The sequence below is a fragment of the Meiothermus sp. CFH 77666 genome (assembly GCF_017497985.1).
In the GTDB taxonomy this organism is placed as follows: domain Bacteria; phylum Deinococcota; class Deinococci; order Deinococcales; family Thermaceae; genus Meiothermus.
Genome location: NZ_JAGDFV010000017.1, coordinates 1 through 57671, shown reverse-complemented (window position 1 = coordinate 57671; position 57671 = coordinate 1). Strand labels below are relative to the sequence as shown.

46 protein-coding genes and 1 tRNA gene (1 of these 47 running past the window's edge) are annotated in these 57671 nt (G+C 61.3%); 25 read left to right on the top strand and 22 right to left on the bottom strand.

Features of this window, described 5'->3' with window-relative positions; translation table 11 throughout:
• Both J3L12_RS10110 and uvrC read right to left on the bottom strand, forming a co-directional pair.
• Positions 1–253, bottom strand: partial view of a homoserine dehydrogenase gene (locus J3L12_RS10110; RefSeq protein ID WP_208014933.1) — the beginning only. 764 nt of this gene lie to the left of the window's left edge; only the first 253 of its 1017 coding nucleotides appear in the window; the start codon lies at positions 251–253; the stop codon falls past the left edge of the window.
• A 106-nt stretch (positions 254–359) separates the two neighbouring features.
• Complete coding sequence (gene uvrC / locus J3L12_RS10105; protein WP_208014932.1) at positions 360–2165, bottom strand: excinuclease ABC subunit UvrC; 1806 nt, start codon at positions 2163–2165, stop codon at positions 360–362.
• Between the two features lie 164 nt (positions 2166–2329).
• Between uvrC and J3L12_RS10100 the strand changes: the two genes are divergently transcribed.
• A complete protein-coding gene (locus tag J3L12_RS10100; RefSeq protein ID WP_208014931.1) occupies positions 2330–2734 on the top strand; it encodes an NADH-quinone oxidoreductase subunit 15 in 405 nt (134 codons plus the stop codon).
• A 13-nt stretch (positions 2735–2747) separates the two neighbouring features.
• On the opposite strand, the gene J3L12_RS10095 is transcribed toward J3L12_RS10100, so the two are convergent.
• Together J3L12_RS10095 and J3L12_RS16730 are read right to left on the bottom strand one after the other, a co-directional pair.
• Entirely contained in the window at positions 2748–3548 is an 801-nt protein-coding gene (locus J3L12_RS10095; RefSeq protein ID WP_243455140.1) for a cyclase family protein, read from the bottom strand.
• A 95-nt stretch (positions 3549–3643) separates the two neighbouring features.
• Positions 3644–4096, bottom strand: a complete 453-nt coding sequence (locus tag J3L12_RS16730; RefSeq protein WP_243455132.1) for a winged helix-turn-helix domain-containing protein — start codon at positions 4094–4096, stop codon at positions 3644–3646.
• Here J3L12_RS16730 and queG point away from each other — a divergent pair.
• A complete protein-coding gene (gene queG, locus J3L12_RS10085; protein ID WP_243455139.1) occupies positions 3995–5044 on the top strand; it encodes a tRNA epoxyqueuosine(34) reductase QueG in 1050 nt (349 codons plus the stop codon). The genes J3L12_RS16730 and queG overlap by 102 nt on opposite strands.
• A 53-nt stretch (positions 5045–5097) precedes the next feature.
• Complete coding sequence (locus J3L12_RS10080; RefSeq protein WP_208014928.1) at positions 5098–5445, top strand: DUF1801 domain-containing protein; 348 nt, start codon at positions 5098–5100, stop codon at positions 5443–5445.
• A 13-nt stretch (positions 5446–5458) separates the two neighbouring features.
• On the opposite strand, the gene J3L12_RS10075 is transcribed toward J3L12_RS10080, so the two are convergent.
• The 5 genes from J3L12_RS10075 to J3L12_RS10055 form a co-directional block, all read right to left on the bottom strand.
• Entirely contained in the window at positions 5459–5659 is a 201-nt protein-coding gene (locus J3L12_RS10075) for a hypothetical protein (RefSeq protein WP_208014927.1), read from the bottom strand.
• 12 nt (positions 5660–5671) lie between these two features.
• On the bottom strand, positions 5672–5815 hold the full coding sequence (locus J3L12_RS10070) for a hypothetical protein (protein ID WP_208014926.1): 144 nt from the start codon (positions 5813–5815) through the stop codon (positions 5672–5674).
• A 12-nt stretch (positions 5816–5827) separates the two neighbouring features.
• Entirely contained in the window at positions 5828–8356 is a 2529-nt protein-coding gene (locus tag J3L12_RS10065) for a C1 family peptidase (RefSeq protein WP_208014925.1), read from the bottom strand.
• 161 nt (positions 8357–8517) lie between these two features.
• Positions 8518–11982: an AAA family ATPase gene (locus J3L12_RS10060; protein WP_208014924.1), complete on the bottom strand. Its 3465-nt coding sequence runs from the start codon at positions 11980–11982 to the stop codon at positions 8518–8520.
• 112 nt (positions 11983–12094) lie between these two features.
• Positions 12095–12805, bottom strand: a complete 711-nt coding sequence (locus tag J3L12_RS10055) for a metallophosphoesterase family protein (RefSeq protein ID WP_208014923.1) — start codon at positions 12803–12805, stop codon at positions 12095–12097.
• A gap of 119 nt (positions 12806–12924) precedes the next feature.
• On the opposite strand from J3L12_RS10055, the gene lnt reads away from it, so the two are divergent.
• The 9 genes from lnt to J3L12_RS10010 all read left to right on the top strand — a co-directional run bounded on the left by lnt (position 12925) and on the right by J3L12_RS10010 (position 23059).
• On the top strand, positions 12925–14319 hold the full coding sequence (gene lnt / locus J3L12_RS10050) for an apolipoprotein N-acyltransferase (RefSeq protein WP_208014922.1): 1395 nt from the start codon (positions 12925–12927) through the stop codon (positions 14317–14319).
• A gap of 36 nt (positions 14320–14355) precedes the next feature.
• Positions 14356–14441: transfer RNA gene (locus tag J3L12_RS10045), tRNA-Leu, on the top strand.
• Between the two features lie 23 nt (positions 14442–14464).
• The gene (gene secG / locus J3L12_RS10040; RefSeq protein WP_208014921.1) at positions 14465–14692 is read left to right on the top strand and encodes a preprotein translocase subunit SecG; all 228 of its coding nucleotides are present in this window, start codon (positions 14465–14467) and stop codon (positions 14690–14692) included.
• Between the two features lie 245 nt (positions 14693–14937).
• On the top strand, positions 14938–16671 hold the full coding sequence (locus J3L12_RS10035) for an ABC transporter substrate-binding protein (RefSeq protein WP_208014920.1): 1734 nt from the start codon (positions 14938–14940) through the stop codon (positions 16669–16671).
• A 55-nt stretch (positions 16672–16726) separates the two neighbouring features.
• On the top strand, positions 16727–17923 hold the full coding sequence (locus tag J3L12_RS10030) for an ABC transporter permease (protein ID WP_208014919.1): 1197 nt from the start codon (positions 16727–16729) through the stop codon (positions 17921–17923).
• A gap of 11 nt (positions 17924–17934) precedes the next feature.
• Entirely contained in the window at positions 17935–19506 is a 1572-nt protein-coding gene (locus J3L12_RS10025; RefSeq protein ID WP_208014918.1) for an ABC transporter permease, read from the top strand.
• A 76-nt stretch (positions 19507–19582) separates the two neighbouring features.
• The gene (locus J3L12_RS10020; RefSeq protein ID WP_208014917.1) at positions 19583–20611 is read left to right on the top strand and encodes an ABC transporter ATP-binding protein; all 1029 of its coding nucleotides are present in this window, start codon (positions 19583–19585) and stop codon (positions 20609–20611) included.
• Positions 20608–21618, top strand: coding sequence for a dipeptide ABC transporter ATP-binding protein (locus tag J3L12_RS10015; protein WP_208014916.1), 1011 nt, complete (start codon positions 20608–20610; stop codon positions 21616–21618). The genes J3L12_RS10020 and J3L12_RS10015 overlap by 4 nt, the downstream gene beginning before the upstream one ends.
• A gap of 214 nt (positions 21619–21832) precedes the next feature.
• Positions 21833–23059 carry a hypothetical protein gene (locus J3L12_RS10010; protein WP_208014915.1) on the top strand — a complete coding sequence of 409 codons (1227 nt, stop codon included), beginning with the start codon at positions 21833–21835 and terminating at the stop codon, positions 23057–23059.
• A gap of 50 nt (positions 23060–23109) precedes the next feature.
• Here J3L12_RS10010 and J3L12_RS10005 read toward each other — a convergent pair whose 3' ends face one another.
• Complete coding sequence (locus J3L12_RS10005; RefSeq protein ID WP_208014914.1) at positions 23110–25482, bottom strand: aldehyde dehydrogenase family protein; 2373 nt, start codon at positions 25480–25482, stop codon at positions 23110–23112.
• A 130-nt stretch (positions 25483–25612) separates the two neighbouring features.
• Positions 25613–26596 (bottom strand): deoxyribose-phosphate aldolase, encoded by a 984-nt coding sequence (gene deoC / locus J3L12_RS10000; protein WP_208014913.1) that lies wholly within the window; start codon positions 26594–26596, stop codon positions 25613–25615.
• A 205-nt stretch (positions 26597–26801) separates the two neighbouring features.
• On the opposite strand from deoC, the gene J3L12_RS09995 reads away from it, so the two are divergent.
• Entirely contained in the window at positions 26802–27008 is a 207-nt protein-coding gene (locus J3L12_RS09995; protein ID WP_208014912.1) for a hypothetical protein, read from the top strand.
• A gap of 24 nt (positions 27009–27032) precedes the next feature.
• On the opposite strand, the gene J3L12_RS09990 is transcribed toward J3L12_RS09995, so the two are convergent.
• Together J3L12_RS09990 and yqeK are read right to left on the bottom strand one after the other, a co-directional pair.
• Positions 27033–28292, bottom strand: coding sequence for an LCP family protein (locus tag J3L12_RS09990; protein WP_208014911.1), 1260 nt, complete (start codon positions 28290–28292; stop codon positions 27033–27035).
• Positions 28293–28389: 97 nt separating this feature from the next.
• Positions 28390–28959 carry a bis(5'-nucleosyl)-tetraphosphatase (symmetrical) YqeK gene (gene yqeK, locus J3L12_RS09985; RefSeq protein ID WP_208014910.1) on the bottom strand — a complete coding sequence of 190 codons (570 nt, stop codon included), beginning with the start codon at positions 28957–28959 and terminating at the stop codon, positions 28390–28392.
• Positions 28960–29297: 338 nt separating this feature from the next.
• Here yqeK and rplU point away from each other — a divergent pair, with 338 nt between their 5' ends.
• The 4 genes from rplU (at position 29298) to rsfS (ending at position 31644) form a co-directional block, all read left to right on the top strand.
• The gene (gene rplU / locus J3L12_RS09980; protein WP_243455131.1) at positions 29298–29603 is read left to right on the top strand and encodes a 50S ribosomal protein L21; all 306 of its coding nucleotides are present in this window, start codon (positions 29298–29300) and stop codon (positions 29601–29603) included.
• Positions 29604–29678: 75 nt separating this feature from the next.
• Positions 29679–29954: a 50S ribosomal protein L27 gene (gene rpmA / locus J3L12_RS09975; protein WP_208014908.1), complete on the top strand. Its 276-nt coding sequence runs from the start codon at positions 29679–29681 to the stop codon at positions 29952–29954.
• Positions 29955–30016: 62 nt separating this feature from the next.
• On the top strand, positions 30017–31267 hold the full coding sequence (gene obgE, locus J3L12_RS09970) for a GTPase ObgE (RefSeq protein ID WP_208014907.1): 1251 nt from the start codon (positions 30017–30019) through the stop codon (positions 31265–31267).
• Positions 31268–31299: 32 nt separating this feature from the next.
• On the top strand, positions 31300–31644 hold the full coding sequence (rsfS, locus tag J3L12_RS09965) for a ribosome silencing factor (protein WP_208014906.1): 345 nt from the start codon (positions 31300–31302) through the stop codon (positions 31642–31644).
• A gap of 226 nt (positions 31645–31870) precedes the next feature.
• Here the strand turns inward: rsfS and J3L12_RS09960 are convergent, their stop codons facing one another.
• Complete coding sequence (locus tag J3L12_RS09960) at positions 31871–32170, bottom strand: hypothetical protein (protein ID WP_208014905.1); 300 nt, start codon at positions 32168–32170, stop codon at positions 31871–31873.
• A 121-nt stretch (positions 32171–32291) separates the two neighbouring features.
• On the opposite strand from J3L12_RS09960, the gene J3L12_RS09955 reads away from it, so the two are divergent.
• The 4 genes from J3L12_RS09955 (at position 32292) to J3L12_RS09940 (ending at position 38040) form a co-directional block, all read left to right on the top strand.
• Positions 32292–33350: a M28 family peptidase gene (locus J3L12_RS09955; RefSeq protein ID WP_208014904.1), complete on the top strand. Its 1059-nt coding sequence runs from the start codon at positions 32292–32294 to the stop codon at positions 33348–33350.
• A gap of 377 nt (positions 33351–33727) precedes the next feature.
• Positions 33728–34828, top strand: coding sequence for a type IV pilus twitching motility protein PilT (locus J3L12_RS09950; RefSeq protein ID WP_208014903.1), 1101 nt, complete (start codon positions 33728–33730; stop codon positions 34826–34828).
• Between the two features lie 433 nt (positions 34829–35261).
• Complete coding sequence (locus tag J3L12_RS09945) at positions 35262–37625, top strand: penicillin acylase family protein (RefSeq protein ID WP_208014902.1); 2364 nt, start codon at positions 35262–35264, stop codon at positions 37623–37625.
• A gap of 265 nt (positions 37626–37890) precedes the next feature.
• Positions 37891–38040 carry a hypothetical protein gene (locus tag J3L12_RS09940; protein ID WP_208014901.1) on the top strand — a complete coding sequence of 50 codons (150 nt, stop codon included), beginning with the start codon at positions 37891–37893 and terminating at the stop codon, positions 38038–38040.
• A 4-nt stretch (positions 38041–38044) separates the two neighbouring features.
• On the opposite strand, the gene thrS is transcribed toward J3L12_RS09940, so the two are convergent.
• On the bottom strand, positions 38045–40003 hold the full coding sequence (gene thrS, locus J3L12_RS09935; protein WP_208014900.1) for a threonine--tRNA ligase: 1959 nt from the start codon (positions 40001–40003) through the stop codon (positions 38045–38047).
• 516 nt (positions 40004–40519) lie between these two features.
• The gene (locus J3L12_RS09930; protein ID WP_208014899.1) at positions 40520–41746 is read right to left on the bottom strand and encodes an MFS transporter; all 1227 of its coding nucleotides are present in this window, start codon (positions 41744–41746) and stop codon (positions 40520–40522) included.
• Here J3L12_RS09930 and J3L12_RS09925 point away from each other — a divergent pair.
• Positions 41730–42725 (top strand): hypothetical protein, encoded by a 996-nt coding sequence (locus J3L12_RS09925; RefSeq protein ID WP_347708879.1) that lies wholly within the window; start codon positions 41730–41732, stop codon positions 42723–42725. The genes J3L12_RS09930 and J3L12_RS09925 overlap by 17 nt on opposite strands.
• Here J3L12_RS09925 and sixA read toward each other — a convergent pair.
• The 4 genes from sixA to J3L12_RS09905 form a co-directional block, all read right to left on the bottom strand.
• The gene (gene sixA, locus J3L12_RS09920) at positions 42722–43192 is read right to left on the bottom strand and encodes a phosphohistidine phosphatase SixA (RefSeq protein ID WP_208014898.1); all 471 of its coding nucleotides are present in this window, start codon (positions 43190–43192) and stop codon (positions 42722–42724) included. The two genes, J3L12_RS09925 and sixA, sit on opposite strands and share 4 nt — an antisense overlap.
• 289 nt (positions 43193–43481) lie before the next feature.
• Positions 43482–45050, bottom strand: coding sequence for a Ppx/GppA phosphatase family protein (locus tag J3L12_RS09915; RefSeq protein WP_243455129.1), 1569 nt, complete (start codon positions 45048–45050; stop codon positions 43482–43484).
• Between the two features lie 487 nt (positions 45051–45537).
• Complete coding sequence (locus J3L12_RS09910; protein ID WP_243455128.1) at positions 45538–45843, bottom strand: HepT-like ribonuclease domain-containing protein; 306 nt, start codon at positions 45841–45843, stop codon at positions 45538–45540.
• A 28-nt stretch (positions 45844–45871) separates the two neighbouring features.
• Positions 45872–46159 carry a nucleotidyltransferase family protein gene (locus J3L12_RS09905; protein WP_208014896.1) on the bottom strand — a complete coding sequence of 96 codons (288 nt, stop codon included), beginning with the start codon at positions 46157–46159 and terminating at the stop codon, positions 45872–45874.
• Positions 46160–46674: 515 nt separating this feature from the next.
• On the opposite strand from J3L12_RS09905, the gene J3L12_RS09900 reads away from it, so the two are divergent.
• Positions 46675–48558: a polyphosphate kinase gene (locus tag J3L12_RS09900; RefSeq protein ID WP_208014895.1), complete on the top strand. Its 1884-nt coding sequence runs from the start codon at positions 46675–46677 to the stop codon at positions 48556–48558.
• 5 nt (positions 48559–48563) lie between these two features.
• Here J3L12_RS09900 and J3L12_RS16960 read toward each other — a convergent pair whose 3' ends face one another.
• Positions 48564–48983 carry a GIY-YIG nuclease family protein gene (locus J3L12_RS16960; RefSeq protein WP_208014894.1) on the bottom strand — a complete coding sequence of 140 codons (420 nt, stop codon included), beginning with the start codon at positions 48981–48983 and terminating at the stop codon, positions 48564–48566.
• A 336-nt stretch (positions 48984–49319) separates the two neighbouring features.
• The gene (locus tag J3L12_RS09890) at positions 49320–53324 is read right to left on the bottom strand and encodes a TaqI-like C-terminal specificity domain-containing protein (protein ID WP_208014893.1); all 4005 of its coding nucleotides are present in this window, start codon (positions 53322–53324) and stop codon (positions 49320–49322) included.
• A 381-nt stretch (positions 53325–53705) separates the two neighbouring features.
• Here J3L12_RS09890 and J3L12_RS09885 point away from each other — a divergent pair, with 381 nt between their 5' ends.
• Both J3L12_RS09885 and J3L12_RS09880 read left to right on the top strand, forming a co-directional pair.
• Positions 53706–56969, top strand: a complete 3264-nt coding sequence (locus J3L12_RS09885; RefSeq protein WP_243455127.1) for a helicase-related protein — start codon at positions 53706–53708, stop codon at positions 56967–56969.
• Between the two features lie 23 nt (positions 56970–56992).
• Positions 56993–57424, top strand: a complete 432-nt coding sequence (locus J3L12_RS09880) for an antitoxin Xre/MbcA/ParS toxin-binding domain-containing protein (protein ID WP_208014892.1) — start codon at positions 56993–56995, stop codon at positions 57422–57424.
• Positions 57425–57671: the final 247 nt, after the last annotated feature.

The following is a 57671-nucleotide window of genomic DNA, read 5'->3' as shown; positions in this document are numbered from 1 at the left end:
GGTCGCCGGCTACGGTGGTGCCGCCTGCTACCTCTACCAGCACGTCCACGTCGTCCAGAAAGCCTGCGGGGTTGTCGGTGAGCAGCCTGGTTGGAATGCCGGGCCGGCTTTTGCGGGGGTCGCGCACCAGGACTTTAGCCAGTTCGACCTCGAGCCCCAGCGCTTCAAAGCGAGCGTGATGCGAGGGCAGAAGTTCGGCGAAGGCGCTGCCTACCGTCCCGCCCCCCATCAGAGCGATACGCACGGTTTCCATAGGCGTAAGCCTACCGTGTCGGAAAGGGGAATGCCAGTCTGGGGCTATGCACCACAGACGATGAACCATTGACCATTGACTATCGACTATCGACTATCGACTTTCCTCACCTAGCCGGTGACCCCTCTGAGCCGCTGCTTGCCTTCAGGGCCTTCAGCACTGCCTGGGCACTGCGTCTGTCGAGACCCGGTAGCCTGGCCAGGTCGTCTAGGCTCATGGCTTTGAGCTCTTCCAGGGTGGAGAAATGATTCAGCAGGGCTCGCTTGCGGGCGGGCCCAATGCCTGGAATATCGTCGAAGATGCTTTTCAGGGTCTTCTGGCTGCGGAGTTTGCGGTGGAACTCGAGGCCGTTGCGGTGGGTTTCATCACGCTGATAAATCAGGAGCTGCAGCGCCGGGTGCGTAAGCGGAAGGGCTATGGTTTTGCCGTCGGGTAAAACCAACGTCTCTTCGCGCTTGGCCAGCCCCACCAGCGGAATGTCCAGACCGGCCTGCTCGAGGCCCTTCCGGGCGGCCCGCACCTGCCCCAAGCCGCCGTCAATCAGAATCAGGTCGGGGATGGGCATACTCTGGGCCAGGCTGCCGGTAAAGCGCCGCAGAAGGGTTTGCTCCATGGCAAAAAAGTCGTCGGGCTGGCCCTCCAGGCCCCGGATTTTGAGACGGCGGTACTCGGTTTTTTTGGGCCGGCCCCCCTCGAACACGGTAATAGAACCCACCACGCTCTCGCCCAGCAGATTCGAGATGTCGTAGCCCTCAATGCGGTAAGGACGGCGCGAAAGCCCCAGCACCTCCATCAGCCCCTTGAGGCCGGGGTGGTCGCCTTTGCGCTCCAGGATTTTAAGCTCGCTCTGTAGTGCGGTGTGGGCATTGTTCTGGGCCAGCTCAATCAGGCGGGTTTTGTCGCCCCGCTGGGGGATGCGTACCTCTACCTTGCGCCCTTTGCTGCTCAGAAAGGCTGAGAAAGCGTCCTGGGCTTCCAACTCGAAGGGCAGCAGCACCAGAGGGGGCAGTGGGGTGGCCTCTAGGTAGTAGTCGCGTAAAAAGGCCTCCAGCAATTCGGCATCGCTGGCTTCTTTCACACCTTCCACAAACCGGCTGATGCGCCCGAGCATCTGGCCCCCCCGCATCTGGTAGTGCTGAAGCAGGGCGTAGTCGCCCGCCCGGGCAAAACCCAGAAAATCCAGGTCGCCGAGGTCGGGGTCGTAGGCTTGCTGGCTGGTGCCGAAAAAGCTTCGCACCGCGCCTAACTGGTCGCGGATTTCCGCAGCCCGCTCAAAGTCCTGCTGCTGGGCGGCCTCCCGCATCTGCTTTTCCAGGCTTTCGTAGAGGGCCTCTACTTTGCCGTCCAGGAGGTCTTCGACCTGCTGTACTACTACCCGGTACTGTTCGGGGTCGGCCTTGCCCACGCAGGGGGCCAGGCAGCGTCCCATAGAGTGGTTGAGGCAGGGGTAGCGCCTTTTTTTGAAGGGGAAACCGGAGTTCTGACGCAAGGGGAAGAAGCGATCCACCAGACGCTTGATGCGCCGCACTGCCGAAGCCTCGGGGAAAGGCCCCCAGTAGCGGGCCCCGTCGTTTTGGATCCGCCGCACCACCATCAGCATGGGCCATTCCTCGTTGGTCAGCTTCAGGAAGGGGTAGTGCTTGTCGTCCTTCATCAGGACGTTGTAGTGGGGGCGGTGGTGTTTGATCAGGTTGGCCTCGAGCAAAAGCGCCTCGACCTCGTCGCGTAGCACGATGAACTCGAGGGTGGTGGCTTCCCTCGAGATCCGCAGGCTTTTGCCTTCACTGTGAAAATAGCTGGTCACGCGGGCTTTCAGGTTTTTGGCCTTGCCCACGTAGATAATGCTCTGGCCGTTCTTCCAAAGGTAAACCCCTGGAGCCTCGGGCAGGGGGGGAAGGTCTTCCAGCCGCATGTAAACCCTATCCTAGTACAGCCCGAAGAACCTTGTGTAACTTGCTTCCTACCGTTGAGTGGTCAGGATAGGCGCTTGGGCCAACCCAGGTGAGAATCGAGTGATCGGCTCTGGCATCACGCGGTCTTTTAGACTTTAGGGCTACAAACCAATAAACTAAGGGTATGAGTGCTGTCCATGACCCTCATCACGACGAAATGCTCTACCAGGCCTGGGTTCAGGTCATCGAATGGATGAAGGAATACGCTGCCGAAAAAGGGGTGCAGTTCACTAAAGAATCCGACTTCCCCGACTTCATCTACCGCATGGAGCGCCCCTACGAGGTGCCCACCACCATGATGGCGGTCTCGCTTTCGGATGACCGGGGAGAGCCTTTCTTCTTTGCCTCGGTCTCGCCCCGTCATGCCAAGCTCAAGCACGTGGCCTTCCGAGTTCCGGGGGGTCACATCCACTATCATGCCCACTGGGAAGATGGCAAAGGCCTTGTGTTGGAGGGCAAATTCCCCCTTACCAGGGAAAAGCTCTACCAGATGGCCGACCGGGCTAGGGCTGCACTGGTGCGGGCTTAGAAAAACAGCCGGTTTACCAGATTGCCATCACACGGCTAGGCCCGCCCGAGGCCCCCTTGTGCTTGGGCCCACCCACAATAATCATGGCCCCACTGGGGCGCACGGAGGCCAGGTTGGCCAGGTTCTCGAGGCCGTACTTGCCAGCACCCAGCAGGGTTACATGGCTTTTGAAATCCTTGGAAGCGCCAAAGTCGAGCGACAGGGTGTCTACTCCCACCCCCACAATGTTTCGCTCTCTCACTAAAAATTCTGCTGCAGATGGGCTAAAGCCAGGATAGTGCTGAACATTTGAAGCATCCAGATTGACGAAGGCTTTGGCGTCGTTCACGCGGCTGTCCCAGCCCGAGTACATGGCCACAAAGGCCCCATTGGGTAGCCGCCCGTGGCTGCGCTCCCAGGCCAGGATGTCGTCTACCGTAACCTCGGCGTCGGGGTTGCGGTCGGCCTTGGCCTTGATGTTGATAACCGCCAGGGGGGCAATCAGCCGGTTCACCGGAAGCGCATCTGCGGTGGCGGCGCCATCTACAAAATGGGCGGGGGCGTCCATGTGGGTGCCGGTGTGCTCCCAGATTTCCAGGGTGTTGCCGTAGTAGCCATCCTTCTTGACCGTCACTACCTCGCGGATTTTCATGGGGCTGGCGCCGGGGAACATGGGGAAGCTGGGCGAGACCAGGTGGGTCAGATCAGCCACGTTGCTGAAGGCTTTGCCGGCCACCTGGCTCTGGGCCTGCGCGCTGCTGGCCGCTACCGCAGCCATGCCGACCGCCACACCCAAAAGTTCCCGACGGCTGAGGCTTTTTTCCACCAGACCCATCACACACGGTGCGCACATAAAGTAACCTCCCTGCTGATAACCTCAAGCACCCGCCAAACGGGATTGTGTTCAGGCAATGCTCGAGTGCCTCGAGTCTATGACTCGGGTGAATAAAAATGCAACCTGCTCCCTGGGGCATATCCAATGGGGCTTTTTCCCCGCAGGATCTGGATTAGGCGGGGTTCGACCAGGGCCTCGAGTTTCTGCCGCAGTGGTTTGACGTAGACCTCCACGATGTTGGCATCGCCAAAGAAGTCGGTGCCCCAGACCTGATCGAGCAGCACCTGCTTGAAAAGCTCCCGTTCGGGCTGGCGCATGAAGGTGTGCAGCAGGCGGAACTCGAGCCCGGACAGAAACCCAGCCTTGTATTGCCTTACCGAACCCTGCACAATCAGGGTGTGAATGCGGCGGAAATCCTGACCCAGGCCGCGCAGCAGCAGGGCTTTCTGACGGCCTGGGCGGGGGTGGAATTGCCGCACGATACCCAAGCCCGTTACCAGGCTTGGCTTGCCGGGGGTCGGCAGGCCGAAATGGCCTATCTGAGCCAAAATCTGAGTACCCGACTCAACCCCAGCAGCCGATTAAGCTGGGCAAGGAGTGTGCTGGTGTTAGCAGTCCCTCATGCCTACCCGCCACCCCAGCGCCCCCCCGGCGGCATTCGGCTGGGCCGGGTGGCCCGCTACGCCTGGGTGCGGGACTACCACCTGCTGCTTCAGCCTTACTTGCAAGACCTCGAGCGCCTCGCCCAGAGCCTGGGCCTGCGAGCTAAGGGCTACGTGGACACCGGCCCCCTCTCCGAGCGCTCCTACGCCGCGCTGGGCGGCCTGGGCTGGATCGGGCGCAACGCCATGCTGATGCGGATGGGCGAAGGCACTTACCTCACCCTGGCCGTGCTGCTCACCTCCCTTCCTGCTCCAGTAGAACAGGCGCTTTACCCCAACCGCTGCGGCACCTGTCGGCGCTGTGTAGCGGGCTGTCCTACCGGGGCGCTACTGGGCGATGGAACGCTGGACTCGAGGCGCTGTATCAGCTACTGGACCATCGAACACCGGGGCCTGATTCCACCCTCGATGTGGGAGGGGATTGGAGATTGGCTGTTTGGCTGCGACATCTGCCAGGAGGTGTGCCCCTGGAACCGCAAAGCCCGGGCCTTCTGGCAAGGTTTTGTGCCCGAGCCCGAGCTGGCCTACCCCAACCTGGAGGACTTTTTTTACCTCTCCTCCAAAGCCTTTGAGCGCAAGTATGCCGGAACGGTTTTTCTGCGCCCCGGCCGCACCCGCATGGCCCGCAATGCCCTGGTGGTGCTGGCCAATCTGGGCAACCCCGACTACCTCCCCCTGGTGTGCCAGGGGGCCCGCGATGTCAACCCCCTGGTGCGGGCTACAGCCGCCGAGGCCCTGGCCCGCCTGGGCGATCTGGACTCGGTTATTCCGCTATTGCAAGACCCAGAGCCGTCGGTGGCGGGGGTAGCGCGGGCGTTGCTTGGAGGTCACTGACGCAGGAGGGCTGAGAGGGAGTATGTTTCTGGCGGAGGATACAATACTGCAACATGGCACTCTCCTCGCACGAAGCCTATTTCAACACGGTTTCTCCGGCGGCCCGGCAGCGGCTCGAGGCCATCCAGGCCAGGGTCGAGGCCTTGCTGCCGGGGGTCGCCCGTTGCATTGGCTACCAGATGCCAGCCTTCCGAGATGGGCGGATATTCTTCTACTTTGCGGCCTTCCAGAAGCACATCGGCATCTATCCACCCGTTACCCAGGATGCAGCCCTCATGCGGGAGCTTGCGCCCTACCGGGGTGCGAAGGGCAACCTGTCGTTCCCGCACGATCAGCCTTTGCCCATCGAGCTGATTGGCCGGGTGGCGCTTGCGCTACACCTCGAGTATGCCCGCAAATGAGTTCCTGACCGAACTACCGTAAACGCCCCCTGGGAACAGGGTTGGTGAGGCTGGCCAGATGCCGGGCCAGCTCCAGGGGGGAGTCGAACTCGAGGCGCTCGGAGAGGTCGGTTTTTTCCAGGGTGGCGTGCCAGGGCTGGCTCTGGGTCTCGAGGTAGACCCAGAGCCGGTATTCCCGCAGCAGATGGGGAGCGGTGGGTCGGGTAGGTTTCATAGGGGTTCTTCTTCAACCTCGGGTAGGAACCTTGGCCCAGTGAACGGTGGTGGTGCGGGCCGGGTCGTCCGGCAGGTAGGCCACCGGAACCCGCTGCCCCACCAGCAGCAGCATGAACCCGCCCAAACCGCCAAAAGCCCGCCCCATGGTGCGCATCTCGCTTCCTTTCTACTGCACTTGCCCAATGCTGATGTTGACCTGGTCGGTGCCGGTCAGGTTCTCGGGGTCGGTGATGGAAAGCCGGAGTTGCATGAGCTTGACCCCGTTGTTGTTGATACCGTAGTCGGCAGGAGTGAAGCAGGGGAAAGGAATCTGGTTCAGGGTGCAGGTCTTGGGCACAATGGTCCAGCTCTGGCTGCCGTAGATGAGCCGCCAGACCACCGTGTACTGGCTACCTGGCCCGCCGCCGGGGTCGGTCAGGCTGTAGGTAAGCCGGATGTTATTGTTGGCCAGGAAGGAATCGTTATCCTTGGGGTTAAGGATAGTCACCACCGGCGGGCCGCTGGGGGGCGGATTGTTCACAGTGAAGGTGCGGGTTGCACTTCCCTGGGCTCCGTAGGGGTCGGTGGCCCGCAAGGTGATGGTACGGGTGCCAGCGCTGGCAAAGCTGGCCGTGAATTCACAGCCGCTCCCCAGGGTATCGGCGCTGTTGCTGCTGCTCCAGGTGAGGCTGCTACAGGGCAGCTCTACCGGGAAGGCCCCGTCGCTGTCCAGGCCCCGGCCTCGGAACAACAGGGTTTGTCCGACCAGGGCGGTGGTGGTGTTGGGGCTGATGATTTCGGCGGTGGGGGGCAGGTTGGTTCCGCGCACGGTGATGGAGGCCGAAGCCGTAAAGCCCAGCGCATCGCGGGCGGTGACAGTAATGGTGTGGAGCCCGGGGGAGTTAAAGCGGGCCGTCACGTTGTTACCACTGCCCAGTTCACCGTCCTGGCTGGAAGTCCAGGTGACGGCGGGTGTTTCCCCATCGGGGTCGGTGACAGAAGCGCTGTAGGTAACGGACTGCTTGTAGGGGAAGCTAGCCCCATCGGCTGGTGTGGTGATGCTGATGCTGGGTGGGCGGTTCTTGAAGATGTTGGATCTGGAGGCGCTGAAGACGGTGATGTTCTTGAAGAAGTCCCTGGCCCATTTCACCGAGACGTAGACCAGTCCACCATCGCCATAGCACCGGCCCCAGGAATTCTTCAGGATAAAGTATCCGCCCCCCTGCCCACTGGGTGCATTGAAGAGCTTCTCCTGGATTTTGCTGTTCGAGAGGTAGCCCACCAGATGGATGGCATGGCCACCCAGCACATTGTCGCGATGGTCCCAAAGGAAGCCGTTCGAATCTAGATCATCCATCCCTCTAGTGACCTCCAGGGCCACCACCATGGGCCGTCCGGCTGCCAGGAGGTTGCGGATGGTGTTGAGGGGAAGGTCGTCGCCGTTCTCCCATAGCAGATACGAGCTGCTCATTTTGAAGCCCTCGTTGTTGCTGGGGGGTCTGCTGCCGCAGTAGTAGTTCCCGCCAACCTGGGTACACAGGAACTGGCTTTGATGGGTGGTATTGGAGCAGCGCTCGTTGTAGTCCAGGCAGGATCCGATGTAATCCGCTTCTTCATCGGCGGCATCATCGTCTTTCCGCTTTAGGGAGGGGTTGTAGTTCCACTGATCTTCAAATGGCAGGCGGTAGCCACTCTCGCTAAACTTCTCGGCTACGTCGGCGGTGGGTGCGCCTTCATCGTAGTCGTCGGCATCCCAGACGGTCTTGATCCTGTTGTAAAGGAACTGCTCCGAGAGGTTGACCCACCTCCCGTCGCGAACAGCTACAAGAGTTTCAGCTGCTGAGGTCAGGGCAAAGCCAGTACAAGAGCCACGGCGGCCCTGGTTCTTGGTGCTGGTGGTGAAGTACTTGAGTGGCCAGTGCAGGTTCTTGTACAGGCCACTGGCCCGATAGTCGCACTGCCTGCCGATGCGGTCACTGCCCAGGCCGGAGCGCTCCTCGTTGGCAGGGCTGGTGGGGAAATTGGGGGGCTGGTAGGGGTCGGCCTGAGCGCTTATCCCCAGGCGTTGCTGGGCTGCCCGGAGCGCCCGTTCTTCCAGCGCTGCTACCTGCCCCTCGAGCTTCTGCTCGAGCTGGGCCAGCGCGGTGCGAATCTCCGCAAAACTTTTGCCGGAGAGTGAGGCCGGGGTGGGCAGCCCAGTCTTGAGGTCATCGGGCAGGCTATCGTAAGCCTCTGTGTACAGCCCCAGCTGATTGTCTACCCGCATATAGCGCTCATGTGCGGCCAGCAGATCGCGGAGCTTGGCGCGCGGCCCCATGGTAATCACACTTTCGCTCTGGCCGGCGTTGTTGGTAAGGGTGATCAGGTAGTTGTCCCCTGCTAGCTTCTTGATGTTGGGGTCGCTCAGGTCGGGCTCTTTGAGAAAAACACCCAAACTGGGGCGTTGTCGTACCAGGTTCTGGATGCTGACCTGGTCGGCTTTGAACTGATCCTCGGCCTTCTTCTCACGGGCCTGGCGGGCCGCCTGGGACTCCCAGCGGAAATCGGGGTCTTGGCTCAGTTGCCGGAACTCCTCCGGACTGACCAGTTGGGCTCCAGCCGGAGGGGGGCTGCCATGGGCGTTTTCCGGGGTGAACACTTTTTCGCCCCCACCCCCCGAACAGGCCAGCAACAGGCCCGTCAAAGTAAACAGTGACAATCTTCTGGCAAAAGTCATGGGTTCCCCCTTGCTACGGTGTATGGGTTGCACCGTGAGCCAAGGCTAGGAAAGCGAGCGTTGCAAAGGCGTTGCAAGGCAATCCCTACGGGTGTTGCAAAGTTTGTGATGGGGGACTTGGGGGCTGGGTTGAGCTGCCCAGCCATTTGTGGGCTGCTTGTTTATCGGAGCCCGTCTCGCTGCCTTTGCAAGAAGGTCTGCTTGAGCTCGAGGTAGCCCTCGAGCGTTGCGGCCAGGGCCTGTACGCTCTGCTGGGTCTCCCGGCGCAATGGGCTGTTTGGAAGGGTTTCTAACAAAACGCGACGCAGCTCGAGCCCCTCCAGCGGGGGGGCTTTGCCGGAAGCCAACAGCGCCTGGGCCTCCAGGAGCAAGGGCTCCAGCGGTTGGCCGAGCTGGCGGGTGGCCTCGAGGCGCACCGCCAGGTTCAGGGCTTGCAGGGCCCCGCTGGGGTAGCGGGTCTGGGCCAGGGCCAGGGCTTTTTCGGGCTCTTTCTGGCGGTTGGCCAGCAGGCCCAGGTAACAAGAGACCGTAGCCTGGGCCTCGGGCAGGCTTGGGGGCTCTGCCTGAAGCGGCTCGAGCAGAGCCTGAGCGGCGGAGAGGCGGCCTTCCAGCAGGTAGAGCAGGGCCTGGGTGGTGCGAAGCTGGGGGGACTCGGGTTGGAGCTGCTTTAGGGCCGCGCAAACCTCCCAGCCCTGGGGCAAGGCCCCCAGATAGCCCAGCCAGGTGGCCTGGAGGGCCCGCAGGCTCACCTGCTGGTCGCGCTCACCCAGGGCATCGGCCATGGCGATGGCCGCCTGCAACGCGCGGAGGGCAGCCCCCAGGTGGCCCGAAAGGTACTCCACCTCGGCCAGGCGGCGCTTGAGGGTGCTCTGGGTACGGGGGTGGGCGTTTTTGAAACGGGTCTCGGCTTCCAGCAGGTGGTCACGGGCTTCGGGCAGGGCCCCGGCCTCGAGCTGCACCCGCAGCAGGTTGGTCAGGAAGGCGAAGGCCAGGGTTTCGTCCTGGAGCCGGTAGGCCACCTCGAGGGCCTGGCCCAGGGTCTGCCCGGCCTGTTCGGTCTGGTTGGTGGCCAGTTCCAGCCGGGCCCGCGCATTGAGGGCCAGGGCGTGGTCGCGCTGCCAGGGCTGGGTGAGCCGCAGGGCCTGCTCCACCTGCTGCCGGGCCTGCTCGGTCTGGCCCTGTTGTAGCAGGGGATAGGCCAGGTCTATAGAGAGGGTTGGTATCAGTTCGAAGGCGTACTGCCGGGCTGCCTCGAGGCCTTGCTCGAGGTGCCGGATGGCCCCCGCAGAATCCCCCAGCCGAAACAACGACGAACCCGAAAGCCGCAGCGCCAGCACCCGGCTGGGGCCGTCGGGGGCGCGCTCCAGGGCAGCCTGGGCTTTGCTCCTGGCCTGCTCGTAGCGCCCCTGGTGAAACAGGAGGCGGGCCCAGGCCACGTCCAGTTCGGCCTGTTCGCTGCTGGAGCGGGCGGTGCCGTCTAGCCGTTCCAGTTCCTGCTGGGCCCGGGCATAGTCCAGTTGGTTCTGATACAGGTTGGCCAGGGCCAGGTGCACCCCAAAGGCTTCGGGGAGCCTGAGGCCCAGTTCCAGGGCCCGCTGGTACTGAGCGAGGGCCTCGGGGTGGGCGTACACCCGTTCGGCGGTCTGGGCGGCCCGGATGCGCCAGCGGATGACCTCCTGAGGCTCCTGGGCTCGCTCGAGGTGCTCGGCAATCTGGGCAGCAGGCCCGTCCAGGCGTTCCAGGCTGGCTGCCAGTTTGCGGTGCAAGAGGCGTTTGCGCTCGGGGGAAAGGGCCTCCCGCAGCGACTCGGCAAAGAGGTCATGGGCGAACCGGTAGCCGTGGGGACTGGACTCCAGGATGGCCGCTTCCAGGGTTTGCTCGAGGGCTTCTACGGCCTCCCACTCGGAGAGCGCGGTAGCCCCGCCCAGCGTTGCCAGGCTGAACCCATCTGTGGCCAGACAGGCAGCCTCCAGCAGCCGCCGGGCACCTTCACCCAGGTTTTCCACCCGGCGCAGCACGGCCTCTCGAACGCTTTTGGGGATGGGCAACTCCCGATAATCGCTGGTTTCCTGGTCAAACGGCGTTTCCCAGCCGCCCTCCTGATTGATGCGTAGCAGGCCCGACTCGAACAGGGTTTTGAGGGTTTCCAGCAGAAAAAAGGGATTGCCGGCGGTAGCCCGGTAAAGTCTCTGGGTAAAGATCTGGCCCTCGGGGGAACCCGACATCCGCCGCACCAGCTCGAGCATCTGCGGCGCTGAGAGGGGTTTGAGCTCGAGTTCCAGACCAGGGCCCAGGGCGTGTAGCTGTCGGAGCAGGCGCTCTGCTTCTGGGCCAAGCTCGCCTCTGCGATACGCCCCCAGAAACCGATATGCCTGACCCCGCTCGTGCAGCCGCTGGAGCGCAAACATGAGCAACTCCAGGCTTTGCAGGTCGAAGTACTGGAGGTCGTCGAACACCAAACCGCCGGTTTCTCGGAGGGCGCTTTCCAGAAAGACCACATAGGCTTCGTACAGGCGCAGGCGCTCGTCGGGGGCCCTGAGGGGTGGGGGTGGAGCGTCTTCCAGTTCCGGCACCAGTCGGGCCAGTTCGAGGCGTACCCAGGGCGCCAGCCCAGGGTTCGGCTGGGTTTGCCACTGTTCGCGGATGGCTCGGCTCAGGGTAGCAAAAGGCAGGCAGGCATCGGTGGGGCGGCCCTGGTGAAGCAGGGGCCGTCCCTGGTGCAGCATGAACTCGCGCAGTAAGCGGGTCTTGCCCACCCCCGCCAGGCCACCGAGCAGCACCCACTGCCCATCGGCCCAGGCGCTCTCCATCTGCTGCCAGACCTGTTCGCGCCCTACCAGTGGGGCAGTTAGGGGCAGGACAGAGCCTGCGGGCTGCACGGCAAGGGGCCTGGTTTCCACCGACCGTGCGCTGCGAATCTGTTCGGCCAGGTGCAGGGTCTCGGGTAGGGGCTCGAGGCCCAGTTCCTGCCTCAGGGTTCCCCTGAACTGCTCGAAGCGCTCCAGCGCCGCCTCGCGCTCTCCCAGCAGATAATAGAGCCGCATCACCTCGCGCTGGTGGCGCTCTTGCAGGCTGTCCTGGGCCAGCAGTTGCAGGTGAATCTCCAGCGCCCCCCGCCAGTCCCCCCGGGTCTCGAGGTTCTCAGCCTGGTACAGGAGGGTTCGTTGCCACAGGCGGCCTAGCTCCTCGCGCTCTTGTGCGAGCCACTCGCTGAACCCGTCTGCTCCGGGCAGCTCGAGCGCTTCCAGCAAAGCGCCCCGGTACAGGTTGAGAGCCTCTTCATATCGGCCCTGCTCCACCAGCGCCCGGAACCGGGCTACATCGGTTTGCGCAGGGCTCGCCACACCGACTTCGTTGCTGCCTACCTGTACACAGTCTTTGAGCGGGGTCTCGCGCAGGCGGAAGAGTTCCCGGCGCAGGTTTCGCCGCGCACTTTCCTCGTCGTTTTCACTCCAGAACAACCCAGCCAGCTTGCTGCGGGGAGTGGGGCCCTCGAGGGCCAGATAAGCCACCAATCCCAAAAGCTTTTTGGTGGGCAGGGTGATACCCTGTCCCCCTAACCACACCCTAGGCGAGCCCAGCAGATGCAGCACCAGCTCGGATGGTTGGGGTAAGGTCTCTGGCATGGCTTATCCAGTGGGGGTAGGGAAAGGTTCTTGTTCATCACAACTAGCGGGGTTAGTGTGCTGCTGGTGAACAATGTGCGTGGTGGGCTGCAAATGAGATGCCCAAACCGCTTTACTTGGGGAATCGCCCCTGCCGCACCACTTCGGCCAGCACCTCCGGCAACTCCCAGGCGGCCAGGTCGAAAGTAACCTGGCCGTAATCGTAGGGCAGCTTGAGAAAGCGGTGATGAATTTCGCCGTGGATGTCGTCTTCCAGAATGAGCACATCGGCGCCAGGCTCACCCCCCAGGCTCAAGCCCACCGAGCCGGGGTCGTAGACCACCCCTTTGAGTACCACTCGGCGAAAGGGGATGTGCTTGCCCGCAACCACCGCATAACGTGAGCGGATGCTTTCCAGCATTTTCAAAATTTCTGCCGGGTGCGCGTCATTAAGATCAATTTTGTTTTCAGGGTCTTCTGGAGAGCCGTGAAACACCATCAGGCGGCCCCCAGGGGTGTCGTAACGGTGGCGCGAACGCAGATTGCGCAAAAAATGCATCTCGCGGGGGCCTAGTTGTTCGCGGGTCCAGATGATGGTGGTCTCGGCAATGCCTTCGCGGGCAGGGGAGGGGAGGTGATAGGCCACCCGGAGGTCGGCGGCCCCCGGAACGCAGGGGATACCTTCTCGGTCTAGCTTACGGATTACCTGGCGCGGATGAGGGCCATAACCCACCAGATCCCCCACGGCCAGCACCTGATCAATGCCCTCTTTGCGTAGAGCCTCCAGCGCCGCTTCAAGCGCTGGCAGGTTGGCGTGAATTTCCGCAATAATTCCCAGGCGCATGGCTGCTTCATTTTGACATGAAAAAGTTATGAAGTGGGCTCATATGGCCCTCATTGGCTAGGGTGTTGTCTGGCCTGAATGTTCAGGCGTTTTTCAACCTGACGACGTATGCTTTAGCGGTGCAGTTCTGGCTTCCCCTTCTATTAGGTGTAGCGCTGGCGCTCTGCCTGCCGCCCACGCCGCTGGGTTTTTTGATCCCGCTGCCCCTGATCTGGCTCCTGACGCGGGGGGGCTTTCGCTTTGGCTTGCTGGCTGGAATTGGCTTCTGGGCGGTGCATCTGGTCTGGCTACCGCTTAGTTTTGTGGTGCTATTTGAAACGCCCTGGGGCGCAGTGCCCTATCTTCCGCTGGTCTTGATCAAGGCCGCCGTCTGGGGGGTTGTGTTTGGCCTGACCCGGGACAAACCCCTCGCCCGTGCCGGGCTGTGGGTGGTGCAAGAGTACCTCACCTCCTTGGGGGAAGTCGCTTTTCCGTGGGGCTTTTTGGGCTATGCGCTGGTAGAGGCTCCGGGGCGGGTTTTTGCCAGCCTGGGCGGTGTCTACCTGCTTTCGCTACTGGTGTTGGCGGTGGCGCTCGGTCTGTACTTTGCCGGAAGGCGTGTAGCGCAAGAGCGAGTGGTCTTTTCTGCTCACAGCCTGGGGTTAATGGGCATTTTGTTGTTTTGGGTGGGGTTATGGATCATGCCACTGCCCACTACACAGGGGAACCTGGCCGCCCTGCTGGTGCAGGGCAACATCAACCCCTTGCGAAAGCTCGAGGGCCTCTCTGCCGAACAAACCTACCTGGAACTCACCCTCAAGGGTCTGCAAGCCCATCCCGAGGCCCAGGTCGTGATCTGGCCCGAGACCGCCGTAGCGAGCTTTTCGCCCCAGTTGCCGGCTTTGCTGGGTAGCCGGGAGCTTTTGAGCGGCCTCGAGACCGGCCTCACAAACCGGGCGGTGCGGGTGGTGGGCGGTCAGATCACCCACTTCTACGACAAAAACCGGCTGGTGCCCTTTGGCGAGAACTTTCCCTGGAGCGAGGCCCTGCGCCCGGTGTATCGGTTCTTTTTCCGGGCTTTCGGATTCGGTGGCGATCTGGCCAGCCGCACGCCTGGAACGGCCTACGTGCTCCTGGACAGATATGGCGCATTTATTTGCTATGAATCGGTCTTCCCATCGGTTGCGCGAAAGCTGGTTTTGAACGGTGCAGAGGTTTTGCAACTCGGCTCCAACGATGCCTGGTATGGCCCCAGCTTTGGGGGCTTGCAACACTTCCAGATGGGCCGCCTGCGGGCGGTGGAGACCGGGCGCTGGTTGCTCCGGGCCGGCAACGATGGCGTAACCGCCATCATTGACCCCTATGGCCGGGTTACGGCCCGTATTCCCCAGCGTCAACCCGGCTTTCTGGCAGGGCAGTTTGCTCTGCTGCAGGGCCAAACGCTCTATGTGCGCTGGGGGGATTGGGCGGTGGTGCTGGCGGGGGCTCTGGGAGTGCTCGGCTTGCGAATCCGTGCAAAAGGCACTATAGTTTAGACTTGCTGGCGAATAGGCCAGAACTTTTGCCTGCGTGCCGGGATGGCGGAATTGGTAGACGCACCCGACTCAAAATCGGACGGTTAACAGCCATGTGGGTTCGAGTCCCATTCCCGGCACCAACAAGCGCCCCTGGAGGCTCAGCGTGGAGATACTGCAAAACATCTTGATTTTTCTGTACATCGCCGTGGCCGGTTTTCTGGTCTACCTGGTGCTATCGCAAGAACCCAAACAGGGTGCAGGCGATATGTTTGGTGGTTCGACCGACCTCTTCAGTACCCGTGGCGTAACGGGCGGCCTCTACCGTATCACCGTGGTTCTGGGCGCCATCTTTGTGATACTGGCCTTTTCGTTCCGGTTTTTCAGCCGATAGACGGTTGGAAATATCTTTCACCAAGAGAACCCTCCGCCTGTGCTGGAGGGTTTTTTCCTATTAGCGCCGTGGAACATCGTTGTAAGCCCATCCACCGTTCGGTGGATGTATTCCAAGTGCAAATTCAGCTGCAAGCCCTTGACAGCCGCATGAAGGCTTTATAGCTTTGTACCAAGTCCATCTTGCCCAGGTTCTTCCCCTAAAACCGGGAAGGTGGAGAACTGTCCAGAATCAGGAGGCATGAAATGAAGAAACTGTTGGTCTTAGGAATGCTCGCCCTAGCCGGGTTGGTGATGGCCCAGCCCAAGGTGTTCAAGGGCACCGAGCCGGGCCGCGCCGGTGGTGCGTACCGGATCACCGCCATCTCCGACCCGCGTACCTGGAACCCCTTTGTGGCCCGGGAAACCTCTTCTACCGATATCATTGCTTTGTTCCTACCTTACCTGACTACATACGACCCTTACACCCAGGCTCCCGAGGGCCGTCTGGCCAAGTCCTGGGAGATCCGCAACAACGGTCTGACGGTTATCTTCAAGCTGCGTGAAGGGGCTAGGTGGTCGGATGGTCAGGCCATTGATGCCGACGATGTCATCTTCAGCGCTACCGTGCATGCCGATCAGCGGGTCAACTCCAACTCCCGCACCAGCTTCATCCTGGACGGCCAGCCCATTAAATGGACCAAGGTAGACCAGTTTACGGTGCGGGCCGACTTCCCCAAGCCCTATGCGCCGGCTCTGATCCAGGGCTGGTACATCGTGCCTGAGCACGTTTTCGGGCCTGCCTACCGCGCTGGGGTTCAGCAGCTTCAAGCGCTATGGAACCTGGACACCCCGCCAGCCCAGGTAGTCTCGGGCGGCCCCTTCAAGCTGGACAGCTACGTCAAGGGTGAGCGGGTGGTGCTGGTGCGCAATCCCAACTACTGGGGCGTGGACGAGCGCAACAACCCGGTGGCCTACATGGAGCGCTACACCGTACAGATTGTGCCCGACCTGAACGCCCAGCTAGCTCGTTTCCTGGCCGGGGATGCCGATACCTTCTCGGCTGCTAACGCCGACCAGGTGGCCCAGGTTTTGGAACGCATCCGCGGCAACCGTCTGCGGGCCGAAATTTTCCCCAACGTAGACGTTACCCTGGGTACCAACTTCATCGTCTTCAACTGGAACCACAAAGACTCCTTCAAAGAGAACCTCTTCCGCCAGGTCAAGTTCCGCCGGGCCATGGCGCACCTGATGGACAAGAAGTCCATGATTGAGGTAGCCCTGGGTGGGCTGGGTCAGCCGCAGTGGAGCCCCATTTCTATTCCCAACAAAGCTTTCTTCACCGACGATGTAGCCAAGTTCGAGTTCAACCCACAACGGGCCGTGCAGCTTCTGGCCGAGCTGGGCTTCCGCACCAAGAACCGCGATGGCTGGTTGGTTAACGCCGACGGTAAGGTGCTCGAGTTCAACCTGGTGACCAACCAGGGCAACAACGTGCGTGAGCGCATTGCCCAGATCTTCCGCGACGAGGCCCGCAAGGTGGGGGTCAAGGTGGAGTACCGCCCCATTGACTTCAACGAGCTGGTACGTCAGCTCACCAGCCCCGCGGCCGACGGTACCCGTGAGTTCGATGCCATCCTGATTGGCCTTACCGGCGGCATCGAGCCGGCCTTCAGCCGCAATGTGTGGGAGCTGAACGGCTCGCTGCACGCCTGGAACCTGGGCGTCGGCGGCAAGAACCCTGCCAAAGTAGAGGCTTTCGAGGTGCTGATCGATACCCTGATGAAGCGCGGGGCGACCACCCTCGACCAGGCCCAGCGTCGCCAGATTTACGTACAGTTCCAGAAGGTGGTGGCCGAAAACCTGCCGCTCATCTACACGGTGGCCCCGGCCTACAACCCGGCCCGCCTGACCCGCCTGGGGGGTATGTTCCCCAAAGAACAGATCAACTCCATCACCGGGCAGGCCCCCTACATCGAGACCATTTTTGCCAAGGAGTAATTGCCTTCGGGGGCAAGGGGTGGTTGGCCACCCCTTGCCTTCATGCTGAGGTGCTATGTTTGGCTACGTTGTACGAAGGCTGCTCCAGCTAATCCCCACTTTTTTTGGGGCTACCTTGCTGGCTTTCCTGGTAATACAGCTTGCCCCGGGCGATTTTGTGACGAGGCTCGAGCTCGACCCCACCCAAGACCGTGAATCCATCGCCAACCTGCGCCAGCAATTGGGCCTCGACCAGCCCCTGCCGGTGCAGTATGCCAAGTGGCTTTCGGGCATTCTGCAAGGCTACCTGGGCCTTTCGCTCTCGTATAAAACCGACGTTTGGAACGTGATTGGCCAGCGCATCCTAAACTCCATGGTATTGGTGGTGCTGGCCACCCTGATGATCTATCTGGTCGCTATTCCCATCGGGGTTTACTCGGCTATCCATAAGTACACCTGGCTCGATCGCACCTTTACCGTGCTGGCCTTTTTGGGCCTGGCCATTCCCAACTTCTTTTTTGGGCTGATCATGCTTTTTTTGGCGGTCTGGCTTTCTGACCTTACCGATATGCGAATTCTGCCTATCGGGGGGATGACCAACGAGTTTCTGCACCTAGGTAACATGACCCGTGCAGCCCAGTTGCTCTTCCCGCCAGCTTTGCTGGGTACGGTGGTTTTTGCAGGGCTGTTCTGGTGGCGCACCCAACGAAAGCAAGCGGCCACGTTTGGTATATGGGCGGGGCTGGTGCTGTTTGGCGTAAGCACCCTGCTAATGCTCTGGCCGCTGTTGCAAGGGCCGGGCTTGCCCGAACGGCTGCCCTACACTGAGTCGCCCCTCTGGGCCAGGGCCACTAACGTACTCTGGCACGCTTTCCCGGTGGTCATTGTGGTGGGTACTTCAGGCCTAGCCGGTCTCATGCGCGTCATGCGGGGCCAGATGCTGGACGTACTCTCACAAGACTACATCCGCACGGCGCGGGCCAAGGGTTTGAACGAGCGGGTGGTGATCTACAAACATGCCCTTCGCAACGCCATTATCCCCTTCATCGCCGGGATTGGCGGCTTGTTGCCGGGCCTGATCGGGGGTGCGGGCCTGGTGGAGGTGACCATGGCCTGGCCGGGCATTACCCCCGCGCTTTTAGAGGCCATCTCGGCCATTGACGTGTATGTGATTATGGGCCTCATCACCATCACCACGGTCTTGCTGATGATTGGTAATGTGATCTCGGATCTGCTTCTGGCCTGGGTAGATCCGCGCATCCGCTACAGCTAGGGGGAATGGACATGATTCAAAGAGCACAACGGAAGACCACCCCCCAGGCCAATCGAAGTTTCTTCCAGCAAGCCTGGATTCGCTTCAAGCGGCATCCCCTGGCCCGATTGGGGGCAGCGGTGCTGCTGGTGTTTTACCTGGGGGCTCTGTTTGCCGACTTTCTGGCCCCGTACCCTGAGGAAAAAAGCTTCCGCGATTTCTCCTTTGCTTCGCCTACACAAATATTCTGGCGAGATGAGAACGGGCGGCTCACCCGGCCCTATGTGTGTGCTGCGGAGCGGCGCAGGAACCTCGAGACCTTCAAGGTCGAGGTCATCACCGATTGTGAGAAGGGCCGCTACCCTATTTATTTCTTCGTTCAGGGTGAGCCCTATCGTTTCCTGGGGCTTATTCCCGCCAACCTGCGCCTGATGGGGGGCCCCTGGCTGCTGGAGGATCAGGCCAAACTCTTTTTGTGGGGCACCGACGACTTTGGCCGCGACATTTGGGGCCGCATCTGGTTTGGAGCCCGTATCAGCCTGACCATCGGCATTTTTGCAGTGGCCCTGGCGCTCGTGATCGGCATTTTTATGGGCAGCATCTCTGGCTTCTACGCAGGCCGCCCGGTCACTTTCAGTATCGGGCTGTTGAACCCGCGTTTCTGGGAGTTTGTGCGGAGTAGCCGCCCGCTGGATCATCTGCTGGCGCTTATCGGTCTGGTGCTGATAGCCGCTTTGCTCTGGGGAATGGGACAGGGTTACGAGCGCTACATTCGGCCCGACCTTCAGCGCGTGAGCACCCTGGCCCTTGGGAGCCTGGGTCTGGTGATAGGTCTGGTGGCGCTGGGGGCGCTGATGTACTTCCTGGTCTGGCGCAGTCACCTGGCCAGGGCCCTCTTATGGCTTGTGGCCTGGGGGAGTATAGCCTGGTTGCTGTGGATTACCGTTTGGGGCTTCTGGCAGAGCAGCCGGGGTTTGGAAGCCATCATCGCGGGTTTGATTGGTGCGGTGTTGCTGGGGGCTGTTGGTTATGTCCTGCTCTGGCCGCGCATTGAACTCGACCTCGACACCATTATTATGCGTGCGGTGGAGGTGCTGGCGGCCATTCCCGATTTGTTTTTGCTGATCATCCTTTCGGTGCTCATCCCCATGGAAGTGCCGCCTGCGGTGCGCTTCGTGCTGGTGGTGACCATTCTCTCTTTCGTGAACTGGGGTGGGCTGGCCCGCATCATCCGCAGTCAGGTACTGCAACTGCGCGAGATGGAGTTTGCTCAGGCGGCCCAGGCCCTGGGGGCGGGGGATGCCCGGATCATCATTCGGCACGTACTGCCAGGAACCTACACGTACCTAATCGTGGCAGTCACGCTGGCCATTCCCGGTTTTATCCTGGGCGAGTCGGGCCTTTCCTTCCTGGGGTTGGGCATTCAGGAACCGGCTACCTCCTGGGGGCTGATGCTTTCCAAGGCCCAGGCTACCGGCATCACGGCCTTTAGCGAGCGACCCTGGCTTCTGATTCCAGGGGTTTTTATCCTGCTGGCGGTGCTGGCCTACAACTTTATGGGAGACGGATTGCGCGATGCCCTTGACCCCCGCACCAAGGTGTAGGGCGATGGTTATCATGAACGTGTCCCCTATGGCGATATAATGTCACAACTTGCTGTCGCAGCGATTAGGAGTGGGAATGGACGAGAAACGGTTGGTGGATGTTATAGACCTCAAGGTTCACTTTTTCACCGACGACGGTGTGGTCAAGGCCGTAGACGGTGTTTCGTTTCATATTGACAAAGGCGAGACCCTGGCGGTGGTAGGTGAGTCGGGCTCCGGTAAGTCGGTTGCCAGCCTGGCCATGATGCGCCTGATTCCCAACCCCCCTGGCAAGATTGTCGGTGGGCAGGTGCTTTTTAGGGGCAAAGACGGCAAAATTCGGGATCTGGTCAAGGAAGATGAAGCCACCATGCGCAAGATTCGTGGCAACGACATCGCCATGATCTTCCAGGAGCCCATGACCAGCCTTAACCCCGTGTACACTGTGGGCGATCAGATAGCCGAGGCCATTGTGCTGCACCAGGGTAAGAGCAAGAAGGAAGCCCTGGATCAGGCTGCCGAGATGCTTGATCTGGTGGGTATTCCCGAACCCAGAAAACGCCTTGCCAACTACCCCCACCAGATGTCGGGCGGAATGCGCCAGCGGGTCATGATTGCCATGGCGCTCTCCTGCAATCCCTCGCTCCTCATTGCGGACGAGCCCACCACTGCGCTGGATGTGACCATCCAGGCCCAGATTCTGGAGCTCATGAACAAGCTGCGGGAAGAGATTGGCATGAGCATCCTGTTCATCACCCACAACCTGGGTGTGGTAGCCGAGATGGCCGACCGGGTGGTGGTGATGTACGCGGGGCGGGCGGTGGAGGAAGCCGATGTGGTGCCTACCTTCAAAAAGCCCCTGCACCCCTATACCATGGGTCTTTTGAACTCGGTGCCCCGCCTGGATCTGGCTGCCACGCACCAACAGCGCCTGGAAGCCATTCCGGGCAACGTGCCCAACCCGCTCAACCTGCCTCCAGGCTGTGCTTTCCACCCCCGCTGTAAGTTTTTCAAGCCAGGCCTGTGTGACCAGGACATTCCAGTATTGCAAGATGCTGGCAATGGTCACATGGTGCGCTGCGTGCGTTGGGCTGAGATTCAAAAAGGCGAGGCGGTGGGAGCATGAGCGTAGCAACCCCAGAAACGACTACGGCGAACCTGGTCGAGGTGACCAATCTCAAGAAGTGGTTCCCCATTCGTGGGGGAATTCTTTCTCGAGTGGTGGCCAACGTTAAAGCGGTCAACGATGTGAGTTTTGCGGTCAAGAAGGGCGAGGTGCTGGGCCTGGTGGGAGAGTCCGGCTCGGGTAAGACCACCGTGGGCCGCACCATCCTGCGCCTGATTGAACCCACCGAAGGAACCATCCGCTTCAACGGACAGGACATTACGCATCTGCCTAAAAACCAACTGCGGAGCTACCGCCGCAAGATGCAGATTATCTTCCAGGATCCCTTTGCCTCGCTCAACCCGCGTATGACGGTGGGGGACATCATCGCAGAGCCACTGGTTATCCACAACCTGGAAGGCTCTGCCCAGGCCCGCAATGAGCGTGTGGCCGAACTGCTGCAACTGGTGGGCCTCAACCCAGACCACGTGCGCCGCTATCCCCACGAGTTTTCTGGTGGGCAGCGTCAGCGTATCGGGATTGCTCGAGCGCTGGCGGTACGCCCTGAGTTCATCGTGGCGGATGAGCCGGTCTCGGCGCTGGACGTTTCGATCCAGGCCCAGGTGGTTAACCTGCTTCAAGACCTCAAGGAGCAGCTCGGGCTGACCATCCTGTTTATCGCCCACGACCTGGCAGTGGTGGAGTACATCTCCGACCGTGTAGCGGTCATGTACCTGGGTAAGGTGATGGAGCTGGCCCCCTCGCGTGACCTCTACTTGAAGCCCCGCCACCCCTATACCGAGGCCTTGCTTTCCGCCATTCCTACCCCCGACCCCACCATCAAGCGCGAGCGTATCGTGCTGCAGGGGGATATTCCCAGCCCTATCAACCCGCCCTCGGGCTGCGTTTTCCGCACCCGCTGCCGCTATGCCATTGCGGAGTGTGCAACCACTGTGCCCGAACTCAAAGAAGTCTCGCCCGGCCATTTCAAGGCCTGCATCCGCGATGACATCCCGGGTCTGAACTGATTCAAACCCCTCTAGCGAGCGCCCGATGAGGGCGCTGGTTTTTTTCACAGACGTGGCCGCCCATCTGGGTGGCCACTGTTCTGTCCAGGACAAAGGATTCTCAATCCCGGTGGCTCGAGTTGCACCAGTGAAGCGACTTGTGTTGCAGGGGAGGGTCAAAATTTGATGAGCTTGCTCTCACCCCTGGTTGCCTACCTGATGATTTACTGAGGCCATGCAAAAGCATTTTCTGTTATGGATGGTGGTGCTATTGGGGACAGTTCAGGCTCAGGAATCTGTTATCTATCGGGGCTTTGCCGAACTACGACAGCTGCAAACCCTGCCACAAAACGAGTGGATTTGGGAGCCAGGGGAGACCCTGTTCCAGAGTCTGGTACCGGGAACCCTGCGTTTGATTGGGGTAACCGAGCAGTCGCGCCGGGTGCAGGTGGCTGCCCAACAAAGCCCCCTGGCTGCCTATGTGGGCAAGGAAGTGCAGTTTTACTGGGAGGGCCAGTGGCGCAAGGCTACCCTGGTGAGCGCTGAGCGGAACCTGTATCTGTACGAGGGCCGCTACCTGGTGGGGTTGCCTGGAACGGTAGCCTACCCCGACCCCAGCGGATTCAGTACTGCGCCGGGCCCCAAGGTGATTTTCCGGTATTCCGGGGGTGGAGCGGGTACCCTGGCCTACCTGACTCGAGGCCTGACCTGGAGCCTGCGCTACACGCTGGAGGACGGCGAGCTAACCGGCTGGGCGAGCCTGACCAACGGACTGGGCCGCACGGTACGCCTGGGTCGTACCGAGCTGGTAGCCGGGAGTGTGCCTTTGCTGGAAGGGGGGTTCAGTGTGCCTGCCCCCCGCCCGGAAACCCGAATGTTGCAGGCCGCCCCTGCCGCTGCAGAGGTGGCGGACGCCGAGTTTGTGGGAGAGGCGGCGGGCACCTACCGCTACCGCTTGCCGGGGGAGGTGACGCTCGAGCCCGGCCTCACCGAGCTGCCCTTCATACGCACCCGGGTGCAGCCGGTCTATGTATGGCGCTTGCAAACCGGCTTCAGCACCGAACGCGAACTGGCTTTTGTACGGGGTTTTCGTTTTGCGGCCCCGGAAAACCTGGCCGCCGGGGTGGTGAGCATCCGCGAGCAAGGGGTGTTCGTGGGGCAGGCCGCTACCGGCGATACCGCCAAAGGCAACAATGTCAACCTGATGCTGGGCCCCGACCCCGAAGGCCGGGCCACCCGGCAGGTAGAGCAACAGGCCCGCAACCGCTTCCGGGTGACCACCCGTGTGCAAAACCCCAAGTCCTATCCGGTGGAGATCGAAATTCAGGAGTTCATGCCCCAGCCCTTCACGCTGGAGGGGGAGGGCCTCGAGCGCATCCCCGAGGGCTACCGCCTGCGCTTCACCCTGGCCCCCAATCAGAGCCGCACCTACACCTACACCCTGACCTTGCAGCAGCGGTAAAGCCAGGCGGCTAGGCCGAGAGCTAGCACTGAAGGCCAGAGCCCCTGACTTTACGCCCCGTAGGGCACCCAGATATTTTTTATCTGGGTGGCTTGCCGCAGGATTTCGTCGGTGTCGGGCAAGGCTCCGCTCTCGGGCAGCGTCCAGGTGCGTTTCATGTTCCCGGCGCTGGCCTTTTCGACCAGGGCGCGTCCGGCCTGGGGCCCGGCGTACCAGACTGCGTCCACGTCGTCGTGCTCGGCCAGGGTTTTGGCCAGTTCATCGCGCTCGCCGGTCACAATGTTGAACGTACCCGCTGGGATGTCGGAGGTCTCGAGCACCTGATAGAAGTCGGTGGCGGTCAGGGGGGCCACCGGCGAGGGTACTACCACCAGGGTGTTGCCCAGGGCCAGCGCGGTTCCGGCCAGCCTGACCAGGGCCAGCAGCGGCTGGTCGTCGGGGCAGAGAATGCCCATTACGCCAATGGGCTCGGGGACGGCCAGGGTTACGTTGCGGATGGGCGTGGGGTGCACCACCCCTTCGTATTTGTCGGCCCAGGCCGCCGCCGTGAAGAGGGCCTCGAGGGCCGCTTCTACCTCGGCGTGGCCGTCCTGTCCGGTCTGTTCGTGGATGCGGCGGGCAAACTCCTCGGCCCGCTCAGACAGGTTTTCGGCCAGAAAGTACAGGATTTGCGCCTTGTTGTGCGCGGTGGCCTTGCGCCAACCCTCAAAAGCCGCGCGGGCAGCCTCCACCGCATTGCGAATATCCTTGCGGTTTCCCAGCCCCACCTCGCCCAGAAGTTGGCCATCTGGGGCATATACGGCCTTGCTGTAGCCGCTATCGGGCCGGGCCTGCTTGCCGCCGATAAAGAGCTTGGCGGTGCGGTCTATGGGGGGCAACACTGCCGCGCTCTGCTTAGGGCCGAGGGCCGAGGGCTGAGGGCCTTTCTTTCTCTTGATTTGCGCCCTCTGCTCTCTGCTTTCAGCCTTTTTCACGTACTCCCACAGCCCCTCCTTGCCCCCCTCGCGCCCAAAGCCCGACTCGCGGTAGCCGCCAAAGCCGCTGGCCGCATCGAAGAGGTTGGTGCTGTTGATCCAGATGGTGCCGGCCTTGATCTGGGTGGCGATGTCTAAGGCCAGGTTGATGTCCTCGCTCCAGATGGAGGCGGCCAGGCCGTAGCGGGTGTTGTTGGCCAGCCGGACGGCCTCTTCCGGGGTGCGGAAGGTCAGGGCGGCCAAAACCGGCCCAAAAATTTCCTCCTGGGCGATGGTGGAGGCCGGGGCGACCTGGGTGAACAGGGTAGGGGGATAAAAGCACCCCTGGCTTGGCACCGCCCAGCTCGGCTGCCAGAGCTGGGCCCCTTCCTCCACGCCCTTCTGCACCAACTGCTGGATTTTCTGAAGCTGTACCGGCGCCACGATGGCCCCGATGTCCACCGCCTTGTCCAGTGGGTCGCCGCAGCGCAGTTTTTCCATGCGGGCCCGCAGCTTGGCGTACATCTTTTCGGCGATGCCCTCCTGAACCAGGAGCCTCGAGCCCGCGCAGCAGACCTGCCCCTGGTTGAACCAGATGGCGTCCACCACGCCCTCGACCGCGCTGTCGAGGTCGGCATCCTCGAAGACCAGGAAGGGCGATTTGCCGCCGAGCTCGAGCGAGAGCTTTTTACCGCTGCCCGCCGTGGCTTGGCGGATGAGCCGCCCCACCTCGGTCGAGCCGGTAAAGGCAATCTTGTCCACCCCTGGATGCGCCACCAAAGCCGCCCCGGTTGAGCCGTCGCCGGTGAGGATGTTCACCACCCCCGGCGGCAGCCCGATGTTCTGGCAGATTTCCGCAAAGAGGAGCGCGGTGAGGGGCGTAAACTCGGCAGGCTTGAGCACCACCGTGTTGCCCATGGCCAGCGCCGGGGCAATCTTCCACGAGAGCATCAGCAAGGGAAAGTTCCAGGGGATAATCTGCCCCACCACACCCACCGGAGCGTAGCCGGGCAGCTCGCTTTCCATCAGCTGGGCCCAGCCTGCATGGTAGTAGAAGTGGCGGGCCGCCAGGGGAATGTCGATGTCGCGGGTCTCGCGGATGGGCTTGCCGTTGTCCAGGGTTTCCAGCACGGCAAACAGCCGGGCGTGTTTCTGCACCTGCCGGGCCAGGGCATACAGGTAGCGGGCCCGCACGTGGCCGGGGGTCTGTTGCCAGCCCGCCAGGGCCTTGCGGGCTGCTTTGACGGCTTCGTCCACATCGGCAGCGCTGGCCTGGGCCACCTCGGCCAGCTTCTGGGCGTTGGCGGGGTTGTGCGTGGCGAACCATTCTTTCTGGGCCGGGTCGCGCCACCTGCCCCCGATGAAAAGCCCGAATTTGCCTTGGTGGGCCTTCAGCCAGTCCAGCGCGGGTTGGGCGGCCTCCGGGGCGGGGCCATAGGGAAGGGTCTCCATAAGTTCGCTAAGGGTCATGCTTTGCTCCAGTTCAAGGCGGGTTTAGTTATCGGTGAGCGTTGCTTCATTGTGTTTAAGAAAAATCCCATAAGGGCTGCGTTGGCGTCTTTGGGCTATCAGCTATAGACCATCGGCCATCAGCATTCTTTTACCCCAGCGGCTGGTACTGCATCGAGGCATAGCGCCCGTAGGCGAAGTGCTCGAGCTGCCGCTCGATGTCGTTCAAGAGGGCGCTGGCCCCAATGCGGAACAGGTGGGGCTGCATCCATTCGTGGCCCAGCTCCTCTTTCATCAGGATGAGCCAGTCCAGGGCCTGCTTGGCGCTGCGGATGCCCCCGGCGGGCTTGAACCCTACCTTGTGGCCAGTCTGCTCGTAGTAGGCGCGGATGGCCCGCACCATCACCAGGCTGTTTGGTAGGGTGGCATTGACGCTTTCCTTGCCGGTGGAGGTTTTGATGAAGTCGGAACCGGCCTGCATACAGACCAGGCTGGCCTTGTAGACGTTTTTGAGGGTGCCCAGCTCGCCGACGGCCAGAATGCTTTTCATGTGCGCCGGGCCGCAAGCCTCGCGGAAGTCGCGCACCTCCTGATAGAGGGCTTTCCAGTTGCCGGTGAGCACGTGGCGGCGCGAGATGACGATGTCAATTTCGCTGGCGCCCGCCGCGACGGAGGCCTCGATCTCCTGCAGCTTGAGGCGGTGGGGGTTGAGGCCCGCCGGAAAGCCGGTCGAGACCGCAGCTACCGGAATTCCTGAGCCTTCCAGGGCCGCTACTGCGGTGGGCACCATCTCGTGGTAGACGCAGACCGCTCCGGTGGTAAGGCGCAAACCGGGCACCCCCAGATCCTGTAGCAGCTCGGGGCGCACCGGCTGGCGGGCCTTGGCGCACAGGCGCTGCACGGTGCCGGGGGTGTCGTCGCCCGAGAGGGTGGTGAGGTCTATGGTTCGGATGGCGTGCAGAAGCCAGGCCGCCTGCCACTCCTTTTTGACCGTGCGGCGGGTGGGCAGGGTAGCGGCCCGGCGTTCGATGGCGCTTTTGTTGACCAGGGCGCCCTCGAGGGCGCTGGGGTCGAAGGGGGTACCGGGGTTGCGCTCCGGCAGGGGAGGGGCGTGAGGTGCGGTGGTAGTTGCCATAAGAGGCCTCGAGTACAGCCGATTATAGCCCAGCCTGCTATACTCAGGTCGAGGGCGACAGCATTGACCCAGTACTGGGCAAGACGACTGGCCGGGTGCAATCCACGGCAGTGTTCAAGTCCGGGACATTTGGTTTTGCTCAAGCTGCCATGCTGGGGGTGTACGCCGAGGGTTCGGCTTCTACCATAGCCTCAGGAGGTAAAGGATGGAAACCCTGGAAGTGGCCAAGTGTCCGGTGTGTGGTGGGCTGGTGGAGGTAGCGGGCCCGTGGGTGGGCCTCGAGGTGGAGTGCCCGGACTGCACCGAGATTCTGCGGGTGGTCTCGCTGCACCCGCTCAAGCTCTACTACGCCTTCGACCCCGATGAGGAACCCCTGCCCGAGGAGGAGCATCGGGTGCCCAGGGGTGAATAGCGAACAGCGCCGGGCCGGGGTGGTTTATTCCGGCCCCAGCACGATAATCACATCGTAGCCCCTGGGCTCGAGGCGGATGCGGGTCTGTAGGGGTAGGTGTAGCAGATCGGCGTAGTCCTTGGCTAGCAGAAAGGCGGGCGACTCCCGCCCCACAATCGAGACCCCACTGCGCACCAGTACCAGGCTGGTGCCCCCTACCTCGCCTGTTTGCACTTCCGGGGGGGGGATCCCCAGCTCCACAAAGCCTTGCCGGTAGCGTTCGCCCAGCCCCGCCCCACTCCGATCCAGGAGCAGGGTTTTGAGGCCCAGGGCTTCGGCCTGTACCATTCGGGCCATCGCCTCGGCATCGGGGGTGTAGCCCAGCAGACCTGCCGTGAAAGAAGCCATGGCGGCCTGGTCCAGTACCAGATAACTGCCTTCCTCGAGGGTGGGCAGGGTTGCGCTCTTGAGGGCCAGACTCCGCAGGTTGGGCAGCAGCCGCAGGGCTTCGGTGAGGGGAAGGGTGGTCTCGAGGGCGTTCCACACCGCGCTGGCCACCCCGGGCAGGCGCGGCCAGTAGCGAGGGCTCTGGGCTTTTCGCAGGGCCAGCCCCATCACCTCCTTGATGCGATCCAGCCGGCCCAGGTCGGAGCCTTCCCAGCGGCGAAAGCGCATGTATTTGACGGCATCTTTCCCGTTCAGATGCACTGGCCCGGCCGGAAAGTTTATGTACAGGCCCGCAGCCCGGTCGGTGTACTTCATCGGATAAGGCAGCACCACATCCACCCCATCCACCGCATTGACCAGCTTCATCACGGCCTCGAAGGTCAGGATCAGGTAGTGCTGCACCGGCACACCCAAAAGGTTTTCCACCGCTAACCGCAAGCCTTCTGCCCCACCGCCACGCTCGTAGACCGAATTGATCTTGCCATCGTAAAAACCGCTAGGGGTTTCACCGCGGTAGCGCAGGTCGCGGGGAATGGCCACCACAGTGGCCTCCGAGCCGCGCAGGCGAATAAAAAAGATGGTATCGGTACGCAGACCCGGCCCGCAGGCCGTATGGTAGCCGCAGTATTCGGTGTCGCGGGCGGCTACGACCAGGCTCAGCTCCTCGACCGGGCCACTTCCCCGATACTCGCCAAAGAATCCCGCCTGCACCTCCCGCAGCTGCGGCCCATACGCCAGGGCCCCTGCCAGGGTCAGCAGGGCCAGCCCGAGCAGAATCAGCGAAAAACGTGGTTCAGAACGATGCGCACGTACCGACGACCCCGGCCTAGCCCGATGGGGTGCGCGTGGTTGTGCCATGACCATTAGATTACAAAACCTGGCGATGGGGAGCGTAATAGACAACCCAAAAAAGGCCCTGGGTGGAGTACCCAGGGGCAGATAGGCCGGTTACGTTTTAGCAGTCCTCCCCGCGCTGTTCCAGGACCGCTTGGTAAGCGGCCAGGGTTCTTGGATGGGGTTCGATGCCCTTGCTTTGCAGGTATTTGACCTTGCAGATAACGGCTTTCTGATAGGCTTCCAATAATCGTCCTGTCAGCGCCAGCTCGCGAATGTCGTGGTTCACCCCTCGACCCGGCTCCGAGACATCGGCAATATAGAGGGCCATGCCCAGCCTGTGATCGGGGCGAACCCCGTACACGTGGCCCTCGATGGCCTCAAGCACCTCTTCATCCACGATGCCCCATTGCTCGGCCAGCTTGCGCCCAGCACGGCCATGAAGCGATAGGGGATGGTTGCGCTCGAGGGCGATTTCCGGTGGCGCAAGCTCCCTCAACTGCTGCTCGCTTAAATCGCGGGCAGCATCGTGCAGGATGGCGGCCAGGTAGGTTTTTTCCACGTCAAGGCCGTTGGCTTTTGCAATTTCTGCGGCCAGCTCGGCCACCCGCAAAATATGTTCATAGCGCTCAGGCTTGACCTGCTGGCGTACTTTTTCGGCCAAATCAACGACAGAGATGCTGCTTATCAAGTGAAGCCTCCGCCGAGGGCGGGAGCAGGTTTGGAAACTCCTGCCCGTCCGCAGAAGAGAGCCTACCATATTTCTGGAAATTTCCAAGCCCGACTGCTCTTCAAGCGTAAAGGGAACTGCTTGCGGTCTTTCTCGTGATGACCCTGGATGATGCCTCACGCCATTTATGCGCTCTGGTTCCACGGAATGCTGTGGGTCGGTCGGGGGAGTCTCATGTTCGAGCGGCACTTGAAACAATTCGCCATAGCCGCTATAGTTGTCAGTTGGCTGGGTCAAAAGACCCGAGCTGTTTGTTGGATTGCACCGGCATCCCAAACGGCTAACTGGAGAGTGTGGTCATGTACGCAATCATCAAGACGGGTGGTAAACAATACCGCGCAGAAGCAGGCAGCAAGCTGCGCGTGGAGAAGCTCGAGGCCAACCCCGGCGATACCATCGAGTTCGATGCCCTGATGCTGGGCGGCGAGAAGCCGGTGATCGGCACTCCCACCGTTCCAGGCGCCAAAGTGGTAGCCGAGGTGGTCGAGCACGGCAAGGGCAAGAAGGTGGTGGTGGCCAAGTTCAAGGCCAAGATCCAATACCGTCGCAAGCGGGGTCACCGCCAGCCCTACACCGAGATTGTGGTCAAGGAGATTCGCGCCTGAAGCTGATAGCCGATAGCCCATAGCTAATAGCTGGGGATCATCCGCTAGAAGCCGTCAGCGTCCCGGAGGGAGTATATGGCACACAAAAAAGGTCTGGGTTCAACTAAAAACGGGCGCGACAGCCAGGCCAAGCGCCTGGGGGTTAAGCGCTTCGAAGGTCAGGTGGTCAAGGCCGGTAACGTGCTGGTACGCCAGCGCGGCACCAAGTTTCGCGCCGGCGAGGGCGTGGGCCAGGGCCGCGACTACACCCTCTTTGCCCTGGTAGACGGGGTGGTGGAGTTTGCCGACAAGGGCCGCATGGGCCGCTTTGTGCGGGTCAAGCCTGTGGAGCTGGCCAGGGCGGGCAACTAGGTTTTGCCGGTAGCCGAAGGCTGAAGCCCTCGTGCTCGGCCTTCGGCTTTTAGCTTGCTGCTATGTTCAGGGACATCCTCGAGATTACCGTGACCGCCGGGCGCGGTGGTGACGGCTGCATTAGTTTTTGGCGCGAAAAGTACATTGCCAAGGGCGGCCCCGACGGCGGCGATGGGGGCGATGGGGGCTCCATCATCCTGCGGGCGCTGGCCCAGGTGGACTCGCTTTCCAACCTTTCCAAGCGGGTCTACAAGGCCGAAAACGGCCAGCACGGCATGGGTAAGGGGCTGTTTGGCAAGTCGGGAAAAGACCTGGTTATTGAGGTGCCTCGGGGTACACGGGTCTACGATGCCGAGACCGGCGAACTGCTGGCCGACCTGGTCGAGGAAGGCCAGACCTTCGTGGCGGCCAGAGGGGGCAAAGGCGGCTGGGGCAACCCCCGCTTCGTGACCCCCACCCGCCAGGCTCCCCGCTTTGCCGAGGCGGGCGAGGAAGGGGAGAAGCGTAAGTTGCGCCTCGAGCTGATGCTGCTGGCCGATGTGGGCCTGGTAGGCTACCCCAACGCGGGCAAGAGCAGCCTGCTGGCCGCCCTGACCCATGCCCAGCCCAAGATTGCCAGCTACCCCTTTACCACCCTTTCGCCCAACCTGGGCGTAATCGAGCGCGACCTCGAGCGCATCACCATGGCCGACATCCCCGGCATCATCGAGGGGGCAGCCCAGGGCAAGGGCCTGGGGCTGGAGTTTCTGCGGCATATTGCCCGGACTCGAGTCCTGCTCTATGTGCTCGATGGCGCCGACCAGCCGCAAGAGACCCTGCAAACCCTGCAGGCCGAACTGCGCTCCTACGACCCTGAGCTGCTCAACCGCCTGGCCCTCGTAGCCCTGAACAAAACCGACCTGCTAGCCCCCGAGGAGACCCAGGCCCTACTGAGCGAGCTTTCCCAGACCGGCCTGCCGGTCATCCCCACCTCCACCCAAACCCGCCAGGGGCTGCCCGAGCTGGTAGAAGCCCTGTTTGCCCTGGTGCAGGCCGCGCCCAAGCCTAAAATGGAGCAGCCCAGGCCCAGGCCCGAAACCCCCGACTACATCAAGGTCACCCAGGTTGAGGAGGGGGTGTTTGAACTCGAGGCCCCCCAGGTTGAGCGCCACCTGAACCGGCTCAAGGGCGACCTGATGGAGGCTGCGGGCTACTTGCAGGAGCTGTTCAAGCGCTACCGGGTCGAACAGGCCCTCAAGGCCCACGGCGTGCGGGCCGGCGACACCGTGCGCTTTGGGCAGCACGAATTTGAGTACATTCCCGAGGTCAGGTAGATAGCGTAACCCATCGTGTACAATGAGACCGAATGGTCAAAACCATTGACACCCAAACGCTGATTGAGCACATCAAACAAGCCCTGGAGGATAAAAAGGCCGAGAATGTGGTCGCACTCGACCTGACCGGCGTTTCCGACTCGCTGGACTACTTTGTGATTGCCACCGGAACCTCCCAGCCCCACCTGCAAGCCCTCGAGCGGGCCGTGCGGGAAAAGCTCCAGGAAGACGAGGGCATCCGGGCGAATAAGGTCGAGGGCCCCAGCCCGCGCTGGATTCTCCTGGACTATGGCCCGGTGCTGGTTCACCTGATGAGCGCCGAAGCCCGCGAGTACTACGACCTGGAAGGCTTCTGGGCCGATGCAAAGCGACTATAAACGGCCCCATTCCCAGGGTTGCTCCGGCTTCAAATGCTGAAAACCGCAGAAAGCTGACAGCCGAAGGCCGAAAGCTCGAGGCGTTTTTTTGGTCTGCGGACGATGTGGCCTACCCCTGCTATTGCAGAGGATTGCCGTAATCTCTGGCCACAGACGCGCTTTTGGCTTGCGACCTGAGACCTGGGACTTTTACTCAAGGGAACTTACCAGCCCCGTTGTATGCGACCTACTTTGCCTTGCTCGAGGCGTTGGGCGGGTTGGCCGGGCGGTAGTTACGGACGGGGCCAAAGATGAACTTGTTGAACACGATGTAGGCCGCCAGGTAGGCGCCCATCTGTACCCAGAAGTTGTTGAATAGCGTTACCCCGCTAGCCCCCAGGAAGGTCATGAGCAGGGTGAGGGGCATGACCACAATAAAGGCCCGCAACAACAGGCTGGGAAAAATACGCAGCATGTCCCGGCCTGAAAGCGGGGTGCGCTGTTGTGCTTTGCGCTTGAGCTTTTCTTCCCGGCGTTTCTTGCCCATGCACCAAGTTTAAGCCCTGGACTTTGCGTGAACCAGGGGCTTGGCGCACAGAGCCTGGGGTAAAGCTGCCAACTGTCTGTTTTTGCTTTCAGTCTGGAGCCTCCAGCCTTATGCTGGGGCCGTGCGAAAACTCTGGGAAGCGCTTTGTGCCTTGCCGCACCGGGGGAGCGCCACGGCCCTCGAGGCCCAGGCGGCCCAGCAGCTCAAAGATTACCTGGCACGCCCTGGGTCAGGTATCTCGGTAGAAACCCAGGCCTTCCGAGCGCCCCGCAGCTATGGCCCCGAGCTCATCCTGATTAGCCTGCTACTGGCCTCGGGCGGTTTGGTGGGGCTGTGGTGGCTGGCCCTGCTGGGAACCTACGGCTTCTGGGCGCATTTTTCGGGTTGGTGGGTGCCCTGGCGGCGGCTTTTTGACCGCTATCCCTCGCAGAATGTGCTGGCCCAGACCGGCCAGGGCCGCAAAACCCTGATTCTGATGGCCCATTACGACACCGCCAAGACCTTTTTCCTCTACCACCCAAAGCAGGTGAGGAATTTCCGGCGCAATTTTTTGATCAATGCGGTGCTGGCTACGGTGCTTCCCTTTAGCGCCCTGGCGCCGGTGGTGTCGCAGTTGCTGGGCCTGTATTTTCTGGTGCAGGCCGTACTCCTGTCCCTGCGTGAGCTCCGGGAGCCCTATGTCAACGGGGCCAACGACAACGCAACCGGGGTGGCGGTGGCGGTGGCATTGTTCGAGGAGCTGACCCAGAACCCCCTGCCAGACTACCGGGTGATGCTGGCCCTCACCGGCAGCGAGGAAGTGGGGGCCAAAGGGGCCGAGTACCTGGCGCGCTCGAGGCGGGTTCCACCGGATGCCCTGGTGCTCAACATAGATAACGTGGGCAAGGGGGAGCTGTTTTATGCCACCGGCGAGGGAATGCTGGTCTACCATGCCTACCAGGGGGGCTTGCTCGAGGGAGCCCGGGCTATTCCGGGCGCAAGGCCCCTGGCATACACCCTGGCCTTTTTCGACACCCGACCCTTTGCAGCCCGTAAAATCCCCTGCCTGACCCTCATTCGATTAGAAAACGGGACGCCACCCAACTGGCACTGGCCTTCCGACCAGCCCGACGGGGTGGACTGGGGTGCGGTGGAGGAAACCCTGAACTACGCGCGTACCCTGGTGCGCCATCTGGCCTGACCTGGAGCGATGCCGCGCTTGTGCGTAGCCTCAGCTTACAAATTGCTATTCGTCATGGGTTGTCTGCTCGAGGAGGGCCGAGATGCTTGCAGAGCCACAAAATCATTTGGATTTTGGCCTTCAGCATCGGGCTCTCTGCGAGTTACTCCGGGTGAATTGAACAGCAGGCACATGACCGCCGTTAAACTTTGTTCATTTAGAGCAGCCTTTTGAGAAAGGGTGCAATATACTTTTGAGTGTGGGTTGGACAAGTGTACTCAGATGATTGCCCCAGCTCTAATACATTTGGCACTGATTGCAATACCTGCTGGGTTAGAGCGTCTGGAGAAAGCTGATTCAACCCACCTTGCCAAGTGTTGATACAAGGGAGCCACTGAATGAGTACCACCCAGACCCCCACCCCCATCGCTGAAATGCTGCGCAGCATGGTGCAGGCTCGAGCCTCCGACATTCACCTGCAGGCGGGGGCGCCACCCACGGTGCGCATTGACGGCAAGCTCAAACCTTTTGGCAGCAAGGTGCTTTCACCGGGCGACGTAGAGGCCATTGTGCGCAGCCTGCTCAACCCTGTTCAGCAAGAGGAACTCGAGTACAAAAAAGAAATGGACTTTGCCTACACGGTGCCGGGTCTGGCCCGATTTCGCTGCAATTTACTGCACCAGCGCGGCAGTTTTGGGCTGGTAATGCGGGTGGTAGCCGAGTCCATCCCGAGCTTTGAGGCTCTGGGCTTGCCCCGCCCGGTCATGGAGGAACTGGCCTCCAAGGAGCGCGGTCTGGTGCTGGTTACCGGCCCGACTGGCTCGGGGAAGTCCACCACCCTGGCCGCCCTGATTGACCACATCAACCTGCACTTCCCCAAAAATATCGTTACCATCGAAGACCCCATCGAGTTTTTGCACAAGCACAAGAAAAGCCTGGTGGTGCAGCGCGAGGTGGGGGTGGATACCGACTCCTTCAGCTCGGGCTTGAAGTACGCCATGCGCCAGGATCCGGACGTGATTCTGATTGGCGAGATGCGCGACCGCGAAACGGTGGAAGCGGCCATCATGGCTGCCCAGACCGGCCACCTGGTATTTTCCACCCTCCACACGCTGGACGCGGTGCGTACCATCAACCGCATCATTGACTTCTTCCCGCTGCATGAGCACCTGCAAATTCGCATTTTGCTGGCCGAGTCGCTTTTGGGCATCATCTCCCAACGCTTGCTGCCCCGGGCCGACGGACAGGGGCGGGCGCTAGCTTTGGAAATTCTGCTGGCCACGCCTTTTGTGCGCGACCTCATCAAGGACGAAAACAAGACCCCGCAGATCAAAGACGCCATGCTGCAAGACAACCTGCGCGGGATGCAAACCTTCGATCAGCACCTGGTAGAGCTTTACACCCAGGGCCACATCAGCCTCGAGGACGCCGAAGGCTCGGCCACCAGCCCCCACGAGCTCAAGCTGATGCTGACCAAGTTCACCGGGCGCGGGTACTGAAGGCCGATGCGATAAACCAACTTTAGGCGTACAACCGACTTTCAACGACACATAAGGTGAAAGTGGGTGGTAGGAGGTAGGTAGTGGGTTTCTATCGCCTGTCATAAGAACTCTGCATGAGTCCATCCGCTACGATAGGTTCAAGCAACTGACCAAACACCAACGCCGCTCCAGGCTGGAACTCGAGAACCCTCCCCGCCCCGACAATCTCCACGTCCGCTATCGGGATGCAGAAAACCCTTTTGAGCAAAGCCAGAGGACGCTAAAGGACTAGATCGGAAGGATTTCTTATCACCTGCCCCCAATCCCTAACCCATTTCCTTCTTCTGGTTTGCCAAGTGTAAAGCTGGTATTTGTCGGCAGGTTTGTAGCCAATGGCTCGAGCCTGCTGCGCTTCATTCGGGTAAAGTGAGGCCAGTCTGGAGGTTGAGCGATGCGCTTGCTTTTTCTTGGGTTAGCCGGGCTTTTGCTGCTGGTTTCGTGTGTTCCTGCCAACCAGGTGCGCCAGGTGCAGGGGCTTTCGGGGCCGGTGAACATTACCTTTGACCGCTGGGGCATTCCGCATATCCGGGCCCTCTCGAGCGATATGGACGTGTTCTTTGCCCAGGGATATGTGCACGCCCAGGATCGGCTATTCCAGATGGAGCTGGGCCGCCGTGCAGCGCAGGGTCGGTTGTCGGAAATTCTGGGGAGTGGGGCCCTCGAGCAGGATCGCTTTTTCCGCACCTGGGGCTTTTACCGCGCAGCCCAGGCTTCGTTCCCCAACCACACCGAGTTCACCCGCCGTGCCCTGGAAGCTTATGCAGCGGGGGTCAATCAGTTTATTCGCGAGGGCAACCTGCCCCTGCCCTTTGCCCTGCTGGGCTTCACCCCCGAGCCCTGGACGCCCGCCGACACCCTGGCCTGGGGCAAGCTCCAGTCCTACGACCTCGGACAGGTCTGGCAGGACGAGATTGACAACACCTTCATCCTGAGCAAGGTTGGGCTGGAGGGCTTCAACGACCTGCGCGGGGCCTACCCGGAGGGGTGGCCCACCGTTTTGCAACCGGGCGACCTGCGCGGCAGTGATGACCGGGCCAATCCAGGCGAACCAACTCAACTGGCGGGTATGTCTCCCGCTATGCTGGCGATGTTGCAAGAGCTGGCCCAGTTCTCCGAGACCCTTCGCATGGCCCCCCGCACCGCCGACCAGGGCTCGAACAACTGGGTGCTGGGTGGGTCGCGTACCACCACCGGCAAACCCCTGCTGGCCAACGACCCCCACCTGCGCCTGCAAAACCCGGCCTTGTGGTACATCGCCGACCTGCGCGGCCCCGGCTACCAGGCCATCGGGGCCACCATTCCGGGGGTGCCGGGGGTTTTCCTGGGTCGCAACGACCGGGTGGCCTGGGGGGCGACCAATGTCCGGCCCGATGTGATGGATTTGTTCGTGCTGGATCTGGAAGGGCAGTCCTACCGAACCCCCACCGGCCTGGTGCCGCTGCGCCTGCGCCAGGAGGTCATTCAGGTACGCGGGGCCGACCCGGTGACCCTCACAGTGCGCGAAAGCGAGTACGGTCCGGTGATCTCCGATCTGGGCCGGGCTTTCCTGCGGCCTGGCCTGACCGCTGGAACGGCCATTGCTGGCGAGAACCAGGCGGTAGCGGTGCGCTGGACGGGCCTGGAGCCCCAGGACACCACCCTGGATGCCTACCTGGGCATGAACCGCGCCCGCAACGCCGCCGAGTTCCGGGAAGCCCTGAGGCGCTACGCAGCCCCCATGCAGAACTTTGTCTATGCCGATGTGGACGGCAACATTGGCTACATTGCGCCGGGCCTCATTCCGGTGCGCGACTGGGATGGGCGCTTTCCGGCCAGTGCCCGCCAGGGGCAGCAGTGGAAGGGCTATGTGGCCTTCGAGCGCCTGCCACAGGTGGTGAACCCCCGCGAGGGGTTTGTCAGCAGCGCCAACAACCGGGTTTTGCCGCACGGCGGGCCCGACATCTCCAGCTACACCACCGAGGTCTTTCGCGCCCAGCGCATCCGCGACCTGATTCTGGCCACGCCTAAAGCTAGCCTGGCGGACATGGCCCGCTGGCAGGGTGACACGTACTCGATTATCGCCCGGGAGATGCTGCCGGGCCTCCTAGCCTTGCAGCCCCAGAGCGAGGCGGCGCGGCGCTTGCAAGACGCGGTGCGCGGCTGGGATTTGCGGGCCGAGCTGGATTCGATCGGGGCCACGGCCTTTGCTTTCTATTACCGCGAGATTTCCCGGATGCTCGAGGACGAACTCGAGCTGCGCTACCCGCCGGTGCCCTACACCTTTGTCAAGACCCTGCGGGAGGATGGTCGCTGGTGCAGAAACGCCAGCGCCGGTATCCAGAACTGCGCTCAGTTCATGGCCCAGGCCCTGGAGAAGGCTGGTGCGGAACTCGAGCGCCGCTTAGGCCCAGACCCCACCCAGTGGCAGTGGGGCCGGCTGCACCAGGCCAGCCTGATCTCCCCCCTGGCCTCCACGCCCCTGATTGGCGGCCTGTTCAACCGTACCCTGCCCACCCCCGGCTCCATGCACACCGTCAACGTGGCCAACTACAACCAGGACACCTTCCTGCACACCTCCGGGGCCAGCCTGCGCACCCTTTTCGACCTTTCCGACCCCGACAATAGCCGCATCATCTACCCCATGGGCCAGTCCGCCGATGTGTTCAGCCCCTACTTCGACAACCTGCTGTGGCTCTGGCGGGACAATCAAACCGTGCCCATGAGCACCCGGCCTGCCGACTGGGGCCAAACCTGGACGCTCGAGCTCCGGCCCTGAAGATGGGGCTAGTTTCCGGCTCCAAACCGGGTTTGGCCACAGACCAAACCCTGCTTGGAAGCTGAAGAAGGGTGATGGTACATGAGCTTCCTGGACCTGTGATACTCCGGCGTGCTTGGAAAGGGGGTATGCAGGGGGTTCTACTCTACCAGTACAGGTTTCAGCTTGCGGTGACGGTACGAGAGCACTGCGGCAAGTTGGGTGAAGAGGACGACTTCGACCTACGGTGCAGTTGGAGGAGCTGTACCATGAAGCCAAGCGGTTTATGAAACTGCTCGAGGAATGGAAGGCTTTGGGTAATGAGGACTTGCGCGCCGAACCCGAGGCCCAGGTCACCACCCTGCGCATCCATGCCCAGGTACTAGAGAAAAGCCTCGAGGCCGAGCTGGAAGCCACGCCAGATTTTGAAGAGTAAAGCTTTAGCGCTTCGCCTCCACCCGCCCCTTCATCTCCCCAATCAACTCCGCAATGCCTAGCGTGCGCTGCTCCTTCACGTGCCGTTCGCGCAGGTTCACCGTGCCTGCTTCGGCTTCCTTGTCGCCCAGCACCAGAATCAGCGGGATTTTCTGAAGTTCGGCATCGCGGATTTTGGCGTTCATACGCTCGGGGCGGCTGTCTATCTCCACGCGCAGTTTGTGTTGACGCATCTGGGCTGCTACCTGCTGGGCATACTCGAGGTGACGGTCTGAGATGGGCACAATTACAGCCTGGATGGGGGAGAGCCACAGGGGGAAGTCGCCGGCGGTGTGCTCGAGGTAAAAGGCAAAAAAGCGGTCGAAACTGCCCATGATGGCGCGGTGGATAACCACCGGGGTTTCCTTTTCGCCTTTTTCGTTGGTGAACTCGAGGCCAAACCGCTCAGGCACGATAAAGTCGAGCTGGTTGGTAGCGATGGTATCTTCCTTGCCCAGCACGCTGCGGATCTGCACATCCAGCTTGGGGCCGTAGAAGGTGGCCTCGCCGATGCCCTCCACGTATTTGGCGCCGGTCTGCTCGAGGGCCGCCCGGATGGCCGCAATCGAGTCGCGCCAGTTGTCGTTTTCCTGGCCAAACTTCTCGGGGTTGTGCTCAAAGTCTGGAAGTGAGAGGCGGAACCAGTAGTCCGAGATGCCAAAGTCGCGGTACACCTCGTCGAACAGTTGGATTACCCTGATGAACTCCTCGGTCACCTGCGCCCTCGAGCAGTAGATATGCGCGTCGTTTTGCGTGAAGCCCCGGGCCCGCGTCAGACCCGAGAGGGTGCCCGAAAGCTCGAAGCGGTACACCGTGCCAAACTCGGCTAACCGCAGGGGCAGGTCGCGGTAGCTCTTGGGGCGGGCCTTGTAGATCATGTGGTGGTGCGGGCAGTTCATCGGCTTGAGGTAGTATTCCTCGCCCTCAATCTCGATGGGGGCGTACATGTCGTCCTTGTAGTAGGGCAGGTGGCCGGAGGTGTAGTAGAGCTTTGCACTGGCAATGTGCGGGGTGTAGACGTAGTGGTAGCCGTACTCCTGCTCTTTGTGGTACATGTAGTCTTCCATCTGCCGCCGGATGAACGACCCCCGCGGCAGCCACAAGGGCAGCCCTTTGCCCACCTCCTCGCTGATGGTGAAGAGGTCGAGCTCGGCCCCCAGTTTGCGGTGGTCGCGGCGTTTGGCTTCCTCCTGCTGCCAGAGGTAGTGGTCGAGCTCTTCCTTGGTGCGAAAGGCAATGCCGTAGATGCGCTGGAGCATGGGGCGGCTCGAATCGCCCCGCCAGTAGGCCCCGGCAATGCTGGTCAGTTTGAAGTGCGGGGGAATGCGGCCTGTGCTGGGCACGTGGGGCCCCCGGCACAGGTCGGTAAAGCCAAACTGCTCGTCGCCTTGCTTGTAAAAGCTCAGCTCCTCGTTTTCGGGCAGGTCTTGAATTAGCTCGGTCTTGTAGGGGTCGATACCTGCATAGCGCTTCAGGGCCTCTTCGCGCGGCAGCACAAAACGTTCCAGGGGCAGGTTGGCCGCCACGATTGCCCGCATCTTTTCCTCAATTACCGGCAAGTCCTCCTCGCGAAGGGGCTCGGGGGCGTCGATGTCGTAATAAAAGCCGTTTTCGATCACCGGCCCGATGGCCAGCTTAACCTGCTCCGGCGCAAAACCCCGCTCGGCGTACAGCTCGCGTACGGCCTGGGCCATCACGTGGGCCAGGGTATGGCGGAAAAGCTGCACGTACTCGGGGTCACGCTCGGTCAGAATGCGGAGCTCGGCCCCATCGGGTAGAGGCTTGAGCAGGTCGTAAAGCTCGCCATTGGCAATAGCCCCGATGGCGGCTTTGGCCAGGCCGGGGCCAATGGCTTTGGCCGCATCGGCTGCTGTGGCGCCGGGCTTCAGTTCCAGTTTTCGTCCGTCGGGAAGCACAACGTTCATACGCACCTCAAAAAAAATCCCGGCTCTCTAACCACGAGCCGGGAGAACCTCTTACTGCCCTCAGGCTAGAAGTTCCCCCCAGGTCTGGTAGTCTGCCGAGACCTCATCTTGCCTAGAAGTCTACGTCTGCACGGGGTGAGAGTCAAATCGAATCTCTCAGGGGGCAGTCTGGAGGCGCGTCAACCCAATTGGGGCGAAAGGAACAACCCTGTTCTGGAGTGTCATGCAAGGTAATGGTTTCCCTCACATGTGTAAATACCACTGCCACACCACCGCTGTGTCCAGGGGAACGGTGCCGAATACCAAATTCATGTGAACCTCTTTCTTTCTGCCCTTGCCGCAAAAGGTGGCGACACCCCGTCAGTGCTTTCGAACAGCGATGGGAACGCGATTGGCTGTACCTGGGGTGTTGGAGGATGAGGGGGCTTGGAAACACCTCCTAAAGATAACCATCCCACCTAAAGTTGGTATAACACCGTATGGCCCAGCTTATCTGGGAAGCACTCTGAGCATTACCTAGCGAGCCTGTACCCCCTCGAGCAGCTTCAACCGGCGGCCTGCGTACAGGGCCCAGGCATAGCAGATGATCGCTACTACCATCGGCCCCACATACCCCACGCGATCGGCCAGCAAGCCCCCCAGCACCGGCGAAAAGGCCAGCAGGCCCACGATGGTGTTGGACAGGCCAATATACGAGCTGCGGGAATCGGTGGGGGCCAGGTTCACCAGGTAGGTGGAGGTGCCCACCCCAATGGCGGCCAGATAAGCCCCCTGCAACACAAACACCATCCAGAAAGCCGAGCTGGGCAGCAACAGCGCCAGAAGGGGGGCCAGGGCGCCCAGCGCTGCGCCAATCAGGATCAGGCTGCGCGAGCCGTAGTGCCGGGAAATCCGTACCCACAGCAGGTTGGAGAGCACCGAGGATAGCGTATAAACCATCAGGTACACCCCAATCTCCCCCTTGTGGCCCAGCACCCGCACCGCATAGGCTGCGTAGAAGGGTTCGACCATGCTGGCCACTACCAGCAGGATGCGCACCCTTAAGAAGCGGCGAAAATAGAAGTCGCGGAACGGCAGGCTGAGCGAGATGCGCTCGGTACGGATTTCTTTGTCGGGTGGTTCGTCCATCAGGCCAAAGACATGCCAGCCATAGGCAAAGGCCAGGGTGCCCAGTGCGAACAGAATGGCATAGGGGTAGGGGAAAGCCAGCGGCAGTTCCAGAATGAAGCGCACCAGAAAGCCCGCCAGAAAAGCCAGCGCACCCCCCACCAGGTTGCGGGCCGAAAAGAGCCCGCTGCGGCGTTCCATGGGGATGGTTTTGCCAATGGCTTCCCAAAAGGGCAGGCTCGAGAATCCGGTGAAAAAGCCATTAAGGGCGAGCCCGATGGTAAACACCCATAGCAACAGGTCATGGCGCTGGCCCAGCACAAACCCCCCCAGCGCCACCAGGCCCAGGCTGGCTACCCGCAGCAAGGCCATCCGCCGGTAGAGGACTACCTTGACCGGCAGGCGGGCCACATAGGGGGCAATAAACACCTGGGGCACCATGGAGCCCGCATTCAAGAGCGAGGGCAGGAGCCCAATAACCCAGTTGGGTGCACCCAGCTTGGCGGCAAAGGAAGCCAGGACGATAGAACCATTAAAAAAAGCGTCGCCCAACAGCACGAACCAGCCATTGAGCATTGCGAAACGGTAGTTGCGGTCTCGGAGGTCTAGAATACCGGGCGTGTCGGTCTTGGTCATTCCTACGCTGGGCCCCTTTCACATTCTGCACCCGCGCTACAACGGGGTGACGGTCGCTGAGCTGGTCAAGGCGCACCAGCCCGAGAAGATAGTCCTGGCCTCTTACAGCCCTGAGGAACTGGCGGCGCAGAGCTGGCGCGACCAGAACGAGATCTCATTCTTTCATGTTTTGCCCTGGGCCGAAAGGGCAAGGGTGGCGGTGGAAGCGCTCGATAGCCAGGCCCACCTCAAAGCCGAGGCCGAGCAGTTCCGCGAAGCCCTGCGCCAGTATCCCAGAGGTCAGCAGGCCCTGAGCCAGGTGCAGGCCCTCGAGGAGCGCCTGCAATGGCTTTTGAGCACCCCCCGCACCCCCGAGGATTTTGCCCAGGACATGGTGCTCGAGGTGCTCCGGGCCTACCATCAGGGCTACGTGCAGACCTTTGGCGAAGGCCCGGCCACCGGCTTCCGGCGGCAGCGCATGGCAGAGGTGGCCGGGCGCTTGCGTAGTTCCCAGGGGCGTGTGGCGGTGCTGGTGGATGTGCTCGAGTACCCCTTGCTCCTGGAGCACCTGTTGCCGGAGCAACGCCTGTTATTGGGCCCCCACACCCCCACCGAGTCGGAGCGCCAGCGCAGCGTGCTGGATCGGGCCTGGCAACTCAACGAGTCGGACGACTGGGCGGTTTTGCTGCAGCAGTTGCAGGAGGTGGAAGGCCCCGAAGCCCTCTACTGCGCGGCGCAGATCTACCTGGCCGCCGGACAAGCCGGGGATGCCTTTGCGCTCCTGGAGCAACTCGTCCACAGCGATTTTCAACAACCCGCCTACCTGCCGGGCTACACCCTGGCCCGCTATGGGCAGTTGGCCGATGTGCTGGGCCGGCGCGACCAGGCACTTCGCGCCTACAGGGCCGTGCTGGGGCTCTCCTGGGCTCCGATGGAAGCCCGTGAAATTGCCCTGGCAGGACAGAAAACCCCGTTTCGCCTCGGGTTGACCGAAGCCTAGCCAAGCCTTCGCAAGACCCTTGGCGACCAGAAACCCATCAGCTTCATACCGCCCGGTTTGGGGGTGCCTTCCAACCAGGCCACGCCCCCTTTCTTGAAGGGAAACTGTCCACCGTTCCTGCGCCCGGTCAGGAGCCAGGCGCACAGCTCGCTGATCCAGGGCTCGTGGCCTACCAGCGCCACCCTGTCGCCCTGCAAGCCCTTGAGTAGGTTCTGGCTGGGCTCCGTGGCCAGGTAGGGGGTTACCTCGGTCTCGCCATCCAGCAGCGGAACCAGCAGCTCGGTGGTTTGCACAGCCCGCAGCTTGGGACTGTGATAGAGGCGGTCGAAACGAATATCCAGGCGTTTCAGACCCCGCACCACTTCCTTGAACTTCTGTACCCCCACCTCGGAAAGCGGGCGAGCATCGTCGGACTGGCCGGGCTCTGCATCCAGGGCAATGGCATGGCGAATCAGGTAGAGTTCCATAACAGTCTATGGTCTATAGTCTATGGTCTTATTGACTATGGACTATGGGCTATTGACTTGAAACTTTGCCGGTGAAACGCGGCTAGTAGTTTGGTAACGTTATTTCCTTGTCATTTCGAACGCAGCGAAGCGAAATGAGGAATCTGATGCGCTGCAGTCCACAGTTTTCATTTTACCCATGCAGTACCGGATTCCTCGTTGCACTGCGTGCGCCTCGGAATGACAACAGGAAGTCAGGGGCAGAAGTCGGTTTCATTTGAGGTATCCCGATTTCTTCGTTACCAGACCACTAGCTGCTTCGTGGTGCCCATTCTACCAGCAGTTCGCGGCCAAAGGCTTGCTGGAATAGCTTGGCCTGTTTGCGCGTTTCGGACATCTCTACCCAGGGCTCTTCGGGGGCCAGCAGGGTCAGGCGTACCTGTTTGGGGCCGAGGTCTACCTCGAGCCCCTCGACGCGCCCGGCCCGGCTGCGCTCGAGGTACTCGCTAATCCGCAAGAGCGTTGCCAGGCGTAGCAAGCGCTTGTTGTCGCCCTCCTGCAACACTGAGCGATACACCCCAGGCCGGGGTTCGCCCTTGCGGTGGTAGCGCACCAGGAGCCCCAGCAAGACCTGCTCGCGGTGGGTCAGGCCAGGGATGGCCGCGCTCATAATCAGGTACTCGCCGTGTTTGTGGTGGTCGTAGTAGCCCACGCTCATGCCGATGTCGTGGAGCAGGGCGGCCTCGTCCAGAAGCTGCTCCTCGGCCGGGCCATAGCCGTGCAGCGGGGCCAGCAGCCGAAAGAGCAAGCGGCAGAAGTGACGCACCCGGGCGGTGTGGCCATATTCCTGGGGGTAGTGGGCAAACAGATTACGCACGTAGAAGCCGCGTACATCGTTGAGTAGATGAGGGGGCGGCAGAAACTCGCGGTAGAAGGCCCCTTCGCGTACCCCCTGGCCGGAAATCCACAGGCCCTCCAGCCCCCCTTCGCGCAGCACCGTGCGGTAGACCAGCCCCCCGGCCACAATCACGTCGGCCCGGTCGGCCTGGAGGCCCTCGAGCTGCCGCCGCTGCTCGGTGGTGCGCTGGGCCAGCATGGCCACTACTTCCTCGAGATCCTCCCGCGAGAGGTAGTAGCCATGCACCAGGTCGAGGGGGTAGTCCTTGCGCCGCTGGGCCAGCTTGGCCAGGTTGCGCACTGTGCCGCCCATCGCCACCAGGGGTAGGGAGTGTGCACGCACCTGAGCCAGAACCTCCTTCATCTCCTTACGCACAAAGCGCTCGAGGTCTTCCATCTCGCCCTTCTTGGGAGGGTTCGACCCCAGGAACATCTCGGTGAGCCGCACTGCTCCAAGCGGGTAGGCCCGGCCCTCTCGATACCGTCGGCCCTCCATGCGCGAGAGCTGAGCGCTGCCCCCTCCCAGATCCATCACCCAGGCGTCCTCAAAGGTGAAGGCGTTCGCCACCGCCAGCACCCCGTAGCGGGCTTCGTCTTCACCGGAGAGCACCTGTACCTGAAGCCCCAGCTTGCGTACCTCGCGCATGAACTCCGCGCCGTTTTCGGCGTCGCGGCTGGCGCTTGTGGCATATACCCGGAGTTCGTCCAGGTCGGTGGCCTGGGCAAAGTCGGCATAGAGCTTGAGGGCCGACAGGGCCCGCTGCATCCCGCTTTTCGTCAGGCGGCCCTGGGTGGCCAGCCCCTCGCCCAGCCGCACGGTCTCCCGAATCTCGTCTACCAGCCGGAAATGCTTTCCAGGCTCGTAGATATACACCACCAGTCGCGCCGTTCCCGACCCCAGATCCACGATGCCCAGCCGTTGCACCGCCCCATCGTAGGGCTTTAGTGCCGGAGGCTCAAGTTCTGTCAGGGTTGGGGGCATGGTCAGGCTCTTATCATTTGCATGAACACCGTTGTTGCAATCCCTCACCCGGCGGCACCGGATTGCCGTAAGTACAGCGTCGTAGAGATACCCATACAGGTTCCATGAGCTATGGCCCTAAAACCCCCTCCCTACCACGTAGGGAGGGTGGGGAGGGTATTGGGCAAGGCCCTGAACCGTGCTGTGTGAAGGCGCTGTTCAGCAACCCCACCCAACCTCCCCTACGCTGTAGGGGAGGAACGAAAAGGCATCTCCTACAGCTTCTGCCAGAGAACACAGCATGGGCCGTGGCAGAGCCGTGCAACTCAACTGAAATGGATACATCTGTAGAAGCATTTGTACGACTGTGCAGTAAGATTTGTCTTATTCGGCAAAATGAGTACCAAACTTGCCAGCGCTGTCGCCACCCTCTCCCGCAAGGGGAGAAGGAAAGGGGAAAACGATAAAAGCCTGGCAGGTTGCAAAGTGGGTGTTTGGCGGCTCGAGGTCAGGTCTCCTTCAAAATACCCTCGATTTTTTGGAGGAGATCGGGTAGATCCGCCTGTACTATGGCTGATACTATTTCCATGTCTACATCAAAATACTGGTGAATCAAGCGATTTCGTGTATCGGCAATTTCCCGCCAGGGAACCTCGGAATGGTTCAACTTCAAATCCCCTGATACCATACGCGCTGCTTCACCCAGTATTTCCAGCAGCCTTACGAGGGCTAGGGCCGTCTCATCCTCGGGCTGAAGTTCGGCAACACTTTTACCTTGTGCTATCTCCAAAGCCCGTTGGGCGGCATCGCGCATGTGCAGGAGCCGTACCCGGTCTTTTGGATCAAGCGGCATGAAGTACCTTGGCTTCAGCCAGCACCTCCTGACGGAAGTAACGGCTCAGGCTCTTGGAGGTGTGTAGATCCACCGGTTTCCCGAACAGGCTTTCTAGCTCCCTTTGTAAACGCGCAAAGCTAAGCCCTGGAGCTTTACCGGGCGCAAACTCTACCAGCAGGTCTAGGTCGCTGCTGGGGCCGGCATCCCCGTGCAAGTGAGAGCCAAATAGCAATAAGCGCCGAACATGGTAGCGCTCGCACAGCTCCTGCAGGCGCCTCGAGTCAAATTGCTGCACATGCTTATATTACCTGACTTTTGTACGCAAAACATCTGCAAGGAGCTTTGCTCGGGTAAAACATCCCCTCTTACAAAAGAGCGCGCTTCACAAAAATCGAGCCATCCAGGACGCAGAATTCTGAGTCCTGGAGAGAACAGTGGCCGCCGGGATGGGCGGCCACGTCCGTGAAGGGCGCGATATGGTCGTTGATATGGCCGACCCTCGTAGCGTCGGCGTTATTCCGAACGGGCGAAGCGCAATGAGGAATCTGATGCACTACCACCCACTCCATGTACCATCTCTTTGCAGTGCCAGATTTTTTGTCGGCTAGACCCCCTCGGAAAGACAAAGCGCTTTATGCGTTCTCGAGGGTTCAAATGAGTAACTGGATGTTTACCTGAAGCGAGGCCTTGCTTCTTCTAGGCTTGGCTCCTTCCAGCAGGAGTGCGTAAACTCGGGATAAGGTGAAAAAAGCCAAGACCAAAAAGAAAGCCTTACTGTTCGCTGACAAAGCCGCCAAAAACTTGGAGGCGATGCCCAAAAAGACCAAAGCGCCGCACTACGAGCCCACCCATCTCACCCAAGAAGCGAGCTGGCTCTCCTTCAACCGGCGGGTGCTGGAGCAGACTCGTCGGCCCGATTTTCCGCTGTTGGAGCGGCTGCGCTTTCTGGCGATCTGGGCTTCCAACATGGACGAGTTCTATGCCGCGCGAATTTCACGGGCCTTTGCCGAGGAGCGGGGCAGTTCCAGTTATCTGGCCCTGATGCAGGAGGCCCTCGACCAAACCGAGGAGGCGGGTAAGCTGTACCTCGAGTTTCTCAAGGCGCTGGAGGGCCTGGGGATTCATGTACTCGAGCCGTCCCAGCTCACCAAGGCCGAGAAGCAGTACTTCGGGGCCTACCTGGCTGAAGAGGTGGCCCCCCTGACCGATCTGATCCGGCCCGAAGCCCTGCCCGAGCTGGCCAGCCAGGCCCTGTACTTTGCCTCCGGTGAAGGGCTCTTGCAGCACCTGATCCGGCTGCCGGGGAGCGTACCCCGGCTGCTGGAAGTGCCCGGACGCGAGGGCGGGTTCGTGCGGCTAGGGGCCCTGGTGCGGATGCGCAGCGACCTGTTTCTGCCGGGCAACCAGAAGCTACCCCTGTACGAGTTTCGCCTGATACGGCTGGCCCAACTGGCTCGCTCCCGCGCCGACTGGGACGAGCTGCCCGAGGCCCTCGAGACCCGTCTGGACGGCCAGGTGAGCCACCTCGAGCTAGAAGAAGACTTCCCCCCCCTGTGGGCCGAGACCATCCGGGTGGCCCTGGGGCTGGAACCCCCGGAGGTTTTCCAGCTACCCCCACCCCTTGACCTGAGCTTCGTGTCCACCATCGTCTCGAGGGGGCCCGAGAGCGAAAAATTCAAGCCCATCACCATCCAGAAGCCCAAGGGCTTCGCCAAAGACCCCTTTGGCTACCTGAACCGGCGCGACCTGCTTTTGTATCACCCCTTCGAGGACTACGGCGCGGTGGAGAGTTTTGCGCTCATGGCCGCGCAAGACCCCAAGGTGGAGGCCCTGCGGGCCACCCTTTATCGCATTGGTGAGGAAAACGGCATTGCCCAGTCGCTCATTCAGGCGGCCAGGGCCGGTAAGGATGTGGCGGTGTTGCTGGAGGGACGGGCCCGCTTCGATGAGCTGGCCAACCTCGAGTGGAGCCTGCGTTTCGCCGGGGCCGGGGTGCGGGTGCTGCCCTTGCCGGACAAAAAAGTGCATGCCAAAGCCCTTTACGTGCGGCGGGCCGGCAGCGAGTACGTTCACCTGGGCACCGGCAACTACAACCCCATCAACGGGCGGCTTTACACCGACCTCTCGCTCTTTACCGCCCACCCGGCCCTCACCGCCGACGTGCGGGCGTTTTTTGGGGCCCTGGAGCAGTGCCAGCCCCCCGCCCTGGCCACCCTGCGGACGGCCTCCTTCATCCGCGACCTGCTTGTACAAAGCATCCAGGCCGAGGCCCACAAGAAGGGCGAAATTATTTTGAAGTTCAACCACCTGACCGACCCCGCCATCCTGGGCGCCCTCGAGGAGGCCCTGAACCGGGGGGCGCGGGTACACCTGATAGTTCGCAGCACCCTGACCACCCTGTGGGCAGGTGTGGAGGTGAAGAGCCTGGTGGGGCGCTTTCTGGAGCATGCCCGCATTGCCGCCTTCAAGGCCGGGGGCAAGTGGCGGGTCTGGGCGGGCAGCGCCGACGCCATGCCGCGCAACCTGGATCGTCGTTACGAGCTCTTTTTTCCCATCCTGGCCCCCCGCGCCAAGCGCAAGGTGCTGGACATTTTGCGGGCCCAGCTGGCCGACGACCGCAACAGCTTTATCCTGTTGCCGGGCGGAATGGAGCGTCGCTGGGGCGGGAAGCGGGACGGACAGCGGCTGGGGTAGGGTTTTTACGCCCTGGGTTGGCCCTGCTCCTCAAGCAATGCTTCGGACAAATCGCGCCATGTTGGGTTGAAGGTGCGGATTAGCTCGAGCTTCTTCCCGCGCCGCCAGCCCTTGATCTGCTTTTCGCGTCGGATGGCTTCTTCGACCTGATTGGTTTGTTCGAAGTAGACCAGTTGATTCACGTTGTAGCGGGCGGTAAACCCCCCGGTTAGCTTGTGGCGATGCTCATACATTCGCCTTGCTATATTGCTGGTCATGCCCACGTATAGCACGCGCTTATGGCTTGCCAGAATGTAGACCCAATAAGTTTTCACGCTTTCATTTTTCCACGGGTGATGGGATTGTGTGGGTTGTCTGGGTGAAACGCTGTCATTCCGAGGAGGCGTTGCCGACGAGGAATCTGGTGTGGCAAAGGGGTGGTGCATGTAGGGGACGGCAGCGCATCAGATTCCTCACTTCGTTCGGAATGACACCGTGCTGTCATTCCGAGGAGGTTTAGCCGACGAGGAATCTGGCACGGCAAAGGGGTGGTGCATGTGGGGGCGGTGGTGTGTCAGATTCCTCGCTGCGCTCGGAATGACACCGTGCTGTCATTCCGAGGAGGCGATAGCCGACGAGGAATCTGGCACGGCAGAGGGGTGGTGCATGTAGGGGACGGCAGCGCATCAGATTCCTCGCTGCGCTCGGAATGACAGGGGAAAGGGGCTCGGGATGACAGGGGAAAGGGGGCTGGGACTGAAAGGGCTATTGTACCAACAGGGCTACTCCTCGGCATCCGGGTCTTCTGGAGTGGGGCGGGCGGTGTTGTTTTTGGCGGCGGACTGCTGAATCAGGCGCACCTCGGGGATGCTTTCCAGGGAACAGACCAGCTTGCGCACCGGGTGCTCGGGTTGCCAGAGCTGCTGCACCAGCGCCCGCAGCTCCTGTAGGCTGGGCTTGTCCGGCCAGCGCACCTCCGAAAGCACCTTTAGCGGAAACCGCCCCGCCCTGTGCAGCTCCTCGGGCAGGTACAGCTCAAACACCAGCGCATCCACCACCTGCTCCAATGCCGCCACCACTTCTCGGAGCTCCGCACGGGCCGCCAGCAAAATGTAGTCCACCAGCCGCGTAACCAGCGCCTCGGCCTGGGGGGTGGGTTTGGGGATGGGAAGTTTCTCCAGATATATACCCTGCATGAAAAACCCACCGTTTTCTTTCTGCTGTACGAGTTGAGTGAACAAAAAGTACATCACCTTGGAGTTGAACAACGCAAGCATCCATTTTTTTGCATCAGGGATGAAAAAAGTCTTGTTATTTGAGTAAATACCGCTTTCATCCCATGCAAAAGCTTGGTATACAGCCAGCTCCTGCCAGAGAATCTTCGGCTGCTCGAACTCTTTCCAGTAGGCGATGTTGTCCTGGATTTCGTACCACTTGTACGAACCTGGTTTGCGCCCTCCTGGAATGCCGGGAGTGAGGCGGTCTTTGTACTTTGAGAGGTGCTTTTTGATGGCCGGATATTTGTCTATGTCAATGCCCCGGCGCGTAAAAATAAGCCACAAATCCGGGTTCTGGATGCGCCAGCGCTTTACGTCCCGCCCGCGCAGGAAGGGCTTGAGTACCTCGGCGCTGCTTTTGTGCTCGGCAATCAGGCGGTCGCGGGTGGCGCGGTCTACCACAAAGGCTTCGTTCAGGCCGGTTAGGATGCCCCGGTAAAACCGGCCCCCCACGTACTCGCCCAGGGGGGTGCCCGCTTTGCGGAGCTTTTCCAGCAGGGCCAGGGTTTCGGGGCGTTCGATGCGCCAGCCGTCGTCTGCCAGGCTGGACTGGGGCATGGGGAAGTGCTTTTCCTGGAAGGTGGGGCGGAAGTCGGCAATGTTATCCTGGGGGTTCCAGCTCAGCACGCGCATAACGTTGCCGTTGGGCTGGGCGTTTTGCGTCAGGATAATGCTGGGCGAAGTAATGGCGGTAAAGACCGGGGCATCGCCAAAGTCAATCAGAAGCTGGATGCGGGTATGGCGCGAGAGGTAGTGGCGCAGCCTGGCCCCGTAGGCGCTGCGGAAGTATTTGTTGGAGCAGATGTAGCAGAGCACCCCGCCCTGGCGCAAGAGCTTCAGGCCCAGGCGGAAGAAGTACACGTAGAGGTCGGCGGTGCCGGTGAATACGTCGGAGTAAACTTTTTCGTAGATGGGCTTGTCGGCCGTGATTTTCTCCTGGCGGATGTAGGGGGGGTTGCCAATGACAATGTCGAAGCCGCACTCCAAGCTGAACATCCAGTGCGGGTCGAAGAAGCGGGCGTAGTCGTTCTGGTTGTAGGGGTCGAACTGGGCCATGCGGCGGGCTTCGTCGCTGGCAAAGCCGCTGTGCTCGAGGATTTGGGCAATTTCGGCCCGGATTTGCGCGTCGCGCTGGCGCAGGGCTTTTTTCTTCGCGTAGCTGCGGGCCAAAAAGTGCTGGTGGCGAATGTGCTTGAGCTCGGCTTCCTTCTTGTAGACCTCGGTAGGCCACATGCCGGGTTGTTCCAGGGGGAAGAGCGAGTTGGCGGCCACGAACTTGGTCTCGAGGTTGGGCAGCGGCAAAATGCCCCGGTTTTCGCGCTGGTCGTTGTGCTTCTGGTCTACGATTAGGGCAATAAAGCAGCGCAGCTTGGCAATCTGCACCGCGATGGGCTGGATGTCCACGCCGTAGATGCAGTTTTCGATCAGGTAGAGCTTGCGGGCGTAGTCGGGGTAGGTGAGGTAGGGGTCGAAGGCTTCCTGGAGGGTGCGGATGCGGGTGTTGAGCTCTTCCAGGATTGCCCGTTGGGCCTGGTTGCGGGCGGCCTCGAGGTTGATTTGCTGGATGGTGGTCAGGTCGAGCTTTAGGGCCTGCACCACGGGGTCGCGCTCAATTTCGCGCCGCAGGTTGGCTTCCTGCTGCTCGCGCCAGAGCTGGCCATGGGGGTCGAGCTGCTCGAGGATGTGCACCAGCTTTTGCAGCGCCCCCAGCGGAAAGGCCCCCGAGCCACAGGCTGGGTCTATGATTTTGCACTCGTCTATGGCCTCGATAATCCGCCGCTTTTCTTCCTCCGAGAAAGGCGGGGGCTCGCTCTGGTAGTCCAGCAGGCGGCGCAGGCGGGCCTTGAGATGGTCGTCCTGGCTGGGGTTGCCCTGGGGTGAGATGAGCCCCTCCGGGGGGTACAGGATGGGGGCCTGGGCGCCGCTACCGGCCACCTGGGCGGGCTGGCCGCTGCTCAGCTTTTCGTGCAGGTAGACCAGCAGGCTCTCGTCTACCATGAAGTCCACCACGTCGCGGGGGGTGTAGAACGAGCCGGTCTCGCGGCGGGCGGTCTCCTCGGTTTCGGGGTTGTAGGCGGCCAGCAGGTTCTCGAACACCTTGCCCAACAGTTCGGGATCCAGGGCCACCTCTTCCTCGATGGGGGTATTCTCGGTGACGGTGAACTTGTAGCGCTCCAGCAGCTCAATCAGGCCCCGCACGCGGTAGCGCTTGCCCCTGGTGCCGTAGTAGCTGTTGAGGTCGGCAAGCTGCTCCTGGGCAAAGAAGAGCTCGTTGGGAACCCGGGCGCGGTTCTTCGGCTCTCGGGAAAAACCATCTATCCGGCGCTCTTCAATCCCGAGTTGCTTGTCGGCGTAAACGTCCAGACACTCGAACAGGCCACCGTTCATGAAGGGGATGGTGTCGAAAAGCTCGAGGGCAGCGTCGGGGTTTGCAAAGGCAGATTTATAGCGGAAACCGTTCACCCCGTATTCGTTGCGGTTCTCTAAAAAGCCTCCGTCCTCGACGAACCTTCTGGCCTTGGGCTTTTGAGGGTCGTCGCGGCGCATGGGTTGGTTGAGGGTGGCAAAAAAGAGGTTTTGCAGGATGGCCTGGTAGTAGGTGCTGTCCTGGGGGTCGTCTTTTTTGAACGCTTTGAGAAGGTGTTGCAGCTTGCTCGGCTCGAACAGGTCGTTGGGAACCAGGCCCTTTTCGCGCAGGAACCAGACGAAGATCAGGCGGGTAATCAGCCGGATGAGCTGCATTTGCAGCTTGCGCCTTTTCTCGACGGGCTGCGACTCCTTTGCCACGTCCGGGAAGCTGACCTCAGGGTGCTCGCTGGCCCAGTAGAACCAGTTGGCCAGCTCCTGGTAAAAGCGCTTGTTGAGCTCCTGGGTGTCGAGCTGCTTGCGCCAGGCCCGGTCGAGTTCCACGAAGTGCGTGATGGCCTTGCTGGCGCTCAGGCTGGGCAGGGCCAGACCCACCAGAATATCCAGGTGGGCGCGGTGGGGCTGCTGAAAGCGGATGTCTTTGATGAGCGTGACCTTGTTGCGCTCGATTACATCTTTGCCTTCGTCCCGCTTGTTGACTCGCCGCTCTACGGCTGCAAGGGTAAGAAACTCGCCGTACTTGAAGAGCACCATCACCGGCATGGGGAAGGCCCGGTTGAGCCTGCGGGTGAACTCGGCCAGGTTGCCACGGGTGTACTGCGGCTCGTTGAGCTCGAGGGCCACAAACACATACGACTCGATAATCTGGTTCTCGTAGCGCCCGCCCTCCAAACCCAGCGAAGGCTGGTGGGTTAGGCGAATTTCGTCGGTGGTGAGCTGGAACAGAAAGCGGAACTGGCGGGTGTGGGCCTTTAGCTCGGCCAGACGCTCGGAATCGGGGAGGTCGTCCAGCGAGTGGAGGGGTGCGGTGCGGCTGCTCTGGTAGCCCAGTACGCGCCAGAGGGAGCGTGCGGCGGGCTCGAGGGGTTGCTTGGCAAAATCTTGCAGGGCAATGGTGAGATGCTCGCGCAGTTCCTGGCTCATTTACTTCAATATACCTTCTGGCAGAGGGTCATTTCAGCGGATTGTCAGGCGGTGGGGTTTGGTGAGTTTATTTCCCTGTCATTCCGAGCGCAGCGAGGAATCTGATGCGCTGCCGTGCCCTCCATTTCCCACCCCTGCACTGTGTCAGATTCCTCGTCGGCTCTCGCCTCCTCGGAATGACAGCAGGGTGTCATCCTGAGCCCCTTCCCCCTGTCATTCCGAGCGCAGCGAGGAATCTGATGCGCTGCCGTTCCCTACATGCACCACCCCTCTGCCGCACCAGATTCCTCGTCAAACTGCATACATTCTTCGGTGTTTGAATCCCTACAGGAAGCCGTCCCCATTGAAGTCTTGGTTACAGAGGAAGGTATGATTTTGCATATGCCTCGAGCGACCCTTTCATCTAGCTTGAAGGATAACCATTCCAGAGGCTCGGTAGGTGATTTTCTGCGCGAGAAAATTCGTCCAGGGTCGGAGATGGCGGTGGTGTCGGCCTTTTTTACCATCTATGCCTACGAAGCGCTCCGGGCTCAGCTCGACTCCATATCCAGCATGAGGTTCTTGTTCGGCGAGCCAAATTTCGTTCGCACCCTTGACCCCAGCAAGCAACACGCTCCCAACGTTCGCATCGAGCAGGATACCCTCGAGTTAGAGCAACAGCTCAAGCAGAGCCGGGTGGCCCGCCTATGCGCCGATTGGATCAAGGACAAGGTCGAGGTTCGCTCCATCAAAAAACCTGGCTTTGTGCATGGGAAGGTCTATCAGATCAAACACGGCGACTACCAGGAGGCCATCCTGGGCAGCAGTAACTTTACCGTTCAGGGGCTGGGGCTGGGCAAACGCAACAACATCGAGCTGAACATAGAGGTTACCGACCGCCGCGACCGCGACGACCTTCGTGATTGGTTCGAGGAATTGTGGAACAACCCGGAGCTGGTAGAGGATGTCAAGCGGCAGGTGCTCGAGCACCTCGAGCGCCTCTACACCCCCACCTCTCCCCAGTTTGTCTACTACAAAACCCTGTACCATCTGTTTGGCCAACAAAAAGCCGAACTGGGAACAGAGCTAAAGCAACGCCAGCGCCTGAACGAGAGCGAAATCTGGAAAACCCTGTTCGAGTTCCAGCGCCACGGGGCCGAGGCGGCCATCCGCAAGCTGCTCACCCACGGGGGCTGCATCCTGGCCGACAGCGTAGGGCTGGGCAAAACCTACACCGCATTGGCGGTCATCAAGTATTTTGAAAACCTCAACGACCGGGTGCTGGTGCTCACCCCCAAAAAGCTGCGGGAAAACTGGACCGTCTACCAGGCCCAGAACAACAGTCCGCTCAACCGGTTCTTGAAAGACCGCTTTGCCTACACGGTGCTATCCCACACCGACCTGTCCAGAGAGAGTGGTCTGGTGGGGGACATCAACCTCCAGACGCTCAACTGGGGCAACTACGACCTGGTGGTGATTGACGAAAGCCACAACTTTCGCAACAACAACCGGGGGCGACGTGGCCCGGACGGGCAGGTGATCCGCAAGAGCCGCTACGAGCGGTTGCTGGAGGACATCATCAACTCGGGCGTGCCCACCAAGGTCTTGCTGCTCTCGGCCACCCCGGTCAATACCGACCTCTCCGACCTGCGCAACCAGCTCCTGCTGATCTCGGGTGGAAAAGACGGGGCTTTTGCCGAGACCCTGGGGGTCTCGAGCCTCAAGGATGTGCTGGCGGTAGCGCAGCGGGAGTTTAATCAGTGGGCCGAGCTAAAGCAGCGCAACCCGGAAGAACTGCTCGAGCGCCTCAGCGCAGCGTTTTTCTCACTGCTCGACGGCCTGACCCTGGCCCGCTCGCGCAGGCACATCCAGACCTACTACGCCCACGAGATGGCCCGACTGGGCGGGTTCCCCGAGCGGCAAAAGCCGGAAGCCATTTATGCCAAGATAGATACCGAGAACATTTTCCCCGAATACAACGATGTGCATGATGACATAGACAAATACCAACTGGCCCTGTTTAACCCCTTCAACTACGTGCTCGAGGACTTCCGCCCGCAGTACGACCGCGACGGCGTGGCCAACTTCACCCAGGCCAACCGCGAGCGCTACCTGATCGGGATGATGAAGGTCAACTTCCTCAAGCGCCTGGAGAGCAGCGTGCATTCCTTCGCCCTGACCCTGGAGCGCACCTGTACTAAGATCAGCGAGCTCATCGGCAAACTCGAGGCTTTCAAAGCCCGCCAGCAAAACGGCGAGCTGGAGTCCGTGCAACTGGAGGCCGAGGACGACGAGGAACTGCAAGAAGCCCTTCAGGTGGGCAAGCAGATCAAGTACGACCTGCGCCACCTCGACGTGGAGCGTTGGCTGAAAGACCTGCAGGCCGACTTCGAACAGCTCAACGACCTGCTGGGGGTAGCCCGCATGGTCACACCCGAACGGGATGCCAAGCTGGCCAAGTTGCGCGGGTTGCTCGAGGCCAAGATACAGAACCCCACCCGCAACAAACTAGGCCAGCCCAACCGCAAAACCCTGGTCTTCACCGCCTTTGCCGACACCGCCCAGTACCTCTACCGGCAGCTCGAGCCCTGGGCACGGGCGCAGGGGGTGCACATCGGGCTGGTGGTGGGTAGCGGCGACAACCGGGCCACCCTGGGGCCAAACGACTTCAACGCCATCCTGACCAACTTCGCCCCCCGCGCCAAGCAGCGCGAGCGCCTGAGTGACTTTCCCAAGGATCAGGAAATTGACATTCTGATCGCCACAGACTGCATTTCCGAAGGGCAGAACCTCCAGGACTGCGACTATCTGGTGAACTACGACATCCACTGGAACCCAGTGCGGATCATCCAGCGCTTTGGGCGCATAGACCGCATCGGCAGCCCCAATCAGCGCATCCAGATGGTCAACTTCTGGCCCACCGACGACCTGAATGCCTACCTGAACCTCAAGAACCGGGTAGAGGCCCGCATGGCCCTGGTAGACCTCACCGCCACCGCCCAGGACAACCCCCTGACCCCGGATCAGATTCGCACCGACCTCTCCTACCGCGACCAGCAACTCCTGCGCCTGCGGGACGAGGTGCTCGACCTTGAAGACCTCGAGGGCGGCGTGACCCTGGCCGACTTCAGCCTGGACGACTTTCGCATGGATTTGAGCAATTTCCTGGATGCCCACCGCGAAGCCCTCGAGCAGGCCCCCCTGGGGCTGTTTGGGCTGGTAAACCAGGAGGGCGCGGCCAAGCCCGGGATTATTTTCTGCTTGCGCCAGACCGGCCCGGCGGTGGAGGCTGGCCTGAACCCACTTACTCCGTATTTTCTGGTGTACGTGCGCTCGGACGGCTCGGTGCGCTATACCTATGCCCAGGCCAAGCAGACCCTTGAGCTATACCGTGCCCTCTGCGCCGATAAACACCGCGCCGATCAGACCTTACACGACTACTTTGACAAGCTCACCAACAACCTGGAAAATCTGGAACATCAAACCTCTTTGCTCCGTGCCGCCCTGGACAGCATCCGCTCCACCTTCCAGCGCAAGACCGCCCAGGAACTGTTCTCAGGGCGTGGGGCTACCGTGCCCAAACTCGAGGCGCAGGTGACGGAGGACACTCCCTTCGAGCTAATTACCTGGCTGGTGATTCTGGATAACCATAACCAAATGGTATAATGATTTTGCCAAAAGGAGGCAGTATGGCTGCCCTAGTTGTGGATCCCACCCTGGAGCCCCTCTCGGTCTTTGGCCTGAACCCGGCCAGCGCCGAGGAGGGCATCCTTCAGTTCAAGCACGGCCTGCCTGTAGCCGGTTGGACAGCTCTGGTCGAAACCCTGGGTGTCGCCGAGAAGGCGCTGGCCGAGGCGGTGCAAATTCCCCCCAGCACCCTGGCCCGCCGAAAAAAGGCCGGGCGGTTCACCCCCGAGGAGAGCGAACGCCTGCTGCGTGTGGCCCGCCTGGTAGCCCTGGCCCGGCACGTCTTCCAGAGCGAGGCTGGCCTAGCCCGCTGGTTCCAGCAGCCCAACCGGGCCTTGGGCGGGGCCAGCCCCCTCGAGTACGCCAGCACCCCCATCGGGGCCGAGGAGGTCGAGCGCGTGCTGGAGCGCATCCTCGACGGAGGCCCGGCTTAATGCCGCTGCTGCAAGCCTGGCGGCTGGTGAGCTTCAAGCGGGCCGAAACGGCTTTCGACGGCGAAGGCAGCTACAGGTACGGCAACCGCTGGAACCACGCCGGAACGCGGGTGGTTTATCTAATCACTGGTGCTAGTCACAAAACGATGTCAGCTATACACAGGTCTGGGGAAGCAGCGATGAGGTTCAGGGCGATGATGAGGTAAGCCCACCAAGCGGTAAAGCCAAGTTCAGTACGGTGATGGCG

Coding starts and splice junctions, on each gene's coding strand:
- uvrC (WP_208014932.1), bottom strand. CDS start 2,165: ATGCGGCTGGAAGACCTTCCCCCCCTGCCCGAGGCTCCAGGGGTTTAC.
- J3L12_RS10100 (WP_208014931.1), top strand. CDS start 2,330: ATGAGTGCTGTCCATGACCCTCATCACGACGAAATGCTCTACCAGGCC.
- J3L12_RS10095 (WP_243455140.1), bottom strand. CDS start 3,548: ATGGGTCTGGTGGAAAAAAGCCTCAGCCGTCGGGAACTTTTGGGTGTG.
- J3L12_RS10080 (WP_208014928.1), top strand. CDS start 5,098: ATGGCACTCTCCTCGCACGAAGCCTATTTCAACACGGTTTCTCCGGCG.
- J3L12_RS10075 (WP_208014927.1), bottom strand. CDS start 5,659: ATGAAACCTACCCGACCCACCGCTCCCCATCTGCTGCGGGAATACCGG.
- J3L12_RS10070 (WP_208014926.1), bottom strand. CDS start 5,815: ATGCGCACCATGGGGCGGGCTTTTGGCGGTTTGGGCGGGTTCATGCTG.
- J3L12_RS10065 (WP_208014925.1), bottom strand. CDS start 8,356: ATGACTTTTGCCAGAAGATTGTCACTGTTTACTTTGACGGGCCTGTTG.
- J3L12_RS10060 (WP_208014924.1), bottom strand. CDS start 11,982: ATGCCAGAGACCTTACCCCAACCATCCGAGCTGGTGCTGCATCTGCTG.
- J3L12_RS10055 (WP_208014923.1), bottom strand. CDS start 12,805: ATGCGCCTGGGAATTATTGCGGAAATTCACGCCAACCTGCCAGCGCTT.
- J3L12_RS10035 (WP_208014920.1), top strand. CDS start 14,938: ATGAAGAAACTGTTGGTCTTAGGAATGCTCGCCCTAGCCGGGTTGGTG.
- J3L12_RS10030 (WP_208014919.1), top strand. CDS start 16,727: ATGTTTGGCTACGTTGTACGAAGGCTGCTCCAGCTAATCCCCACTTTT.
- J3L12_RS10025 (WP_208014918.1), top strand. CDS start 17,935: ATGATTCAAAGAGCACAACGGAAGACCACCCCCCAGGCCAATCGAAGT.
- J3L12_RS10020 (WP_208014917.1), top strand. CDS start 19,583: ATGGACGAGAAACGGTTGGTGGATGTTATAGACCTCAAGGTTCACTTT.
- J3L12_RS10015 (WP_208014916.1), top strand. CDS start 20,608: ATGAGCGTAGCAACCCCAGAAACGACTACGGCGAACCTGGTCGAGGTG.
- J3L12_RS10010 (WP_208014915.1), top strand. CDS start 21,833: ATGCAAAAGCATTTTCTGTTATGGATGGTGGTGCTATTGGGGACAGTT.
- J3L12_RS10005 (WP_208014914.1), bottom strand. CDS start 25,482: ATGACCCTTAGCGAACTTATGGAGACCCTTCCCTATGGCCCCGCCCCG.
- deoC (WP_208014913.1), bottom strand. CDS start 26,596: ATGGCAACTACCACCGCACCTCACGCCCCTCCCCTGCCGGAGCGCAAC.
- J3L12_RS09995 (WP_208014912.1), top strand. CDS start 26,802: ATGGAAACCCTGGAAGTGGCCAAGTGTCCGGTGTGTGGTGGGCTGGTG.
- J3L12_RS09990 (WP_208014911.1), bottom strand. CDS start 28,292: ATGGCACAACCACGCGCACCCCATCGGGCTAGGCCGGGGTCGTCGGTA.
- rplU (WP_243455131.1), top strand. CDS start 29,298: ATGTACGCAATCATCAAGACGGGTGGTAAACAATACCGCGCAGAAGCA.
- rpmA (WP_208014908.1), top strand. CDS start 29,679: ATGGCACACAAAAAAGGTCTGGGTTCAACTAAAAACGGGCGCGACAGC.
- obgE (WP_208014907.1), top strand. CDS start 30,017: ATGTTCAGGGACATCCTCGAGATTACCGTGACCGCCGGGCGCGGTGGT.
- rsfS (WP_208014906.1), top strand. CDS start 31,300: ATGGTCAAAACCATTGACACCCAAACGCTGATTGAGCACATCAAACAA.
- J3L12_RS09960 (WP_208014905.1), bottom strand. CDS start 32,170: ATGGGCAAGAAACGCCGGGAAGAAAAGCTCAAGCGCAAAGCACAACAG.
- J3L12_RS09950 (WP_208014903.1), top strand. CDS start 33,728: ATGAGTACCACCCAGACCCCCACCCCCATCGCTGAAATGCTGCGCAGC.
- J3L12_RS09945 (WP_208014902.1), top strand. CDS start 35,262: ATGCGCTTGCTTTTTCTTGGGTTAGCCGGGCTTTTGCTGCTGGTTTCG.
- J3L12_RS09940 (WP_208014901.1), top strand. CDS start 37,891: ATGAAACTGCTCGAGGAATGGAAGGCTTTGGGTAATGAGGACTTGCGC.
- thrS (WP_208014900.1), bottom strand. CDS start 40,003: ATGAACGTTGTGCTTCCCGACGGACGAAAACTGGAACTGAAGCCCGGC.
- J3L12_RS09930 (WP_208014899.1), bottom strand. CDS start 41,746: ATGACCAAGACCGACACGCCCGGTATTCTAGACCTCCGAGACCGCAAC.
- sixA (WP_208014898.1), bottom strand. CDS start 43,192: ATGGAACTCTACCTGATTCGCCATGCCATTGCCCTGGATGCAGAGCCC.
- J3L12_RS09915 (WP_243455129.1), bottom strand. CDS start 45,050: ATGCCCCCAACCCTGACAGAACTTGAGCCTCCGGCACTAAAGCCCTAC.
- J3L12_RS09910 (WP_243455128.1), bottom strand. CDS start 45,843: ATGCGCGATGCCGCCCAACGGGCTTTGGAGATAGCACAAGGTAAAAGT.
- J3L12_RS09900 (WP_208014895.1), top strand. CDS start 46,675: ATGCCCAAAAAGACCAAAGCGCCGCACTACGAGCCCACCCATCTCACC.
- J3L12_RS16960 (WP_208014894.1), bottom strand. CDS start 48,983: ATGCACCACCCCTTTGCCACACCAGATTCCTCGTCGGCAACGCCTCCT.
- J3L12_RS09890 (WP_208014893.1), bottom strand. CDS start 53,324: ATGAGCCAGGAACTGCGCGAGCATCTCACCATTGCCCTGCAAGATTTT.
- J3L12_RS09885 (WP_243455127.1), top strand. CDS start 53,706: ATGCCTCGAGCGACCCTTTCATCTAGCTTGAAGGATAACCATTCCAGA.
- J3L12_RS09880 (WP_208014892.1), top strand. CDS start 56,993: ATGGCTGCCCTAGTTGTGGATCCCACCCTGGAGCCCCTCTCGGTCTTT.